Annotated in this window: 53 protein-coding genes and 3 pseudogenes (1 of these 56 running past the window's edge); 13 read left to right on the top strand and 43 right to left on the bottom strand. The window is 72.3% G+C overall.

From position 1 onward, the window contains the following. A protein-coding gene (locus H7344_RS17680) for a gamma-aminobutyraldehyde dehydrogenase (protein ID WP_186347312.1) crosses the window boundary here: on the bottom strand, window positions 1-668 show its 5' portion. The gene continues 766 nt to the left of window position 1, outside the view; only the first 668 of its 1,434 coding nucleotides appear in the window; its start codon is at window positions 666-668; its stop codon lies off the left edge, out of view. 79 nt (window positions 669-747) lie between these two features. Further along, on the bottom strand, window positions 748-2,373 hold the full coding sequence (locus tag H7344_RS17675) for an amidohydrolase (RefSeq protein ID WP_186347311.1): 1,626 nt from the start codon (window positions 2,371-2,373) through the stop codon (window positions 748-750). A 142-nt stretch (window positions 2,374-2,515) separates the two neighbouring features. Here H7344_RS17675 and H7344_RS17670 point away from each other — a divergent pair, with 142 nt between their 5' ends. Next, window positions 2,516-3,904, top strand: a complete 1,389-nt coding sequence (locus H7344_RS17670) for an aspartate aminotransferase family protein (RefSeq protein WP_186347310.1) — start codon at window positions 2,516-2,518, stop codon at window positions 3,902-3,904. Window positions 3,905-3,947: 43 nt separating this feature from the next. On the opposite strand, the gene H7344_RS17665 is transcribed toward H7344_RS17670, so the two are convergent. The 5 genes from H7344_RS17665 to H7344_RS17645 are packed head-to-tail and all read right to left on the bottom strand — an operon-like array spanning window position 3,948 to window position 9,415. Next, on the bottom strand, window positions 3,948-5,351 hold the full coding sequence (locus H7344_RS17665) for an NAD(P)/FAD-dependent oxidoreductase (RefSeq protein ID WP_186347309.1): 1,404 nt from the start codon (window positions 5,349-5,351) through the stop codon (window positions 3,948-3,950). Then, the gene (locus H7344_RS17660) at window positions 5,348-6,163 is read right to left on the bottom strand and encodes an ABC transporter permease (RefSeq protein WP_229706854.1); all 816 of its coding nucleotides are present in this window, start codon (window positions 6,161-6,163) and stop codon (window positions 5,348-5,350) included. Before H7344_RS17660 ends, H7344_RS17665 begins: the two co-directional genes overlap by 4 nt. Continuing rightward, the gene (locus H7344_RS17655) at window positions 6,160-7,077 is read right to left on the bottom strand and encodes an ABC transporter permease (RefSeq protein ID WP_229706855.1); all 918 of its coding nucleotides are present in this window, start codon (window positions 7,075-7,077) and stop codon (window positions 6,160-6,162) included. Before H7344_RS17655 ends, H7344_RS17660 begins: the two co-directional genes overlap by 4 nt. Next, entirely contained in the window at window positions 7,074-8,192 is a 1,119-nt protein-coding gene (locus H7344_RS17650; protein WP_186347308.1) for an ABC transporter ATP-binding protein, read from the bottom strand. The genes H7344_RS17655 and H7344_RS17650 overlap by 4 nt, the downstream gene beginning before the upstream one ends. After that, the gene (locus tag H7344_RS17645) at window positions 8,192-9,415 is read right to left on the bottom strand and encodes a polyamine ABC transporter substrate-binding protein (protein WP_229706856.1); all 1,224 of its coding nucleotides are present in this window, start codon (window positions 9,413-9,415) and stop codon (window positions 8,192-8,194) included. The genes H7344_RS17650 and H7344_RS17645 overlap by 1 nt, the downstream gene beginning before the upstream one ends. Before the next feature lie 158 nt (window positions 9,416-9,573). On the opposite strand from H7344_RS17645, the gene H7344_RS17640 reads away from it, so the two are divergent. From H7344_RS17640 to H7344_RS21305, 3 genes are read left to right on the top strand one after another with little or no spacing between them, the layout of a single operon-like run. Next, window positions 9,574-10,047, top strand: coding sequence for an Lrp/AsnC family transcriptional regulator (locus H7344_RS17640; RefSeq protein WP_186347307.1), 474 nt, complete (start codon window positions 9,574-9,576; stop codon window positions 10,045-10,047). A gap of 8 nt (window positions 10,048-10,055) precedes the next feature. Next, complete coding sequence (locus H7344_RS17635; protein WP_229706857.1) at window positions 10,056-11,402, top strand: NAD(P)/FAD-dependent oxidoreductase; 1,347 nt, start codon at window positions 10,056-10,058, stop codon at window positions 11,400-11,402. Window positions 11,403-11,429: 27 nt separating this feature from the next. After that, window positions 11,430-12,224, top strand: a complete 795-nt coding sequence (locus H7344_RS21305; RefSeq protein WP_186347306.1) for a CPBP family intramembrane glutamic endopeptidase — start codon at window positions 11,430-11,432, stop codon at window positions 12,222-12,224. On the opposite strand, the pseudogene H7344_RS17625 reads toward H7344_RS21305, so the two are convergent. Both H7344_RS17625 and H7344_RS17620 read right to left on the bottom strand, forming a co-directional pair. Further along, window positions 12,148-13,383, bottom strand: a pseudogene (locus H7344_RS17625) (AGE family epimerase/isomerase). The gene H7344_RS21305 and the pseudogene H7344_RS17625 sit on opposite strands and share 77 nt — an antisense overlap. Then, on the bottom strand, window positions 13,380-14,831 hold the full coding sequence (locus H7344_RS17620; protein ID WP_186347305.1) for a M1 family metallopeptidase: 1,452 nt from the start codon (window positions 14,829-14,831) through the stop codon (window positions 13,380-13,382). Before H7344_RS17620 ends, H7344_RS17625 begins: the two are co-directional and overlap by 4 nt. 152 nt (window positions 14,832-14,983) lie before the next feature. Between H7344_RS17620 and H7344_RS17615 the strand changes: the two genes are divergently transcribed. The 4 genes from H7344_RS17615 (at window position 14,984) to H7344_RS17600 (ending at window position 20,252) form a co-directional block, all read left to right on the top strand. After that, the gene (locus H7344_RS17615) at window positions 14,984-16,261 is read left to right on the top strand and encodes a YeeE/YedE family protein (protein WP_186347304.1); all 1,278 of its coding nucleotides are present in this window, start codon (window positions 14,984-14,986) and stop codon (window positions 16,259-16,261) included. A gap of 176 nt (window positions 16,262-16,437) precedes the next feature. After that, window positions 16,438-17,331: a serine protein kinase RIO gene (locus tag H7344_RS17610; RefSeq protein WP_229706858.1), complete on the top strand. Its 894-nt coding sequence runs from the start codon at window positions 16,438-16,440 to the stop codon at window positions 17,329-17,331. A 9-nt stretch (window positions 17,332-17,340) separates the two neighbouring features. Beyond that, window positions 17,341-18,435, top strand: coding sequence for an LOG family protein (locus H7344_RS17605; protein ID WP_186347302.1), 1,095 nt, complete (start codon window positions 17,341-17,343; stop codon window positions 18,433-18,435). A gap of 62 nt (window positions 18,436-18,497) precedes the next feature. Then, window positions 18,498-20,252, top strand: coding sequence for a TIGR03767 family metallophosphoesterase (locus tag H7344_RS17600; RefSeq protein WP_186347301.1), 1,755 nt, complete (start codon window positions 18,498-18,500; stop codon window positions 20,250-20,252). Between the two features lie 114 nt (window positions 20,253-20,366). Here the strand turns inward: H7344_RS17600 and rlmN are convergent, their stop codons facing one another. From rlmN to rpsB, 7 genes are all read right to left on the bottom strand, one after another. Further along, window positions 20,367-21,491: a 23S rRNA (adenine(2503)-C(2))-methyltransferase RlmN gene (gene rlmN, locus H7344_RS17595; RefSeq protein ID WP_186347300.1), complete on the bottom strand. Its 1,125-nt coding sequence runs from the start codon at window positions 21,489-21,491 to the stop codon at window positions 20,367-20,369. Between the two features lie 46 nt (window positions 21,492-21,537). Further along, window positions 21,538-21,897, bottom strand: coding sequence for a hypothetical protein (locus H7344_RS17590; protein ID WP_186347299.1), 360 nt, complete (start codon window positions 21,895-21,897; stop codon window positions 21,538-21,540). A gap of 24 nt (window positions 21,898-21,921) precedes the next feature. Further along, window positions 21,922-22,815 (bottom strand): phosphatidate cytidylyltransferase, encoded by an 894-nt coding sequence (locus H7344_RS17585; protein ID WP_186347298.1) that lies wholly within the window; start codon window positions 22,813-22,815, stop codon window positions 21,922-21,924. 15 nt (window positions 22,816-22,830) lie between these two features. Further along, on the bottom strand, window positions 22,831-23,385 hold the full coding sequence (gene frr / locus H7344_RS17580; RefSeq protein ID WP_229706957.1) for a ribosome recycling factor: 555 nt from the start codon (window positions 23,383-23,385) through the stop codon (window positions 22,831-22,833). Between the two features lie 99 nt (window positions 23,386-23,484). Then, complete coding sequence (gene pyrH, locus H7344_RS17575; RefSeq protein WP_186347296.1) at window positions 23,485-24,198, bottom strand: UMP kinase; 714 nt, start codon at window positions 24,196-24,198, stop codon at window positions 23,485-23,487. 103 nt (window positions 24,199-24,301) lie between these two features. Continuing rightward, window positions 24,302-25,114 (bottom strand): translation elongation factor Ts, encoded by an 813-nt coding sequence (tsf, locus tag H7344_RS17570; protein ID WP_186347295.1) that lies wholly within the window; start codon window positions 25,112-25,114, stop codon window positions 24,302-24,304. A 118-nt stretch (window positions 25,115-25,232) separates the two neighbouring features. Further along, window positions 25,233-26,183 carry a 30S ribosomal protein S2 gene (gene rpsB, locus H7344_RS17565; protein ID WP_186347294.1) on the bottom strand — a complete coding sequence of 317 codons (951 nt, stop codon included), beginning with the start codon at window positions 26,181-26,183 and terminating at the stop codon, window positions 25,233-25,235. A 404-nt stretch (window positions 26,184-26,587) separates the two neighbouring features. Between rpsB and H7344_RS17560 the strand changes: the two genes are divergently transcribed. After that, window positions 26,588-27,166, top strand: a complete 579-nt coding sequence (locus H7344_RS17560; RefSeq protein ID WP_186347293.1) for a M23 family metallopeptidase — start codon at window positions 26,588-26,590, stop codon at window positions 27,164-27,166. A gap of 99 nt (window positions 27,167-27,265) precedes the next feature. Here H7344_RS17560 and H7344_RS17555 read toward each other — a convergent pair whose 3' ends face one another. The 17 genes and pseudogenes from H7344_RS17555 to rpsP all read right to left on the bottom strand — a co-directional run bounded on the left by H7344_RS17555 (window position 27,266) and on the right by rpsP (window position 41,222). After that, window positions 27,266-28,165, bottom strand: a complete 900-nt coding sequence (locus H7344_RS17555) for a tyrosine recombinase XerC (RefSeq protein WP_186347327.1) — start codon at window positions 28,163-28,165, stop codon at window positions 27,266-27,268. An 81-nt stretch (window positions 28,166-28,246) separates the two neighbouring features. Beyond that, the gene (dprA, locus tag H7344_RS17550) at window positions 28,247-29,392 is read right to left on the bottom strand and encodes a DNA-processing protein DprA (RefSeq protein WP_186347292.1); all 1,146 of its coding nucleotides are present in this window, start codon (window positions 29,390-29,392) and stop codon (window positions 28,247-28,249) included. Further along, entirely contained in the window at window positions 29,389-30,984 is a 1,596-nt protein-coding gene (locus H7344_RS17545; protein WP_186347291.1) for a YifB family Mg chelatase-like AAA ATPase, read from the bottom strand. Before H7344_RS17545 ends, dprA begins: the two co-directional genes overlap by 4 nt. Beyond that, the gene (locus tag H7344_RS17540) at window positions 30,984-31,352 is read right to left on the bottom strand and encodes a YraN family protein (RefSeq protein WP_166190051.1); all 369 of its coding nucleotides are present in this window, start codon (window positions 31,350-31,352) and stop codon (window positions 30,984-30,986) included. The genes H7344_RS17545 and H7344_RS17540 overlap by 1 nt, the downstream gene beginning before the upstream one ends. A gap of 114 nt (window positions 31,353-31,466) precedes the next feature. After that, on the bottom strand, window positions 31,467-33,272 hold the full coding sequence (locus H7344_RS17535) for a hypothetical protein (RefSeq protein ID WP_186347290.1): 1,806 nt from the start codon (window positions 33,270-33,272) through the stop codon (window positions 31,467-31,469). A gap of 53 nt (window positions 33,273-33,325) precedes the next feature. After that, window positions 33,326-33,784, bottom strand: coding sequence for a TadE/TadG family type IV pilus assembly protein (locus H7344_RS17530; RefSeq protein WP_186347289.1), 459 nt, complete (start codon window positions 33,782-33,784; stop codon window positions 33,326-33,328). Window positions 33,785-33,941: 157 nt separating this feature from the next. Then, window positions 33,942-35,525: a pilus assembly protein TadG-related protein gene (locus H7344_RS17525; protein ID WP_229706859.1), complete on the bottom strand. Its 1,584-nt coding sequence runs from the start codon at window positions 35,523-35,525 to the stop codon at window positions 33,942-33,944. Further along, window positions 35,525-35,956 carry a TadE family protein gene (locus tag H7344_RS17520; RefSeq protein WP_186347287.1) on the bottom strand — a complete coding sequence of 144 codons (432 nt, stop codon included), beginning with the start codon at window positions 35,954-35,956 and terminating at the stop codon, window positions 35,525-35,527. The genes H7344_RS17525 and H7344_RS17520 overlap by 1 nt, the downstream gene beginning before the upstream one ends. 159 nt (window positions 35,957-36,115) lie before the next feature. Next, window positions 36,116-36,424, bottom strand: coding sequence for a DUF2469 domain-containing protein (locus tag H7344_RS17515; protein ID WP_186347286.1), 309 nt, complete (start codon window positions 36,422-36,424; stop codon window positions 36,116-36,118). Beyond that, window positions 36,421-37,155, bottom strand: coding sequence for a ribonuclease HII (locus H7344_RS17510; protein WP_186347285.1), 735 nt, complete (start codon window positions 37,153-37,155; stop codon window positions 36,421-36,423). The genes H7344_RS17515 and H7344_RS17510 overlap by 4 nt, the downstream gene beginning before the upstream one ends. A 14-nt stretch (window positions 37,156-37,169) precedes the next feature. Continuing rightward, window positions 37,170-37,994 carry a signal peptidase I gene (gene lepB, locus H7344_RS17505; protein WP_186347284.1) on the bottom strand — a complete coding sequence of 275 codons (825 nt, stop codon included), beginning with the start codon at window positions 37,992-37,994 and terminating at the stop codon, window positions 37,170-37,172. Between the two features lie 48 nt (window positions 37,995-38,042). After that, entirely contained in the window at window positions 38,043-38,396 is a 354-nt protein-coding gene (rplS, locus tag H7344_RS17500) for a 50S ribosomal protein L19 (RefSeq protein WP_186347283.1), read from the bottom strand. Window positions 38,397-38,610: 214 nt separating this feature from the next. Continuing rightward, window positions 38,611-39,024 carry a GNAT family N-acetyltransferase gene (locus tag H7344_RS20900; RefSeq protein WP_313960340.1) on the bottom strand — a complete coding sequence of 138 codons (414 nt, stop codon included), beginning with the start codon at window positions 39,022-39,024 and terminating at the stop codon, window positions 38,611-38,613. A gap of 72 nt (window positions 39,025-39,096) precedes the next feature. Beyond that, window positions 39,097-39,777: pseudogene (gene trmD / locus H7344_RS20895) on the bottom strand (tRNA (guanosine(37)-N1)-methyltransferase TrmD); the annotation flags it as partial. A 7-nt stretch (window positions 39,778-39,784) separates the two neighbouring features. After that, the gene (gene rimM, locus H7344_RS17490) at window positions 39,785-40,333 is read right to left on the bottom strand and encodes a ribosome maturation factor RimM (protein WP_229706860.1); all 549 of its coding nucleotides are present in this window, start codon (window positions 40,331-40,333) and stop codon (window positions 39,785-39,787) included. A 95-nt stretch (window positions 40,334-40,428) separates the two neighbouring features. Further along, the gene (locus H7344_RS17485) at window positions 40,429-40,668 is read right to left on the bottom strand and encodes an RNA-binding protein (protein ID WP_166190033.1); all 240 of its coding nucleotides are present in this window, start codon (window positions 40,666-40,668) and stop codon (window positions 40,429-40,431) included. 5 nt (window positions 40,669-40,673) lie between these two features. Then, window positions 40,674-41,222: a 30S ribosomal protein S16 gene (rpsP, locus tag H7344_RS17480; RefSeq protein ID WP_186347281.1), complete on the bottom strand. Its 549-nt coding sequence runs from the start codon at window positions 41,220-41,222 to the stop codon at window positions 40,674-40,676. A 179-nt stretch (window positions 41,223-41,401) separates the two neighbouring features. Here rpsP and H7344_RS17475 point away from each other — a divergent pair, with 179 nt between their 5' ends. After that, complete coding sequence (locus tag H7344_RS17475) at window positions 41,402-42,046, top strand: hypothetical protein (RefSeq protein ID WP_186347280.1); 645 nt, start codon at window positions 41,402-41,404, stop codon at window positions 42,044-42,046. A 106-nt stretch (window positions 42,047-42,152) separates the two neighbouring features. Beyond that, complete coding sequence (locus H7344_RS17470; protein ID WP_186347279.1) at window positions 42,153-43,640, top strand: ABC transporter substrate-binding protein; 1,488 nt, start codon at window positions 42,153-42,155, stop codon at window positions 43,638-43,640. On the opposite strand, the gene H7344_RS17465 is transcribed toward H7344_RS17470, so the two are convergent. The 3 genes from H7344_RS17465 to ffh are packed head-to-tail and all read right to left on the bottom strand — an operon-like array spanning window position 43,637 to window position 46,684. After that, window positions 43,637-44,719 (bottom strand): amidohydrolase family protein, encoded by a 1,083-nt coding sequence (locus H7344_RS17465; RefSeq protein ID WP_186347278.1) that lies wholly within the window; start codon window positions 44,717-44,719, stop codon window positions 43,637-43,639. The genes H7344_RS17470 and H7344_RS17465 overlap by 4 nt on opposite strands. A gap of 22 nt (window positions 44,720-44,741) precedes the next feature. Next, entirely contained in the window at window positions 44,742-45,113 is a 372-nt protein-coding gene (locus H7344_RS17460; protein WP_186347277.1) for an NYN domain-containing protein, read from the bottom strand. Continuing rightward, on the bottom strand, window positions 45,110-46,684 hold the full coding sequence (gene ffh / locus H7344_RS17455) for a signal recognition particle protein (RefSeq protein ID WP_186347276.1): 1,575 nt from the start codon (window positions 46,682-46,684) through the stop codon (window positions 45,110-45,112). Before ffh ends, H7344_RS17460 begins: the two co-directional genes overlap by 4 nt. A gap of 142 nt (window positions 46,685-46,826) precedes the next feature. On the opposite strand from ffh, the gene H7344_RS17450 reads away from it, so the two are divergent. Both H7344_RS17450 and H7344_RS17445 read left to right on the top strand, forming a co-directional pair. Continuing rightward, window positions 46,827-49,031 (top strand): carbon starvation CstA family protein, encoded by a 2,205-nt coding sequence (locus tag H7344_RS17450; protein ID WP_186347275.1) that lies wholly within the window; start codon window positions 46,827-46,829, stop codon window positions 49,029-49,031. Beyond that, on the top strand, window positions 49,028-49,228 hold the full coding sequence (locus H7344_RS17445) for a YbdD/YjiX family protein (RefSeq protein WP_186347274.1): 201 nt from the start codon (window positions 49,028-49,030) through the stop codon (window positions 49,226-49,228). The genes H7344_RS17450 and H7344_RS17445 overlap by 4 nt, the downstream gene beginning before the upstream one ends. Window positions 49,229-49,375: 147 nt before the next feature. On the opposite strand, the gene H7344_RS17440 is transcribed toward H7344_RS17445, so the two are convergent. From H7344_RS17440 to H7344_RS17410, 7 genes and pseudogenes are all read right to left on the bottom strand, one after another. Further along, window positions 49,376-51,589 (bottom strand): [protein-PII] uridylyltransferase, encoded by a 2,214-nt coding sequence (locus H7344_RS17440; protein ID WP_186347273.1) that lies wholly within the window; start codon window positions 51,587-51,589, stop codon window positions 49,376-49,378. Between the two features lie 205 nt (window positions 51,590-51,794). Beyond that, window positions 51,795-52,133 carry a P-II family nitrogen regulator gene (locus H7344_RS17435; RefSeq protein WP_166190015.1) on the bottom strand — a complete coding sequence of 113 codons (339 nt, stop codon included), beginning with the start codon at window positions 52,131-52,133 and terminating at the stop codon, window positions 51,795-51,797. Then, window positions 52,130-53,443, bottom strand: a complete 1,314-nt coding sequence (locus H7344_RS17430; RefSeq protein ID WP_229706861.1) for an ammonium transporter — start codon at window positions 53,441-53,443, stop codon at window positions 52,130-52,132. The genes H7344_RS17435 and H7344_RS17430 overlap by 4 nt, the downstream gene beginning before the upstream one ends. Before the next feature lie 240 nt (window positions 53,444-53,683). After that, on the bottom strand, window positions 53,684-54,862 hold the full coding sequence (gene ftsY / locus H7344_RS17425; protein WP_186347272.1) for a signal recognition particle-docking protein FtsY: 1,179 nt from the start codon (window positions 54,860-54,862) through the stop codon (window positions 53,684-53,686). 60 nt (window positions 54,863-54,922) lie between these two features. Continuing rightward, window positions 54,923-55,117, bottom strand: coding sequence for a hypothetical protein (locus H7344_RS17420; RefSeq protein WP_186347271.1), 195 nt, complete (start codon window positions 55,115-55,117; stop codon window positions 54,923-54,925). 41 nt (window positions 55,118-55,158) lie between these two features. Continuing rightward, complete coding sequence (locus tag H7344_RS17415; RefSeq protein WP_186347270.1) at window positions 55,159-55,602, bottom strand: acyl-CoA thioesterase; 444 nt, start codon at window positions 55,600-55,602, stop codon at window positions 55,159-55,161. Further along, window positions 55,599-56,693, bottom strand: a pseudogene (locus H7344_RS17410) (AAA family ATPase); the annotation flags it as partial. The pseudogene H7344_RS17410 and the gene H7344_RS17415, both read right to left, overlap by 4 nt.

The raw sequence follows: 56,693 nt of genomic DNA, 5'->3' as shown, positions 1-56,693 counted from the left end.
ACCATCTGCGGCGTCGGGTGGGCGACCAGCGCCCGGCCGGTGTCGCGGTCGCCGCAGACGACGTTGAGGACGCCCGGCGGGAGGAACTCCTGGGCCAGCTCGGCCATCATCGTCGAGGTCGCGGGCGTGGTGTCCGAGGGCTTCAGCACGACGGTGTTGCCTGCGGCGAGCGCTGGGGCGATCTTCCAGACCATCATCGGCAGCGGGTAGTTCCACGGCGTCACCTGGCCGACGACGCCGATCGGCTCGCGGCGGATGAACGACGTGTGGTCCGCCATGTACTCCCCCGCCGACTTGCCCTCGAGCACGCGGCAGGCGCCGGCGAAGAACCGGAAGTGGTCGACCGTCGGCGGCATCTCCTCGCTGGCGGTCAGCCCGATCGGCTTGCCCGTGTCGCGGCACTCCGCGGCCACGAAGTCCTCGGCGCGCGCCTCGAGCGCGTCGGCGATGCGCAGCAGGGCCAGCGACCGCTCCTGGGGCGTCGTGGACCCCCAGCCCTCGAAGGCGCGTTGCGCGGCGGCGTACGCCCGATCGACGTCCTCGGCGCCCGACCGGGGCGCGCGGGCGTAGACCTCGCCGGTGCTGGGGTCGAGGACCTCGTAGGTCTCGCCGGAGGCGGGGTCGACGAGCTGCCCGTCGATGACATTGCGGAACGTCTGGTCGGTCATGGCCAGCACAGTAGCGAGATCACAACGGAATCGGGAGGGATGTGCGCGCAGCGCGACGGATCCCGTCGTGCCAGGCCGTTCACGCCTCGTGGACGACCTCCCCGTCGACCCAGGTGGAGACGACGCCGGTCGCGCCGATCTCCTCCGGGGCCCCGGCGAACGGGTCGCGGTCGAGCACGACGAGGTCCGCCGCGGCGCCGGGCTCGAGGGTCCCTGCGTCGTCGCGGTGGCACACCCAGGCCGACCCGGACGTGTACGCCGCGAAGGCGGCCTCGAGCCCGATCGCCTGCGCCGGCAGGAACGGCTCGCTGCCCGCACGCCCGGGCTCGCCGAGCATCCAACGGTTGACGGCGACGTGGACGGCCGCGAGGGGGTCCGGCGTGCTGACCGGCCAGTCACTGCCGGCGACGAGCCGGGCCCCGCCGCGGAGCAGGTCGCCGAAGGGGTACTGCCAGGCCGCCCGCTCCGCCCCGAGGACCGGCAGCGTCAGGTCGACCATCTGGTCGTCGAGGCACGCCCACAGCATCTGGAGGTTGGCCGCGACGCCGAGCTCCGCGAACCGGGGCACGTCGGCGGGGTCCACCAGCTGCACGTGCGCGACGTGGTGGCGCCGGGCCGGGTCGGTGCCGACGAACGCGTCGAGCGCCTCGCGGACCCCGCGGTCGCCGATCGCGTGCACGTGGACCTGGAAGCCCTCGGCGTCGAGGCGTGCGACGTACCGACGCAGCGCCGTGGGGTCGACGAACGAGTGCCCGCGGTTGTCGGTGCGGTGCCCGCACCGGTCGAGGTACGGCTCCTGCAGCGCCGCTGTGCCGTTCTCCGCGACGCCGTCCTGCATGATCTTGACGCTGGTCGCGCGGAACCGGCCCTGGCTGTAGTCGGCGCGCCGCTCGAGCAGCGAGGGCACCTGCTCCTCCCCGCGCTCGCGATCCCACCACAGCGCCCCGACGACGTGTGCGGTCAGCCGGCCTGCCCGCGCGGCACGCAGGTACGCCGGGCCCGGGTCGTCCATGCCGGCGTACGCGCCGACGATGGCGTCCTGCCAGCCGGTGACGCCGCAGGCGTGCAGGTGGGCCTGGCCGGCGAGCAGGCCGGCGTCGTACTCCGCCTCCGTCGTCGCGGGCAGGAGGGCAGCCACCGCGTGCATCGCCTCCTCGTGCAGCGTGCCGGTCGGGCGGCCGTCGGCGTCGCGCTCGAACCGTCCGTGCGGCGGGTCCGGCGTGCGAGCGTCGACGCCGGCCAGCTCGAGCGCCCGGGTGTTGACCCAGGCGCCATGGTGGTCGCGGTTGGGCAGGAACACCGGACGGTCGGGGACCACGGTGTCGAGATCGGCGGCGGTGGGCGCGCCGCCGGGAAAGGCGGACATGGACCACCCACCGCCCAGCACCCAGGGCCGGTCGGGGTGGGCGGCGGCGTGGTCGTGCACCGCGGCGAGGTACTCCTCGCGCGTGGTCAGCTCCGAGAGGTCGCAGCGGGTGCGCTCCATGCCGCCCTGGACCGCGTGGACGTGGGCGTCGACGAACCCCGGCGAGACCAGCCCGCCGGCCAGGTCGACGACCCTGGAGCCGCTCGTGGAGACGACCGAGGACACCTCGTCCTCGTCGAGCAGGGCGGCGACGCGTCCGGCTCGGACGACCACCGCCCGACCGGCTCCGAGGTAGCGCCGACCGTCGAAGACCGCCCCGCCGCGGAAGACCGTTTCCATGCGCAGCTGTCTACCACCCACCTGCATCGCGACGTCCGACACCTCGGCGTCCGGCAGCTTCGGCCACGAATTCCGTAGCCCAAGTCGTCGATCGATGCGGATTCGTTTGCGTTCGGAGGCTCTGAGCGCGCACCATGGGTGCATGCACCCGGACTACGACCACCTGCAGCAGGCCGCCAAGGACCACCTGTGGCTGCACTTCGCCCGCCACGGCGCGTACGCCGAGGGCGACGTGCCGATCATGGTGCGCGGCGAGGGCGCCTACCTGTGGGACGCGACCGGGAAGCGCTACCTCGACGGGCTGGCGGGCCTCTTCGTCTCCCAGCTCGGCCACGGGCGGACCGAGCTCGCGGAGGCCGCGGCCAAGCAGGCCCAGGAGCTGGCGTTCATGCCGCTGTGGTCCTACGCGCACCCGCCGGCCATCGAGCTGGCCGAGAAGGTGGCGTCGTACGCCCCGGGCGACCTCAACCGCGTCTTCTTCACCAGCGGTGGCGGCGAGGCCGTGGAGACCGCGTGGAAGCTGGCCAAGAACTACTTCAAGCTCACCGGCAAGCCGATGAAGCACAAGGTGGTCAGCCGCTCGATCGCCTACCACGGCACCACCCAGGGCGCGCTGTCGATCACCGGGCTGCCGCTGCTCAAGCAGCAGTTCGAGCCGCTGGTGCCCTCGACCTTCCGGGTGCCCAACACCAACGCCTATCGCGCCGACGAGATCACCTCCGGCTTCCTGGACGGCTCCGACCCCGAGGCGTTCGGCCGCTGGGCCGCCGACCAGGTCGCGATCGCCATCGAGAACGAGGGCCCCGACACCGTCGCGGCGGTCTTCCTCGAGCCCGTGCAGAACGCCGGCGGCTGCTTCCCGCCCCCGCCCGGCTACTTCCAGCGGGTGCGCGAGATCTGCGACGAGTACGACGTGCTGCTCGTCTCCGACGAGGTCATCTGCGCCTTCGGCCGGCTCGGCCACATGTTCGGTGCCGAGCGGTACGGCTACCAGCCCGACATGATCACCTGCGCCAAGGGGATCACGTCCGGCTACGCCCCGCTCGGCGCGATGATCGCCTCGGACCGGCTGATGGAGCCGTTCCTCGAGGACAAGGCGATGTTCGCCCACGGCTACACGTTCGGCGGCCACCCGGTCTCGACCGCGGTGGGGCTGCGCAACCTCGAGCTGTTCGAGGAGGAGCGCGTCCTCGAGAACGTCCGCGACAACGAGGCGGAGTGCCGGGCCATCCTCGAGCGCCTGCTGGACCTGCCGATCGTCGGGGACGTCCGCGGCGACGGGTACTTCTACGGGATCGAGCTGGTCAAGGACAAGGCGACCAAGCAGTCGTTCACCGCGGAGGAGTCCGAGCGGATCCTCTACGGCTTCGTCTCCAAGCAGCTGTTCGCCGAAGGGCTCTACTGCCGTGCCGACGACCGCGGCGACCCGGTCGTCCAGCTCGCTCCCCCGCTCATCTGCGGCCCCGAGCACTTCGAGGAGATGGAGCAGGTGCTGCGCGTCGTCCTGGACAAGGCCTACTCGCTGCTCTGAGCCCCTCGAGAGCGTCCTGACCGCCCGACCGGGGGGCGGGCGGTCAGGAGTCGAACCCGAGGCCCAGCCGGTCGAGCGTGCGCAGCCACGGCCCGCGGCGGCCACCGGACCGGTCGGAGCGGTCCAGGGCCCGGCGCGTGAGCTGGATGCCGCCGTACCGCACCGGCTCGGGAGGGAACGGCAGCGGGCGCTCGCGGACCATCCGCAGCCTGGTCCGCTCGGTGTCAGCGCCCTCCAGCAGGTCGAGCACGACCTGCGCGCCGAACCGGCTGGCGGCGACGCCGAGGCCGGTGTGTCCCAGGACGTACGCCGTGCGCCCGCCGTGGGCGGTCCCGTAGAAGGCGTTGAAGCGGGTGCAGGTGTCGATGACCCCGCCCCAGCGGTGCGTGAACCGGACGCCCTCGAGCTGCGGGAAGGTCTGGAGGAAGTGCTCGGAGAGCAGCCGGTGCGTGGGCATGCCGGCCGTGTGGTCGGCGTCGATCCGGTTGCCGTAGCGGTAGACCGCGTCGTACCCGCCCCACACGATCCGGTCGTCCCGGGTGAGCCGGTAGTAGTGGAACTGGTGCGCGGCATCACTGATGCCCTGCCGCCCCGACCACCCGAGCGCGCCGAGCTGCTCCTGGGTCAACGGCTCGGTGGCCAGCACGTAGTCGTGGACCGGCACGCTCATCAGCCGCAGCCGCCGCAACAGGGGCGGGAAGGCGTTGGTGGCGAGGACCACCTGCCCGGCGCGCACCCGCGCCCGGTCGGTGCGCACCTCGAGCGCAGCGCCGGCGCGCTGCACCGACCGGACCGGGGAGCGCTCGTGGACGGTGACGCCGTCGTCGAGGCACGCGCGCCGCAGCCCCCAGGCGAGGCGGGCCGGCTCGACCAGGGCGGTGCCGTGCGGGTCGGACAGCGCGCCGAGGTACGTCGGGGAGTCGACCTGGCCCCGCACCTGGTCGGCGCCGAGCCACTCGACGGGGTGCCCGTGTGCCGTCATCTCGGCTGCCAGGTCCTGGAGCTCGGGGACGTGGTGCGGCGCCGTCGCGACCGACAGCTCACCGCTGGGGCGCCAGTCGCAGTCGATCCCCAGCTCCTCGACCGTCCGTCCGATGGCCGCGAGGTTGTCGGCCCCGAGCCGGTCGAGCACCGCCAGCTCCTCGGGCCACCGCTCGAGCCCGTTGCCGAAGCCGTGGGTCAGGCTCGCCGCGGCGAAGCCGCCGTTGCGACCGCTCGCCTGCGCCCCGCACCGGTCGGCCTCCAGCAGCAGGACCGACCGGTCGGGTCGCCGTCGCCGGGCCAGCAGGGCCGTCCACAGCCCGGTGTAGCCGCCGCCGACGACCACCAGGTCGGCGTGCGCGTCCGCGTGCAGCGGGTCGAGCGGTTCCGGGCGCGCTGGGTCGTCCTCCCACAGGCAGGCCGGCTCGGCGTCCTCGAGGGCCCGGCGCGCCGCGCCGGCGGTCACCGGGCTGCTCGGCGGCGGCGGCTCAGCTCGCCGACGAGCACCACGGTCATCGCGACCAGGAACATCACGGTGCCGATCACGTTGATCTGCGGCGGGATGCCGCGCTGGGCCGCCCCCCACACGAACATCGGGAAGGTCACCTCCTGGCCCGCGTTGAGGTTGGTGATGATGAAGTCGTCGAAGGACAACGAGAAGGACAGCAGGGCCGCGGCGAGGATGCCTGGGAAGACCAGCGGGAAGCTGACCCGCCAGAACGTCTGCCACTCGTTCGCGTAGAGGTCCGCCGCCGCCTGCTCCAGACGTGGGTCGAGCCCGGCGAGCCTCGCCTTGACCGTGACGACGACGAAGGACAGGCAGAAGAGCACGTGGGCGACGAAGATCGTCCAGAAGCCGAGCACGCCGGCGAGCCCGGCGTTGACGAAGAGCGCGAGCAGCGAGGACCCCAGGACGATCTCCGGCGTCGCCATCGGCAGGAAGATGAACAGGTTCGCCGACGACCGCCCCCGGAACCGGTGGCGGACCATCGCGAACGCCATCAGGGTGCCCAGCAGCGTGGCCAGCACGGTGGCGAGCAGGCCGATCTGCAGGCTGGTGCCGAGCGACTCGCACAGCTGGTACGGCGCGCAGATGTCGGTCCAGTTGGCGAGCGTGAACCCGTCGAAGGTGTAGCTGTTCCGGCTGGACTGGTCGTTGAAGGACATCAGCACGACGACGAAGATCGGCAGGAACATGTAGAGCAGGACGAGCAGCCCGAGCAGGAGCACCAGGTGGTCGCCCAGCCACGCGCGCCCTCGCCACGCCACGCCGCTCACAACAGCTCCTCGGTGCCGGCACGGCGTACGTAGACGAAGACGAGGACGACGATCGCGGCCATCAGCGTCACCGACAGCGACGCCGCCGTCGGGTAGTCACCGGCACCGAACAGGTCCTGGATCTCGTTGCCGATCATCCGGGTCCGCGGGTTGCCCAGCAGCTCGCTGTTGATGTAGTCGCCGGCTGACGGGATGAACGTGAGCAGCGTGCCCGCGACCAGGCCGGGCATGGCCAGCGGGAGCGTGACGGTGCGGAACGTGGTCACGGGCGAGGCGTACAGGTCCGCCCCTGCCTCGATGAGCCGGGGGTCGAGCTTCTCGAGCGACGCGTAGAGCGGCAGGACCATGAAGGGCAGGAAGTTGTACGTCAGACCGGTGACCACGGCGAACGGCGTCGCCAGCAGGTAGCCGTCCGGCGCGAGCACGTGGATCGAGCGCAGGAAGCCGACCAGCGCCTCGTTGTCGCCGAGGATGTACTGCCAGGACAGGGTGCGGACCAGGAAGCTGGTGAAGAACGGCGCGATGACCGCCACCAGCATCAGGTTCTTCCAGCGTCCGGCCTTGAAGGCGATGGCGTAGGCGAGGGGGAATCCCAGCACGATGCAGGCGACCGTCGCCAACAGGGCGTAGACGAGCGAGCGGACGAACTGCGGCGCGTAGTCCCCGAGGGCCTCGACGTAGTTCTGCCAGTGCCCGGTCATGGCGTAGCCGGTCTGCAGCGAGCCGGCCGGGTCATAGAGGCTGGTCGCCATCAGCGTGACCGTCGGGACCACGAAGAACAGCAGGAGCCAGAGCCCGCCGGGAAGCAGGAGCAGGTAGCCGGACCACCCGCTGCGACGCGACGCCGGGTCGGGTCGGCCGGTGAGCTGGGCCTCCGTCGGTCCCAGCGACGGGACGTGGCCGGCGGCGCTCACACAGGCTCCCGCTCGACCCCGGCGGCGGCGTCCTGCGTGGCGTCGAGGAGGAAGGTGTGCTCGGGTCGCCAGTGCAGGTCGACCTGGTCGCCGGGGCGGAACCGCTTGCGGGCGCCGGTGTTCTGCTCGAAGACGGTGAGCTCCTGGTCCCAGGCCATCCGCACGAGGTACTGGGTGCTCACGCCGACGAAGCTGACGTCGCTCACGACTCCGCCGCGCAGGCTGTTCACCTCGTCCGCGGCCTCCTCCCCCGGGCCGGCGAGGTAGACCTTCTCCGGGCGTACCCCGGCCCAGACGTCCCCCTCGGTCACTCGCGAGCGCGACCGTCCGGCAAACACCCGGGCGCCGTGGACCTCCACGTGCACGAGGTCGCCGGACGTGCCGGTCACCGAGCCGGCGACGAGGTTGGACTGGCCGAGGAAGTTCGCGACGAAGGTCGTGGCCGGGGACTCGTAGAGCTCCTCCGGCGGGCCCAGCTGCTCGATGCGGCCCTCGTTCATCACCGCGACCGTGTCGGCCATCGTCATGGCCTCCTCCTGGTCGTGGGTGACGTGCACGAAGGTGAGCCCGACCTCGGTCTGGATCCGCTTGAGCTCGATCTGCATCTGCCGGCGGAGCTTGAGGTCCAGCGCGCCGAGCGGCTCGTCGAGCAGAAGCACCTCCGGCTGGTTGATCAGCGCCCGGGCCAGCGCCACGCGCTGCTGCTGGCCGCCGGAGAGCTGGCCGGGACGCCGCTTCGCGAGCTGCTGGAGCTCGACGAGGGCGAGCATCTCGGCCACCTCGTCGTCGATCTTGCGGCGACCCCGCCGCTTGAGCCCGAAGGCCACGTTGTCCGCGACCGTCAGGTGCGGGAAGAGCGCGTAGCTCTGGAAGACGGTGTTGACCGGGCGCTTGTACGGCTTGAGCCGGGTGATGTCCGTGTCGCCCAGCAGGACCGTCCCGGTCGTCGGCTCGTCGAGCCCGGCGACCATCCGCAGCGTCGTCGTCTTGCCGCAGCCCGACGGCCCGAGCAGGGCGAAGAAGGAACCCTCCGGCACCCGCAGGTCGAGGTCGTCGACCGCGGTGAAGGCGCCGAACCGCTTGGTGACCGACGTCAGGGTCAGGTCGCCGCCCATCAGGCGCCGATCACCTGGGCGAAGTCCTTCTCGTACTGCTGGCGCGTCTTCACGTCGAGCTGCTTGAAGCCGTAGGCGTTGGCGAGGAACTCCTCGTCGGGGAAGATCAGCTCGTTGTCCACCAGCGACGGGTCGATCTTCTCCATGGCCTCGCGCGCACCGTCCACGGGGCAGATGTAGTTCACCCAGGCGGCGAGGGTGGCCGCGACCTCCGGCTGGTAGTAGTGGTCCATCAGCTTCTCGGCATTGGTCTTGTGCTCGGCGAGGTTCGGCACGAGCAGGTTGTCCGACCACAGCGACAGGCCCTCCTCGGGCACGACCCACTTGATGTCGGGGTTGTCGTACTGCATGGCGATGACGTCGCCCGACCAGGCCTCGCACGCGACGACGTTGCCGGCGTTGAGGTCGCGGATGTAGTCGTTCCCGGTGAACCGGCGGATCTGGCCCGACCCGACGTACCCCTCGAGGCGGTCGAGCGACGCCTGCCACTCGTCCTCGGTGAAGTCCTCGGGGTCCGCTCCCTCGAGGAGCAGCATGAAGAGCATCGTGTCCCCCATCTCGGAGAGCAGGCTGATCTTCCCCTTGAGGTCCTGGCGCGTCATCAGCTCCTCGAAGCTGCCGACCTCGCCGGTGTACTTCGCGTTGTAGGCGATGCCGGTCACGCCGCTCTGCCAGGGCACGCTGTAGTCCCGCTCGGGGTCCCAGCTCGGCGACCGCAGGCTCTCCACGAGGTTCGCCTCGACGTTGGGGAGGTTCGCCTTGTCGAGCTTCTGCAGCCAGCCCAGGCTGACCATCCGCGCCGCCATCCAGTCGGTGAGCGTGATGATGTCGCGGCCGACCGGCTCGCAGCTGCCGAGCTGGTCCTTGACCTTCGCGAAGAACTCGTTGTTGTCGTTGACGTCGGTGTTGTAGGTGACCGTGATCCCTGTCGCCTGCTCGAACTGCGCGAGGCTCGGCATCGCCTTGCCCTTCTGGTCGATGTACTCCGGCCAGTTGGAGAAGACCAGCTCCTTCTCCTCCGCCGACCGGTCGGGGCCCTGGCAGTCGTCCGCGTTCTGCACCTGGGACTCGGTGCCGCAGGCTCCGAGCAGGCCGGGCACGCCGAGTGCCAGGGCGGAGAGGGAGGCACCGCGCAGGAGGCCGCGCCGCCCGATCGGGCGACCCATCGCTGCGGAGCGGGACGCTCGCATCATCGCGTCGAGAGAGGTCCGGTCAGGGGACATGCGCGCTCCTCGGGATCAATGGATGGCCCGTGGATCCTGTCAAAGGACGCCGGGGGCTACAAGGGATACCGTCGAATCGAAACCTGCTCGCAACGAAATCGCTTGCCCGAGGCGGCGCGCCCTTTGACCGTCCCCCACCCGACTGCGAGCATGCGGCCATGGCTCGCAAGCAGGACCGGCCCGCTGTCCCCCTCGACGACGTCTCCAAGGCGATCATCGAGCAGCTCCAGCAGGACGGCCGCCGCTCCTACGCGGCCATCGGCAAGGTCGTCGGGCTCTCGGAGGCCGCGGTGCGCCAGCGGGTGCAGCGCCTCGTCGAGGGCGGCGTCATGCAGGTCGTGGCGGTCACCGACCCGCTCGAGCTCGGCTTCGCCCGCCAGGCGATGGTCGGCGTCAAGGTGGAGGGTCCGCTCGAGCCGGTCGCCGACGCGCTGAGCGCGCTGGACGAGGTCGACTACGTCGTAATCACCGCCGGCTCCTTCGACCTGCTCGTCGAGGTGGTCTGCGAGAGCGACGACCACCTCCTCGACCTGCTCTCGCACCGCGTCCGGTCGATCGAGGGCGTCGTCGCGACCGAGACGTTCATGTACCTGAGCCTGCGCAAGCAGACCTACTCCTGGGGTGTCCGCTGACCCGCTCGTTGTGGCACGACACGGCCCCGCCCGCGCCGTCGCGCCCGCCGCTGCCGGGCACCCACGACGCCGACGTGGTGGTCGTCGGCGCCGGCTACACCGGGTTGTGGACGGCGTACTCCCTCGCCGTCGCCGACCCCTCCCTGCGCATCGTCGTGGTCGAGGCCGAGCAGGTCGGGCACGGCGCGTCCGGGCGCAACGGCGGCTGGTGCTCCGCGCTGTTCCCCGCCTCGCTGCCCTCGCTGGCTGCGGCGGCCGGCCGCGACGCAGCGCTCGCCCAGCACCGGGCCATGCGCGCGACGGTCGACGAGGTCGCCCGGACCGCGGCGGCCGAGGGCATCGACTGCCACCTGGCCAAGGGCGGCACCGTCGTCGTCGCTCGCAACCGGGCCCAGTGGGGGCGGGCCCGCGCCGAGGTCGCCGCGGCCCGTACCTGGGACCGCGGCGAGGACGACCTGCGGCTGCTCGACGCGCGGGAGGCGACCGGCGTGCTGCGCGCGAGCGGCACCGTCGGCGCGACGTACACCCCGGACTGCGCCGCGATCCACCCCGCGCGGCTGGTCCGCGGGCTCGCCGACGCGTGCGAGCGGCACGGGGTGACCATTCACGAGTCCACGCGGGTGACCGCGATCGAGCCCGGCCGCGCCCGCACCGCTGCCGGTGACGTGCGCGCCGACGTCGTCGTCCGCGCCACCGAGGGCTACACGCCGCTCCTGCCCGGACAGCGGCGCGCGGTCGTCCCGGTCTACTCGCTGATGATCGCCACCGAGCCGCTGCCGCAGGCTGTGTGGGACGAGATCGGCCTGGCCCGGCGCGAGACGTTCAGCGACCACCGGCACCTGGTCATCTACGGCCAGCGCACCGCCGACGACCGGCTCGCCTTCGGGGGCCGCGGCGCGCCGTACCACCTCGGCTCGCGGGTCAGCCCCGCCTTCGACCGCGACGAGCGGGTCTTCGCCGGGCTGTACGCGACCCTCGTCGACCTCTTCCCCGTGCTCGCCGGCACGCGCGTCACCCACGCCTGGGGCGGCCCGCTCGGCATCGCCCGCGACTGGTGCGCCTCGGTCGGGCTGGACCGACGGACCGGGCTCGCGTGGGCGGGCGGGTACGTCGGCGACGGGGTCGCCACCACCAACCTCGCCGGCCGCACCCTGCGCGACCTCGTGCTCGGCCACGACACCGACCTGGTCCGCCTGCCGTGGGTCGGCCACCACTCCCCCGCGTGGGAGCCGGAACCGCTGCGCTGGCTCGGCATCAACGCCGGCCTCCGCGCCACCCGCCTCGCCGACGCCGAGGAGTCACTCACCCGCCGCCCCAGCCTCCTCGCCCGCGCCACCGCGCCGCTCCTGGGCTGAGGTGGACGAGGCTCGGGACGACCACCGGTGAGCAGCGTGCTGGTGCGGATCGCGGTGCTCCTGGGGGCGACCCTGGCTGCCCTCCACCTCCTCTCGCGTGCCGTCGGCGACGCAGAGCCCACCGCCGTCAGCACGCTCGTCGCCCGCGCTGCCGGTGGCCTCGCCGTGTCGGCCGTGGTGCTCGTGGTCGTGCTCGTCCTCACCCACGTCGAGCGGCGTCGGCTCCGGGACGTCGGCCTCGGCGCCGCGGCCGACGGCTGGCGCCTGTTCCTGCTCGGCGCAGCCGCCTGGCTGCTGCCCGCCGCCGGGGCGTTCGGTGTCCTCGCGCTGCTGGGCGCGCCGCTCACGGTGACCGCGCCGGCGGACCGGTTCTGGACGGTCTTGACCTTGCTGCTCCTCGCCGTGCTCCTCTCGGAGGCGGTCCCCGAGGAGCTCGCCTTCCGCGGCCACCTCACCGCGGTGCTCTCCGAACGGCTCCGGGGATGGGCCGTCGTCGCGGTGCAGACGGCGCTGTTCACCGCAGCGGTCCTGGTGCTGCGCGGCGGGCTGGGCCTGCTCGACCTCTCGCTGTTCGTCGCGATGGGGGCTGTCCTCGGCTACCTGCGGATGACCACCGGCAGCGTGTGGACGACGTTCGGGTTCCACGTCGCGTTCCAGACCGGCTCGCAGCTCGTCCTCACCCACGACGTCGTCGAGCTGGACGGGTCTGCAGACCTGGCGGTGCTCGCTCTCGGTGCGGTGCCGTTCACCGTCGCGGTGCTGGTGCTTCCCGCCCTCGGCCCAGCTCGCCGGCGCGCAGCGCGACCCCGGCCGACGGACTGAGCGGCAGCGACGGGAGGAGCAGGGCGTTCGTCGCGTGGTAGGCGTCGGGCTTGCCCGGCCAGGTCAGGCCCGAGGGCGCGAGGCGGGCGTCGAGCTCGTGGAGCCAGGATCCGTCGGCCTCGACGAAGTGCTCGACGGTGAAGGTCCACCACCGCTCCACCAGCGCGGCGTACCGCTCCTCCCCCGTCGCCCGGGCGAGCGCGTCGGCGGCGAGCACCGCCTCGCAGTGGACCTAGTGGAACCGCTGGTCGACGACGGGGGCGCCGGTCCAGTCGGTGGTGTACGGGAAGCCCGTGCGGCCCTCGTCGGCGTCGGCGGCCGCCCGGTCGAAGAGGCCGACAGCGGCTCCGAGCAGCCACGCCGGCGGCTCCTCGCCGGCACGCTCGAGCGCGGCTCGGAGCGAGACGAGCAGGCGGGCCCACTCCAGCCCGTGGCCGGGTGTCGCGCCGTAGGGGCGGAACGGGTCGGCCGGCCGGTCGCGGTGGTGCTCGGGCAGCGGCCGCCACGACGCGTCGAAGTGCTCGACCAGCCGCCAGTCGTGCGCGCGGGCGACCCGGCCGACGAGGTGCTCGGCGATGCGCAGCGCCCGGCCCCGCCAGACCGGGTCGCCGGTGGCGTCGGCGGCGACGAGGTAGGCCTCGACGGTGTGCATGCAGCCGTTGGCGCCGCGGTAGTCCTCGGCGATCGACCAGTCACCGGACCAGGACTCGACGCAGAGACCCCGCGCGTCGTCCCAGAAGCGCTGCTCGTGCACGGCCAGTGCCCGCTCGAGCAGGTCGTCCGCGCCCGGCACGCCGGCGACCGCCGCGGTGGCGGAGGCGAGCACGACGAAGGCATGGTCGTAGCAGGACTTCGTGTCCTGCGTCGGGACGCCGGTGGGGTCGAGCGCGCTCCACCAGCCGCCGTGCACGGGGTCCTCGAACGGCCCCGCGAGCGCGTCGACGCCGTGCCGCGCCAGCTCCAAGGCCGGCACCGGACCCGCGTCGTCGAGCATCGACGCCAGCGCGAAGACGTAGGTCATCCGCGCGTTGATCCACAGCTCCAGCGCGCGCCCACCATCAACGGTCCCGTCCCGGTCGAGGTGGCCGAAACCGTGGTCCAGCCGTGCGCCGGCGGCGAACGCCAGCAACGGTTCCAGGAGCGCGCGGTCGACGGTCACGCGAACCCGTTGGCGGCCGTGCGCGCCGGCGGTCGCGGCGCGCGCAGCCAGGCGTCGAAGAACGCGTCGAGGTCCTCCCCGCTCACCCGCTCCGCGAGCGCCTCGAGCTGCACGCCGGAGCCGTGGCCGCCGGCGCGGTCACCCACCCAGGTCCGCAGCAGCCGCCAGAAGTCGTCCTCGCCGATCCGCTGGCGCAGCGCCTGGAACGTCATCCCACCGCGCACGTAGACCGGCGCCGCGAACATCCGCCTCGGCCCGGGGTCGTCGACCCGCAGGTCCCAGAACTCCTCGGAGCCGGCCAGCGCCGCGTGGGTGCCCTCCATCCAGCGCTGCGCCGGCACGCCGCCGTGCGTCTCGGCGTACCGCGCCTCCAGGAACGTCGCCGCGCCCTCGTTGACCCAGATGTCGCGCCAGCCGCGCACGGAGACCGAGTCGCCGAACCACTGGTGGGCGACCTCGTGCACGACGGTGGCGAGCGCGCCGTGGCCGTGCATGACGGGGTACGTCGGCCGCGTCTGGTTCTCCAGCGCGAAACCCGGGTCGAGGCTGGTCGTCACCCCGCCGGTCGACCCGAACGGGTACTCGCCCAGCTGCCGCTCGGCCCACCGGACGATCGCCGGCGTCTGACGCATGAGGTCCATCGACCGCGACCGGTCCGGCTCGGGGATGCGGCGGGAGACGGCGACGTACCACGGCAGGTCCCGCCCGTCCGGGGTGTTGGCGCGGTCGGTGCCGCGGTCGACCTCGAAGGGGCCGGCGGCGAAGAACGCGAGGTACGGCGCCATCGGCTCCGCGGCCCGCCAGCGCGTGGTCGCGGTCCGGCCGTGGACGGTGCGCGAGACGAGCCGGCCGTTGCCGACGACCCGCTTGGCCGTCGGCACCGTCACCGCCACGTCCACGACGGCCTTGTCGCGTGGGTGGTCGTTGGCCGGGAACCACCACGGCGCCATGTGCGGCTGGTTCATCGCGACGACCTCGCCGCCGTCGGCGAGCCAGTTCCGCTCGCCGGCGTAGCCGAACCGCCCGGGCCGACCGGCGTACCGCACGAGCACGGTCACCACCTCGCCGGCGGCGAGCGGGCGGGCGGGCCGGATGCGCAGCTCGTGGCGGTCGGGGCGGGTCCAGCCGGCGCGGCGACCGTCGACGCGGACGTCCTGCACCGGCAGGAGCAGGTCGAGGTTGAAGCGCGACAGCGCCTGGGTGGGCCGCAGCGTCAGCCGGGTGGTGCCGGAGAGCCGGCCGCGCGCGAAGTCGTAGCTGACGTCGACGTCGTAGCGCCGGACGTCGATGCCGCCGTTGCCGTCCCGGGGGAAGTACGGGTCGCCGATGCCGGCCGCGCCGGGCCGCGGACCCGTCGCGGCACGCTCGCCGGGAAGGGCGGCCGCGGACCCGCCGAGCAGCAGCGCGGCGGTGAGCAGTCCGGTCAGCAGCCGGCGGGGTCGGAGCACCGGCGAACGGTAACCCCTGCCGCCGACGCCGCACGACGCTTCGCCGCTCCTGGTCGGGTCGGCCGGAACGGGCGGAGCAACCGTGCGGCGGGAACAGGGACGGGGGGCCGCCGGTTGTGCCAGGTCCTGCCGTCGCGACCGGAAGGTGACCCATGTCCATCCTGCATCGACCCGGACCGCGCAGCGCCGCGGCCGACGGCCCGCGGGCGGTCCCGCCCGGGCCTCCCCCGGCGGAGGCGCCGCCGGCGCAGGCCGGCCTCGTGATCGGGGGCCTGCTCGCCGCGCTCGCGCTCGGCGGCCTGATCTGGACCCGCTCGGGCGGCACCCCGGCCGCCCTCTTCGCGATCGGCCTGGCGCTCGGGTTCGTGCTCTTCCACAGCCGCTTCGGGTTCACCTCCGCGTGGCGCCAGCTCGTCGCCGTCCGGCAGGGCAAGGCGCTGCGCGCGCACATGCTGATGCTGGCGGTCGCCTGCACGCTGTTCGCGCCGATCCTCGCGACCGGCACCGCGATCGGCGACGCCGTGCCCGAGCCGTCGTTGGCGCCGATCGGCTTCGGGCTGTTCGTCGGCTCGTTCCTCTTCGGCGTCGGCATGCAGCTGGGCGGCTCGTGCGCGTCCGGGACCCTGTTCGCGATCGGGTCCGGGCAGAGCGCGATCGTGCTGACGCTGGCCGGGTTCGTCGCCGGGTCGACCCTCGGCGCGCTGCACTTCCCGTGGTGGACCGGCGACCTGCCGAGCTTCGAGCCGGTGTCGCTGACCGACGTGGGCGGCGGCTACCTCGGCGCGTGGGCGATCTCGCTCGCGGTGATGGCCGCCGTGGTCGGCCTGACCTACCTGCTCGCGCGCGGCCGGACCGTCCCGCCGGTGCAGCGGCCGCCGGTCGCGACCGGAGCGGCACGCGCCGTACGCGGCTCCTGGCCGCTGTGGGTCGGTGCGCTGCTCCTCGCGGGCCTCAACGCGCTGACGCTGCTGGTCTCCGGCGGCGCGTGGGGCATCACCTTCGCCTTCGCGATGTGGGGCTCGAAGATCCTCGACGCGGTCGGCGTCGACGTCCTGTCGTGGGGCTTCTGGTCCGACCCGGGCAACCTCGCGAAGTACCAGGCCGGCGTGCTGGTCGAGAAGACCTCGGTCATGGACCTCGGCATCATCCTCGGCGCGCTCGTCGCCTCGGCGGCGGCCGGCTCGTGGGTGCTGCACCGCCGCATCCCGGGGCGGCTGGCCGCCGGTGCCGTCGTCGGCGGGATCCTGATGGGGTACGGCGCGCGGATCGCCTTCGGCTGCAACATCGGCGCGTACTTCGGCGGCATCGCCTCCTTCAGCCTCCACGGCTGGCTCTGGGGCGTCACCGCCGTGCTCGGCACCGTCGGCGGCCTCGCGCTGCGCCCGCTCTTCGGGCTCGGCAACCCCAGGCCCTCGGACTCGGTCTGCTGACCCTTCCCCGCCCGGCGCGGTAATCCCGTTGCGACGCCCGGCCACGGACCTCCACGATGGTCCGCGGCCGGGCGTTCGCCCGTGCTGCCCCAGCGACCGAGAGGAGCGCGACATGTCGACGACTGTCCGGTGCCTGGCCTCAGCACCCCTCGCCCTCCCGCATCCCTGGAGCAGCCTTGTCCCTGCAGCACCCGCACCACCCCGAGCGCCCGCAGCACCCCGCTGAGCCCGAGGTCCGCCTGGACCCCGCCTTCGTCACCGACTGGCGCGTCTACGACGACCTCGACGACGGCCAGCGCTGGAGCACCTGGCACGACGTCGAGCCCCTCTCCCGCGGACCCGAGCCACGGCCCGACTGGGTCGTGACGTCCCGCGGTGCGGTCGACACCGACCTCGGCGTCCTCAAGACCGGCAAGGAGGCCGACGTCTTCCTGCTCGAGCGGGCCGACCCGCACGAGCCCGAGCGGGCGGTCGTGATGGCGGCCAAGCGCTACCGGTCCACCGAGCACCGCACGTTCCACCGCGCCGCGGCCTACACCGAGGGCCGCAGCATGAAGCGCTCCCGCGACGAGCGCGCGGTCAAGCGGCGGTCCACCTTCGGCCGCCAGGTCGCAGCCGCCGAGTGGGCGGTCTCGGAGTGGGACGCGCTCAAGCGGCTGTGGACGATCGGGCTGCCGGTCCCCTACCCGGTCCAGGTGGACGGGACCGAGCTGCTCATGGAGTGGGTCCGTGTCGACGGCGAGGACGGGCCGGAGACCGCGCCGCGGCTCGCGCAGACCCGGCCCGGCCCGACGCAGCTCGCGTCGTGGTTCGAGCAGCTGCGCGACGTGCTCGTGACGATGGCTCGGCACGGCCTCGTGCACGGCGACCTGTCGGCGTACAACGTGCTGGTCGCCGGTGACCGCCTCGTCGTCATCGACCTGCCGCAGGTGGTCGACCTCGTCGGCAACCTCAACGGGCCCGACTTCCTGCTGCGCGACTGCTCGAACGTGTGCCGTTGGTTCCGCGCCCGCGGGCTGGAGGTGGACGAGCAGGCGCTCTTCGCGGACCTGCTCGCACACGCCTTCTAGGTTGGCCGGGTGAAGAGCACCCACGGCCGCATCGTCCACGTCGAGTCGCTGGCCGACCTCGACCGCCGCCTGGCCGCCGGGGCCACGTCGCTGTCGGGCTGGCGCGTCCGGTCGCTCGACCTGACGGAGCGCTCGGAGGTGCTCGCCCGGTGTCGCGTGGCGGGGGCCGCGTTCCTCGGCTGCACGTTCGCGTCGGGGGACGCCGAGCGCCTCCTCGCCGCTGGCGCCCTCGTGCTGCCGACGATGTCCGGGGCGCCGCTCGACACCGCCCGCGCCGACCTCTACACCGCGGCGGAGCTCTTCGGCGACGGCCCCTATCCCGACTCCCTCGACGCGCGCGCCTACGCCTGGTCGCAGCAGCCGCCCACGCCGGAGACCGCGCTCGCGCAGGCGCTGCACGACCACGCCGTCGACCAGGCGCTCGCCTCCTGGGTCACCGGCCGGCGGCTGGTCGGGGTGATGGGCGGCCACGCGCTCGCGCGCGGGTCCGAGGGGTACGCCGCCGCGGCCGCGCTCGGGCACGCCCTGGCCCGCTCGGGTTCCTGCACGGTCGCCACCGGCGGCGGGCCGGGCGCCATGGAGGCGGCCAACCTCGGCGCAAGGCTGGCGCGCCGCTCCGGCGACGAGCTGACCGCCGCGCTCACCGGGCTGGCGCGCGTGCCGTCGTACCGTCCCTCGATCGGCGCGTGGGCGCGGGCCGCCCTCGACGTGTGCGCGGCGCACGCGGACCCCGTCGAGACCCTCGGCATCCCGACCTGGCACTACGGGCACGAGCCGCCCAACGTCTTCGCCACCGCGATCGCGAAGTACTTCCACAACGCCACGCGGGAGGCGGTGCTGCTCGAGGTCTGCGACGCCGGGATCGTCTTCCTGCCCGGCGCGGCGGGCACGGTCCAGGAGGTCTTCCAGGACGCGTGCGAGAACTACTACGCCGACGAGTCGTCGGTCGCGCCGATGGTGCTGGTCGGCGGCTCGTACTGGACCGAGACGTACCCGGTCTGGCCGCTGCTGCGGTCCTTGGCGCGCGACCGGCACATGGAGCCGCACGTGCACCTGGTGGACACCGTCGAGGAGGCGGCCGCGCTCGTGGTCCGGGGCCCGTGACGGATTCGGCGAATACCCACCCAGGTGTCGGCGGTCACACCTAGTGTTCTCGCACCATGCCGATGCCAGACCTCTCTCGCCGCCAGCTGCTCCGGTCCGCCGGTGCTGCCGCTCTCGCCGCCACGGCCGCCGCCTCAGGCGCGGTCTCCTCCGCCGCCACCGCGGCGTCCTCCGCCGCGTCCTCCGCGGGCTCCGCCGTCGCTGCGGCGGCTCGCCGGACCACGCTCGCCGGTGTCATCGGCAAGGCCGCCCCCGGCCCGGGTGGCTACACCACCCTGGTCGCCGGCCCCGGCGAGAAGCACGTCGTGCGCACCGACCTCGGCGTCAAGCCGAAGAAGGGCCGGGTCGAGCGGCGCCGGGGCGTCCTCGCCTTCGCCCAGCTCAGCGACATCCACGTCACCGACGCGCAGTCCCCGCTCCGCGTCGAGTGGGTCGACCGCTGGGACGACGAGGACGCCGAGAACGGCCCGACCGGGCTGCTCAGCTCCTCCTACCGCCCGCACGAGATGCTCGCCGCGCACATCGCCGACTCGATGGTGCGCGAGATCAACGCGATCGGGAAGGGCCCGGTCACCGGCAAGCCGCTGGCGCTGGCCGTCCAGACCGGCGACAACTCCGACAACGCCCAGCTCAACGAGATCCGCTGGAACATCGACGTCCTCGACGGCGGCGAGGTCCGGATCGACTCGGGCGACCCGGAGAAGTGGGAGGGGGTCGCGGACCTCGAGCCCGGCTTCTACGACATCCACTACTACCACCCGGACCCGCTCCCCGAGGGCGTGGAGCCGGACCGGCCGCGGGCGAAGTACGGCTTCCCGGCCTTCCCCGGGCTGCTCGACGCCGCCCGCCGGCCGTTCACCGCCGAGGGCTTGAAGATGCCGTGGATCTCGGTCTTCGGCAACCACGACGGGCTGGTGCAGGGCAACTTCCCGACCGCGATCGAGGGCCTGTCGGCCGTCGCCACCGGTTCGACGAAGGTCATCTCGCCGCCGGTCGAGGTGAGCAAGGGCGAGGTGCTCCTCGCGCTCGCCACCGGGCGGGTCACCGAGGTCCTGCAGAAGGTCATGTCCTCCCCCGGCGCCCGCACCGTCACCCCGGACCCGGACCGCCGCCTGCTGACCCGCGGCGAGGTCGTCGCGGAGCACTTCACGACGAAGACCTGGCTCAAGGGCCACGGCTTCACCCAGCAGAACGTCGCGGACGGCACGGCGTACTACACCCTCGACCGCGGCCGGATCCGCTTCGTCGGTCTCGACACGGTCAACCTCGCCGGCGGGTCCAACGGCTCGATCGACCGGGCCCAGCACGCGTGGCTGAAGTCGACCCTGAAGCAGGCGAAGAAGGACAAGAAGCTCGTCGTCGTCTGCTCGCACCACACCTCGACCTCGATGGACAACGACGCCGGCGGCGACCGAGTGCTCGGCGACGAGCTCGTCGAGACCCTGCTGGCCCACCCGAACGTCGTGGCGTGGGTCAACGGCCACACCCACACCAACAACGTCTGGGCACGCAAGAAGGCCACGGGCAAGGGCGGCTTCTGGGAGATCAACACCGCCTCGCACATCGACTGGCCCCAGCAGTCGCGGCTGATCGAGATCGCCAACAACAAGGACCGCACGCTCTCGATCTTCGCCACGATGGTCGACCACGGCGGCCCGGTGGCGCCGGACGCCGCCAAGCTGGACGACACGCACGCGCTCGCGTCCATCGGCCGTGAGCTCGCCGCGAACGACTGGCACGAGCGCGCCGTCGGCCGCACCGGCACCCGTCAGGACCGCAACGTCGAGCTGCTCATCGCCAACCCGCTGCGCTGGTAGTGCCGCGGGCCGTCGGCCGCAGGCAGGAGGGGGTCACCGGTTCCGCCGGTGGCCCCCTTCGCGTCCCCGGGGCGAGGTCATCCGTCGGCAGGGGTCCCGTGGTGGAGCGGTGTGTCAGGCCTCGACGGCCGCGAGCTGCCCGCAGGCGCCGTCGATCTCCCGGCCGCGGGTGTCGCGGACGGTGGTGGGGATGCCCTTGGCCTCGAGCCGGCGGACGAACTCTCGCTCGTCGGCGGGGTCCGAGGCGGTCCACTTCGACCCCGGGGTGGGGTTGAGCGGGATGAGGTTGACGTGCACCCAGCCCCAGTCGCCGTAGGCGTTGAGGACGTCACCGAGCAGGTCGGCGCGGTGGCCCTGGTCGTTGATCCCGCGCATCATGGCGTACTCGATCGAGACCCGACGCTTGGTGGTCCGGGCGTAGTTCCAGGCCGCCTCGACGGTCTCCGCGACCGAGAACCGGGTGTTGATCGGGACCAGCTCGTTGCGCAGCTCGTCATCGGGGGCGTGCAGGCTCAGCGCGAGCGTGACCGGGATGCCCTCCTCGGCCAGCTGGTTGATCCGCGGCACCAGGCCGACGGTCGAGACCGTCACGCCACGCGCCGACATGCCGAGGCCGTCGGGGGCGGGGTCGGTGAGGCGACGTACGGCGCCGATGACCGCCTTGTAGTTGGCCAGCGGCTCGCCCATGCCCATGAACACCACGTTCGAGACGCGACCCGGGCCGCCGGGGACCTCGCCGCGGGCCATCGCCCGGGCGCCGGCCACGACCTGCTCGACGATCTCGGCGGTCGACATGTTGCGCTGGAGGCCGCCCTGGCCGGTCGCGCAGAACGGGCAGGCCATGCCGCAGCCGGCCTGGCTGGAGACACACACCGTGGCGCGGTCGGGGTAGCGCATCAGCACCGACTCGACGAGGGCACCGTCGAAGAGCTTCCACAGCGTCTTGCGGGTCGTGCCGCGGTCGGCCTCGAGCGTGCGCAGCGGGGTCATCAGCTGCGGCAGCAGCGCGGAGACGAGCTCGTCGCGCTGGTTCGCCGGCAGGTCGGTCATCTCGGCCGGGTCGTCGACCAGGCGGCCGAAGTAGTGCGTCGAGAGCTGCTTGGCCCGGAAGCCCGGCAGCCCCTGCTCCTCCAGCAGCGTCTTGCGCTCCGGGGAGGTGAGGTCGGCGAGGTGCCGCGGCGGCTTCTTGCGGCCGCGCGGCTCGTTGAACACGAGAGGAAGGGGCTTCGGGTCGGACATCGCGGTCCAGTCTCCCACCCGCCCGGTCACCCGGCTCAATCGTCGATCAGGAGCCGGTCTCGACCATGACCCACAGGACGAGGGCAGCGACGCCGGCGACCACGAGCGCGGTGAGCACCATGCCCAGGAGGAGGTACGCCCCGAACCGCCGCGTCCGCGGCACCGCCAGCAACCCCAGGGGCACGAGCAGCAGCACCAGCACCCACGGGAAGAGATCCTCCGCGCGCTCGTTGGAGAACATCGCACCCAGGACCGCCGCGTAGATCCCCGGCAGCAGGGTGATCGCCACCAGCCCGGTGAAGAAGCCGCTGAGCGGGGTGAACACCGGGTGGTCGCGGTGCCACCAGCTCGGCCGGTCCTCGGGGTCCTCCCCCGGGGCGGTCTCGTCCACGTGCTCGGTCTCCATCACCGCGACCCTAGTGGCTGCGGATCAGAAGACCGCGTAGTGCAGCAGCAGCCAGATCGGCGCGACTGTGGCGAGCAGGGAGTCGAGCCGGTCCATCAGGCCACCGTGGCCCGGGATGACCTGGCTCATGTCCTTGATGCCGAGGTCGCGCTTGATGACCGACTCGCACAGGTCACCGAGGGTCGCCATGACCACCGCGATGATCCCGAGCGCGACGCCGACCCACCAGTCGCCGTCGAGCAGGTAGGTCACCAGGGCCCAGCCGGCCGCGACGGTGAACACCAGCGAACCCGCGAAGCCCTCCCACGACTTCTTCGGCGAGATGACCGGAGCCATCGGGTGCTTGCCGAAGAGCACGCCGGCGACGTACCCGCCGATGTCCGAGGCGATGGTGACCAGGATGAACGTGATGATGCCCTGCACGCCGGGGTCGTCCAGACCGGAGCCGCCGGAGTCCGACCCGAGGCCGGTCCCGCCCTCGGCGAGCAGCAGCGCGACGAACGAGCCGAGGAACGGCACGTAGACGAGCGTGAACACCGAGGCGGTGGCGTTCTGCACGTAGCCGTCGATGCCGCGGCGCAGCAGCCACAGCATCGTGACCAGCGCCGAGACTGCGGTGGCGGTGACGAGGGCGGGGGCGCCGTAGAAGTACGCCACCACGACCATCACGACGCCGCCGATCATCAGCGGCTGCTCGGGCAGGTCGATGCCCTTGGCGAGGAAGCCCTTGCGCAGCTCCCACACCGCGACGACGACCGCCGTCGCCACGATCACCATGAACGCCGTCTTCCAGAAGAAGAGCGACGCGGCGACGGCGGCGAGCAGCACGACCGCCGAGGTGATCGCAGCAGGCAGGTCGCGGCCGGCCCGCCCGTGGTCCTTGGCCGGCGGTGCCGCCGGCGTCGGGGAGTCGGTCATGGAGTCCCCGAGCCCTCAGACCTCGAGGAGCTCGGACTCCTTGTTCTTGAGCATCTCGTCGATGGCGTCGGTGTGCTTCTTGGTGATGCCGTCGAGCCGCTTCTCCGCGCCGGTGACGTCGTCCTTGCCGACCTCGCCGTCCTTCTCGAGCTTCTCGAGGTTCTGCTTGGCGGTGCGGCGCAGGTTGCGCACGGCGACCCGGCCGTCCTCGGCCTTGCCGCGGGCGATCTTGATGTACTCCTTGCGGCGCTCCTCGGTCAGCTCCGGGAAGACGCAGCGGATGACCTTTCCGTCGTCGGCGGGGTTCACGCCGAGGTCGGAGTCGCGAATGGCCTTCTCGATGTTCTTCATCGCGCCCTGGTCGAAGGGCGAGATGAGGATCGTGCGCGCCTCGGGGGCGGTGAACGACGCGAGCTGCTGGATCGGCGTGGGCGTGCCGTAGTAGTCGACCATGATCTTGGCGAACATGCTGGGGTGGGCCCGGCCGGCGCGGATCGCGGCGAACTCCTCGCGCGTCGCCTCGACCGACTTGTCCATCTTGCTGTCGGCCTCGTTGAGGATGTCGTTGATCACCGGTGCTCCTACTGGTTCGCGTTCGTCTCGTCGCTGTCGCTGTCGCTGTCGCTGTCGCGCCCGTGCCGGGCGCTCGCTGCTGAGGGTCGTCGGCGCCTAGCCGGCGCTGACCAACGTCCCGATCCTCTCACCCTGCACGACACGCAGGATGTTCCCCTCGGGCTCCATGCCGAACACCACCATCGGCAGCTTGTTCTCGCCGCAGAGCGCGAACGCCGTCTGGTCCATGATCCGCAGGCCCTGGCTGATCGCCTCGTCGTAGGTGAGGTCGTCGTACTTCGTCGCCGTGGGGTCGATCCGCGGATCGGCGCTGTAGACGCCGTCCACGCCGTTCTTGGCCACCAGCACGACGTCGCACTTGCTCTCCAGCGCGCGCTGGACAGCGACGGTGTCGGTGGAGAAGAACGGCATGCCCATGCCGGCACCGAAGATGACGACCCGGCCCTTCTCCATGTGCCGGATGGCGCGGCGCGGGATGTACGGCTCGGCGACCTGGCCCATCGTGATGGCGGTCTGCACGCGTGTCTCGACGCCCTCCTTCTCCAGGAAGTCCTGGAGGGCCAGGCAGTTCATGACGATGCCGAGCATGCCCATGTAGTCGGCGCGGGCGCGGTCCATCCCCCGCTGCTGCAGCTCGGCGCCGCGGAAGAAGTTGCCGCCACCGGTCACGATCGCGACCTGGACGCCGGCGCGCGCGACCGCGGCGATCTCGCGGGCCACCTTCTGCACGACGTCGGGATCGACCCCGACCTCGCCGCCACCGAAGACCTCGCCCGACAGCTTGAGCAGGACGCGTTGGTACGCGGTCATCCGGCTCTCCTCTCCTCGGTGGGCACGACGAAGGCCGGCCCGATGGACAGTGTCTGCTCCATCGAACCGGCCTCCTCGTGATGTCTGGCCAGACCCTAGTGCCTCAGGCGCCGACCTCGAAACGGGCGAAGCGCTTGAGGGTGGTGCCGGCCTCGTCGAGGACGGCCTTGACCGACTTCTTGTTCTCGGTCACCGACGCCTGCTCGAGGAGGACGACCTCCTTGAAGAAGCCGTTGAGGCGACCCTCGGTGATCTTGGCGATCGCCTGCTCGGGCTTGCCCTCCTCGCGCGACTTCTGCTCGGCGATGCTGCGCTCGTGGTCGACGACGTCCGAGGGGACCTCCTCGCGGGTGAGGTACTGCGGGCGCATCGCGGCGATCTGCATCGCGGCGCCGCGAGCGGCCTCCTCGTCGCCCTCGAACTCGACGAGCACCCCGACGGCGGGGGGCAGGTCGGCGGCACGCTTGTGCATGTAGACGACCGTCGAGCCGTCGAAGTACGCCACCTGGCCGAGCTCGATCTTCTCGCCGATGGAGACGGCGAGGTCGCCGACGACGTCGCCGACGGTCTTGTCGCCGAGCTGGACGGCCTTGAGGGCCTCCGCGTCGCCGGCCTTGGCCTCGGCGGCCGCGTCGGCGATCTTCTGGGCGGTGGCGACGAACTCGTCACCCTTGGCCACGAAGTCGGTCTCGCAGCGCAGCTCGACGAGCGCGCCGCCGGAGGTGGCGACGAGGCCGGCGGTGGCCTCACGCTCGGCGCCGCGGGCCTCGGCCTTCGCGGCACCCTTCACGCGGAGGATCTCGACGGCCTTGTCGAAGTCGCCGTCGGCCTCGGTCAGGGCCTTCTTGCAGTCCATCATGCCGGCGCCGGTGAGCTCGCGGAGCTTCTTGACGTCGGCGGCGGAGATGTTCGCCATGGTGTTGTCCCGTCTGGGTCGCAGGAATCGGAGGAGACTGGGGCGGGCTCACGCCCGCCGTACCACCGCCGCGGCGCCGCGCGTACGTCGTACGTGCGGCGCCGCGGTCAGCGGAGGGTCAGGCCTGGGGCTGCTCGGCGGCCGGCTCGGTGGCCTGCTCGGCGGCGGGCTCGTCGGTCGCGGCGGCAGCGGCCTCGTCGGAGGCAGCGCCCTCGGACGACGCGCCGGTCGCCTCGGAGGCCGGGGCCTCGGTCGCGGCGGCGTCGCCACCGGTCGCCTCGACGGCGGCCTGCTCGGCCTCGCCACCCAGGAGCTCGCGCTCCCACTCGGCCAGCGGCTCGGCGGCAGCGGTCGTGCCCTCGGCAGCGGCCTTGCCACCGGAGCGGGCGATGAGGCCCTCGGCGACGGCGTCGGCGACCACGCGGGTCAGCAGGCCGACGGCGCGGATCGCGTCGTCGTTGCCCGGGATCGGGAAGTCGACCTCGTCGGGGTCGCAGTTGGTGTCCAGGATGCCGATGATCGGGATCCGGAGCTTGCGAGCCTCCTCGACGGCGAGGTGCTCCTTCTTGGTGTCGACGATCCAGACGGCGGACGGGGTGCGACCCATCTCGCGGATGCCGCCGAGGGTCTTCTCCAGCTTGTCGCGCTCGCGACGCATCTGGAGGAGCTCCTTCTTGGTGCGGCCCGAGGCGGCGACGTTGTCGAAGTCGAGCTCGTCGAGCTCCTTCAGACGGTTGATCCGCTGGTGCACGGTCTGGAAGTTGGTGAGCATGCCGCCCAGCCAGCGCTGGTTGACGTAGGGCATGCCGACGCGGGTCGCCTGCTCGGCGATCGCCTCCTGCGCCTGCTTCTTGGTGCCGACGAACATGATCGTCCCGCCCTTGGCCACCGTCTCCTTGATGAAGGCGTAGGAGCGGTCGATGTAGGCCAGCGACTGCTGCAGGTCGATGATGTAGATGCCGTTGCGCTCGGTCATGATGAAGCGCTTCATCTTCGGGTTCCAGCGACGGGTCTGGTGCCCGAAGTGAACGCCGCTCTCGAGGAGCTGGCGCATGGTCACGACTGCCATGGTGTGTTTTCTCCTGTGTGTGGAGCCGCCGCCGTGTGCCCGCCCTTGCGAACGAGGGCGGACCGGTGACGCGCTCCGGTCGTTTTCAGTTGCCGCGAGCCGACGGGTGCCGGTCGCCCTGACGCCGGCGCGCGACCCGACCCGGCTCTCGCTGGGACCGAGGGTCGTCGCCCGCGGGTGGTCGGCTTTCCTGGAGAGGAGGGCCGCCGCGGTCTGCCGACGTGCGAAGTCAGTACGCGTGGTGACGTGCGGACTGCCCTGCCAGCCTACGGCGTCCGCCCGGTCCCCCGCCAATCGCCGCTGCCGGGCCGGCGACCGTCCCCAAGGCGGCTCTCGCGCGTGCCTGTGCACAGGACCCGACCGCCGGGGTCACGGACGGCACCGGGCCGTCGCACCGTAGGTCCATGCACCTCGCGACGCTCGCCCTCCTGGCCACGCTGCTGCCACCCGGTTCGGCCGCCGCGCCCGTCGCGGACACCGACCCCGTCGGCGAGTGGCCGCTGCGTCCCGAGCCGGCGGTGGTCGAGCACTTCGACCCGCCCGAGACTCCCTACGCCGCCGGGCACCGCGGCGTCGACCTGCTCGGGTCGCCGGGCCAGCCGGTGCGGGCCGCCCTGGCCGGCGAGGTGACGTGGTCCGGGACGCTGGCCGGTCGCGGGGTCGTCGTCGTCTCGCACGGCGCGACCCGGACGACGTACCAGCCGGTCGCGGGCAGCGTGCCGGTCGGCACCACCGTGGCCGCCGGCGACGTCGTCGGGTCGCTCGAGCTGTCCGGGTCGCACTGCTTCCCGCGCGCGTGCCTGCACTGGGGCTGGCTCGAGGGCGAGACCTACCTCGACCCGCTCGACCTGGTCGGAGCCGGACCGGTTCGGCTCCTGCCGCTGTGGCGGGACGAGCCGGCCGTCGTCGGTCGCGCCGCGCCGCTCCCCCGCCCGTACGCCGGCTGGCGGCCCCTCGTCACCGGCGTCCCCGCTCCCCGCTGACCCCCAGCGCCGCCTCGTCTGGACGGTTGGTGGGTCTCCTGCCGTCGAGCGGGATAGTCCGGCACCCGCCGCCGGCCTGTGGAGACCAGCCTGTGGAGATCAGGCCCGGGGGTGCGCCTGCTGGTAAGCCCGACGCAGCCGGTCGGTGGTGACGTGCGTGTAGAGCTGGGTGGTCGCGAGCGAGGCGTGGCCGAGGATCTCCTGCACCGATCGGAGGTCCGCGCCGCCCTCGAGGAGTTGGGTCGCGGCGGTGTGCCGCAGCCCGTGCGGACCGATGTCGGGCGCGCCGGGGACGTCGGCGATCCGGCGGTGCACGAGCGTGCGCACCGCGCGCTGGTCGATCCGCCCGCCTCGGACGCCGAGGAAGAGCGCCGGGCCAGAGCCGTCGACGGCCAGGTGCGGCCGGCCGTGCTTGACCCAGAAGTCCAGGGCGCGCGCGGCGGGCCGGCCGAACGGGACGGTGCGCTCCTTGCGCCCCTTGCCCAGGACGCGGACGACGTTGCGCTCCCGGTCCACGTCGTCGACGTCGAGGCCGACGAGCTCGCCGACCCGGATGCCGGTGGCGTAGAGCAGCTCGAGCATCGCGACGTCCCGCAGGCCGGCCGGGCTGCCGTCGTCGGCGAGCTCGGCAGCCGCTCGCACCAGGTCGGCGGCCTCGTCGGCGCGGAGCACCGGGGGGAGCGACTTGTGCGCCTTCGGACTGCCGAGGCTCGCGCCCGCGTCGGTCGCAGCGCGTCCGGTGCGCAGCAGCCAGGCGGTGAACACCCGCGCCGCGGTGGCCCGCCGTGCCACGGTCGTGCGGGAGCGGCCGAGGGTCTGCTGCTTGGCCAGCCAGCTGCGCAGGGCGCGCAGGTCGAGGTCCGCGACGTCGGTGTGGCCGAGCCGCGCCGCGTGCTCGAGCAGGCCGGCGACGTCGGTCGTGTAGGCGCGGACCGTGTGCGGGGTGAGGTCACGCTCGGAGACGAGGTGGCGCTCGTAGTCGGCGAGCACGCGGGCCATGGGCTCGGGCAGGTCGGCGCGCTCCGCACGCTGCTCCGTCCCGGCTCCCACGGTCGAGGAGTCTAGGAAGACTGCGTGCCCTCAGTGGTGAGCCAGCGCGGCGAGCCGCCATCCGTCCCCGTCGGCCTCGACCAGCCCGACCGCCCGCAGCCGCACCAGCGCGTTCCCGGTGTCGGAGATGCTGAGGCCGGCGCTGCGCGAGATCGAGTCGACGTGTGCGGGTCGCGCCACCGGCACCGCATCCAGCACCTGCTGGTGCCGCAACGACAGCCGATCGCGCTGCCGCTCCGGCCCCCGGGGTTCTTCGACCAGGTGAGCACCGGACTCCCCCACCAGCTCGAGCACGTCCTCGGGCGAGGTCACCAGCATCGCGGCACCTGTGCGCACGAGCTCGTGCACGCCCTGCGACTGCGCACTGGTGACCGGGCCGGGGACACCCATCACCGCCCGGTTGAGCCGGCCGGCCCAGTTGGCGGTGCTCAGCGCGCCGCTGCGCACCGCCGCCTCGACGACGACCGTGCCGCGGGTCAGGGCAGCGATCAGCCGGTTCCGCGCGAGGAACCGCAGCCGCGTCGGAGCGGATCCGGGCGGCAGCTCGGAGACCACCAGGCCGTGGCCGGCGAGGTGGTCGAGCAGGCTGCGGTGCGCGGTCGGGTAGGCACGGTCGACGCCGCAGGCCAGCACCGCGACCGTGAGCCCGTCGACGGCGAGCGCGCCCCGGTGGGCGGCCTGGTCGATGCCGAACGCCGCGCCGGAGACCACCGGCAGTCCGGCCCGGGCGACTCCGGCACCGATCGCGGCGGCCAGGTCGCCGCCGTACGTCGTGGCGGAGCGCGAGCCGACCACTGCCAGGGAGCCGGCCAACCGGTCCAGCCGCACCGGTCCCTTCGCCCACAGCCCGAGGGGCGGGCCGCCCCGTCGCTGGACCTCTCCCGCCTCCATCAGCCCGTCGAGCTGTTCGGGCCACTCCGCGTCCCCCGGCACGACGAACCGGATGCCCAGGCGTGCTGCGAGCTCGAGGTCCCGCTCCGGCTGCATCGCTGCGAGCCGGGTGGCCACGTCGGTGAGGACGCCGCTGCCGGGGTCGCGCTCGTGCAGGAGCGCGTCGTGGAACGCCGGTGCGCCCATCTGTGCGGTGTGGACCGCGAACCGGGGGTCCCCCGGCTCCCCCAGCCGGGAGAGTGCCACCCGCGCGAGACGGTCCGCGTCGCTCGCCGCACTGGTCATCCGGCCCGCCTCTCCAGGTCCGCCAGCATCAGCGGCTCGGCGGTCCGCAGCCGCAGGGCGGTGCACAGCTCGACCTCGCCCGGCCCGGCCGCCCCCGCGAGGTCGGCCACGGTCCAGGCGAGCCGGTGGACCCGGACCGCGCCTCGCCGGGTCAGCAGCCCCTTGCCGATCTTGTCGTCGAGCACCCGTTGGGCGGCCGCCGACAGCGGCCACAGCTCGCGCAGGGCGGGTCCCGGCACGTGCCCGTTCAGGCGCCAGCCGCAGCCGGCGTACCTCTCTGTCTGCTTGCGACGGGCGGCCGTCACCCGCGCCCGGATCTCCGCCGACGACTCCGGCGGGCCGGTGCTGACGGCCGCGCCGATGCCGCCGGCCTGCAGCGGGACCACCTCACGGGTGATGTCGATGCGGTCGCTCAGGGGGCCGGTGATCCGGCTGCGGTAGTCGCGCCGCGTGCGCTCGCTGCAGGTGCAGCGGTTGTCGCGGGCCACGGGTGAGTACTCGCCGCAGGGGCACGGGTTGCAGGCGACGACCAGGATGCCGCGCGCCGGGAAGGTGGCGGACTCCTCGCCGCGAGCGATCGTCACGTCGCCGCTCTCCAGCGGTTGGCGCAGCGCCTCGATGACGTCGGTGCGGAACAGCGGGAACTCGTCCATGAACAGCACCCCGTGGTGCGCCCGGCTGATCTCGCCGGGGCGCACCCGTCCGGTCCCTCCGCCGATGAGGCTCGCCTTGCTGGCGTCGTGGTGCGGCGCGGCGAACGGCGGTCGGGTCAGCATGCCGGCCGCCGGGTCGAGCACCCCCGCGAGTGAGTGCAGTGCGGTGAGCTCGAGCGACTCCTCTGCGTCGAGGTCCGGCAGCAGGCCGGGCAGGCGCTCGGCGAGGGTCGTCTTCCCGGCGCCTTTCGGCCCGGTGAGCATGAGGTGGTGCGCTCCGGCTGCGGCCACCTCGAGCGCGTACCGCGCGTCGGCGAGGCCGAGGACGTCGACCATGTCGGTGTCCTCGAGCCGGTCGTCGCCGCGCCAGGTGAGCAGCCGGCTGCCCGACTGCTCGGCCACGGGCGGCGCGTCGGGGACCTCCTCCCCCGCCAGCTGGGCCGTGACCTGGGCGAGCGAGCGCATGCCGTACACCGAGACGCCGGGCACCATGCACGCCTCGGCGGCCTGCGGCTCGGGCACGTAGACCTCGGTGATGCCACGTCGCGCCGCCGCCAGCACCATCGGCAGCACACCGGAAACCGACCGCAGGCCACCCGCCAGCGTCAGCTCGCCGACGAACAGGCAGCCCGCCAGCGCCGCCTTGGGCACCTTCCCGGTCGCGCCCAGGACGGCCATCGCCATCGCCAGGTCGAAGTGGCTGCCGGTCTTGTGCAGGTCCGCCGGGCTGAGCAGGATCGTGACCCGCTTGTTCGACGGCCACCCGAGGTCGCTGTTGGCGATCGCCATGCGGCAGCGGTCGCGCGCCTCGTTGAGGGAGACGTCCGGGCGGCCCACGACGACCGTCGCGACGATGCCGGGCGAGACGTCGGCCTGGACCTCGATCAGGTGGCCCACCGCTCCCTGGAGCGAGACGGTGTGCGCGGTCGCGAACGCCATCAGCCGATCCCCCGCACGTGCTCGACCTCTGCAGCACCGCGCCGCGGCAGCTGCACGCACACCATGTCCACCCGCGACTCCAGGTGGGCGATGCCGTGCTCCTCCAGCCAGCGGTTCGCCAGCCGGCGCAGCCGCGCCACCTTGATGTCGGTCACCGCCTCGTGCGGCGTCCCGCCGATCCGGCCGCTGCGGGTCTTCACCTCGCAGATCACGACCGTGCGCCCGTCCCTGAGCACCAGGTCGATCTCACCCTGCTCGCACCGCCAGTTCCGGTCCAGGAGGGCCATGCCCTCCGCCACCAGGTGCCGGGCGGCGAGCGTCTCGCCGTACTGCCCCACCGCGTGGTTCCGCGCTGCTGTCGTCGTCATGTCCTCGACCTCCTCGCAAGGAGGGTGTCCTGGACGGCAGCGGCGCGGGGTTCCTGCACTCCTCGCTGTGGATCACCGCTCGCCGATGACGACTGTGGACGACTGGCGGGCCGATCAGCCGACCAGGCGCACGATCGGACGCGCCAGCGCCGAGCTGTAGTCCGTCGACGGCGCACGCTCACCGATGGGCAGCGCTGCCTTGTTGAAGGCGAAGAACCGGATCGCCTTCAACGAGTTCCCGTTGATCTGGAGTCCGTTGTCCTCGGTCGGACCCGCGGTCTGCGTCTGGTCGGTCAGGAAAGCAGGGACGTAGTCGATGATCGGCTGATAGCCCTTCTGGGCACGATCCGTCGCTAGGACCATCGGCAGCCACACGAACCTCGGGGAGTCCTTGACCGAGGCGTCGAGCATCGAGTCGTCGACACCTGTCGCTTGCGCGATCTGGTCCAGCGTTGCGCCCGAACGCAGGAAGCAGTCCAGCCTATCGTCGTTGATCGTCCGGCCGCCGACGATCCGCGTGTCCCCCGTGCAGTTGGAGCCGCCGCGCCGCACGTCGAGGCGTCCTGGCCGGTTGTCGACGCCGTCGATGAAGCCTTTGTACAGGCCCGGACCGTCGTTACCGGTGTCGCCCTTGATGCAGTTGTTGCCGTCCATCGACACCTCGTCGAGCTGGGACCCCGGGATCGGGTCAGAGCCGTTCGCTCGGGCGCACTCCTTCTGCGGCTCGTACGCCGTGGTGTCGAAGGGCATCAGCACGTGGTCGAGACCGAAGGCCGCGTTCCAGGACAACCGGCTGTTGTTGCCTGCGCCGCCGTCCTGGCGCGGACTGTCCAGCTGACCGAAGTTGCCTCGGTCCTGCCCTGCGCAACCCACCGGCACGGCCGTCGTGGTCGCGGTGGTCTGGGCACTCGGTGCGGTGTCTGTCGACGCAGGGGCGCTCGGGGGCGGCGTGCCCGTGACGTCGACGATGAGGTCGGTCGAGCTGTACACCAGCGCCTTGCCGCTTCCGTTCGCCTGGACCATCGCGTAGGCGTGCCACGCTCCCGGCGTGCTCGTGACCTCCGTGCCGACGTCGAACGTCGGCACGGTCATCGACTGCTTCGGCACGTCGGTGGAGGTGGCGTAGTCGATGAAGCGAGAGCCGTCGGGAGCGACGAGCCGGATGCTCGCCTTCTGCAGGTTGTTCGCCAAGTTCCCGATGGCGTAGCCCTCGATGGGAGCCGTCGTCCCAGCCGGCACCGAGATGATGGCTGGGCCGGTCAGGACGTGGTCACCGCGCGGCGTGATGGCCTCCGCAGCGGCTGACGCCGTCGCGGTGGGACTCGGCTGCTGCGTCGAGCCGGCTGTCGGCGACGCGGTGGGCGAAGAGGTCGCCGAGGTCGTGGCGGCGGTCGCGCTCCCTCCTTGCGTGGTGTCGCCGTCGATCGGCCCGTAGCCGCAACCGGAGGGCACCCAGAGCGGGATCACCTTCTCCTTCGGCGGCAGCTCGGAGAAGACCTCGACCGTGGCGCTCCGAGACACGGCCACTCCGGAGGCGACGGCTCCGGCGAGACCGAAGTCGACCTCGGCCGCGGGAGCGACCAGCTCCATCCGCACGCAGTTGTCCGTGCACGGCACGCCACTCGCGTTCTGGAAGACGATCTCGCCGTTCTCCCTCGCTCCGTCGAGGAGGTCGTCAGCGTCGACGACGGGCTGTCCGGAGGCAGTGTTCCCGTTGAGCAGCGCAGCAGCCCGGGCGGCCACGTCCTCCGGCTCGTTGTCCGTGCGCGCGTCTGAGATCGACATCGGCAACAGGCTCCCTGCGCCGACCGCACTGACGTCGGCCTGCTTCTGGACGATGCGACCCCGCGCCCAGGCATTGCCGAGGTCCACCGCCAGCGCCGCTACCACGATGAGCACCAGAGCGAGCACCGAGACCATGACCGCGACCGCGCCACCCTCGTCCCTGCGCCGTCGACCCGGCCGTCCGTCCCTCACGAGCACGCCTCCGGGACGGACGGGACATGGTCGACACGCGCTTGGACCGTCTGCTCGACCAAGCCGCCGTTGACGAAGGGCACGAACGGCAGGTTCAGGTCGATGCTGGGGAACGTCACACTGATCTCGACCCGGTCACCCACCTCCACCGCAGCAGCGGTGTTCCCCTCCGCATCCAGGTAGGAGCGCTCGATGGTCGGAGCGCCGCTGGAGAACCCGTCCAACTTCGGGCCGACCTCGCTTGCCAGGTGCGCACAGGTGATCGAACCACCGACGGCAGACACCCGTGCGGCATGCCGTGCGGCGTCGGCGCCACCCTGCAGCGCCCAGAAGTACAACCCGTACTGGATGATCCCGAAGACGAGCAGCAGCAAGAGCGGCAGGACGAGCGCGAACTCGACTGCGGCCGCTCCCCCCTCCTTGCCGCGGCGCTCCCTGTGCCGACGGCCGGTCAACCCGTGCTCCCTCCTGCGACCCCCGATGGTCTGAGGAGAGGAGCGTATGGATCTTTACCTGCGATTTCGGCTTCGATAGCCCGACGGGACTACCAGGTCTGACCGGTCGGCCCCTCGTGGCGGCAGGGACCGACGACGCGGGTGGAGCCACGCCTGCTCATCCGCGCAGGACGGGGAACCCACAGGCCGGCGTCGGGCGTGCGTACACGTCGGCACCCGAGAGAGAAAGACCGAGCGACTGCGACAGCGGACGGAGAAGTGCAGCGTCCAGCCCCTGCAGCAGAGGGTTGACGACGACCTCGACGAGTGGGTCGAGAACCCAGGACAGTCCCTTGCCGATCGGCAGGTAGAGCAGCTTGAGAGCTGACGTGTCGGGCTCGAGCCATGGCAAACCGCTGGAGCCAGCGCCGACATGCGCAGGTCGGCTGTAATCGTCGTCGACGATTTCCACGACGGCCTCACCCAAGTCGGGTGGGGTTCCCGTGAATCGCACTGGGCCAGCCAAGACCTTGATACCGGCAGTGCGAACCACGACTTCGAGCTCGAGATCGACTTCGAGCAAACCGCCTTCGACGTCGACGGTGATGCCCTTCGGGTCGCAACGAACATCCGACAGGCTGCCCGTAGCGATAGCGAGCTTGACCTGGCCGGAGAGCGAGAGCTCCGTCGACATCAGGAAACCCAGGTCGATGTCGAGCGCACTAGCGTCGAGATCCAGCGAGACCTGCGATGTCTCTGCCTGTGTGGCACCCTTCTTCCCGCACCCCATCAGCGGCCTCTGTGTCACATGCGCGGAGACGTCCACGTCCAGGATCGGACCAAGGTCGATACCGAGCTCGGAGAGCGATAGAGCAGTCTCGCCGTTCGCAGCGAACGCAGCGGCGGTCAGGAGGTCGAAGACGTTCAGCGTTGCATCCAGTCCTGCAGCGCCACCAGTTCCGACCCTCAAAAGATCGGCGACAGGTACCCACAGGTTGAGCGCTCCGACCTCGGCCTGCAGTGACTCCAGGACTCCTACCGCCGCGCTGGTCGGTGATTCCTTCTTGAGGACATTCAGCACTGCTAGGTAGAAGTTCCCCAGTTGGACCGCTTGGTCACCTTCGAGGAGTTCTTCGAAGGTACCGACGCCGAGGGTCGAGCTCAGGAGCCCGGCAAGGGTCACGTGAGCGTCCGCGAGTTTGTCGTAGTCGAGGACATCGAGCTCGAGCTGGGTGGCGATGGAACCGAGCAGGGGTCCCAACAGTGGGGACTCCCCCGCCTTCAGGCGGGCCGCGTACGAACCAATGCTGAAACACGCACCCGCGACGGATTCGGCAACTGCGGACCGGCTGGTCCCTCCGGAACCAGAGACAAAGGCGAAGTTCACCTCCGTCGCGGCGGACACTTCGACCGCCGTGGGGATCGAATCCGGGTTCGCCTGCTGAACGAACTGTCCGTCGACGAGGTGGCCCAGTTTGATGTCTCCCACGACCGGAGCCGAGCCCACCGTGTCTCCGTTGCGCGCTAGCGTTCTGTTTGCGAGGGCTTGCAGGCTGGGGGTCTGCGCGTTGATCTCGCTCAACCTCCGGCCGTCCAGCTGGCGGGCTAGGTCCAGCGCCACCAGATCTGCCAACGCTTGCATGTCCCGGCGCGCAACCCGTTGCATGCCCAGGTCCACAGCGAAAGCCGCAAAGATGAGAAGCACAACGCTCAGGACGGCGACCATCGGCGCGATCGCACCACGTTCGTCTGCTCGCGCCATCAACTGACCTCTGCCACCGCGCTGTACCTAAGCGTCTCGGGCAGAACGACACCCATGCCGGGCACCGTTGGCAGGAGCGAGTGGTCACGGTACTCGTAGGCGACTGTCGCAGTGATGCACTGCTTGCTTGAGTCGCCCGCACACGCGTCGACCTCGATGGAGCAGGTACCCGCAGGCGCCCCGTCACGGGTGAGGGCGGAATCCGGCGCGACGCCGCTGCAGGTGACGCCGTAACTACTAAGCGCCTCGTTCATCCGCGCTACTGCGGCATCCTCCACGTCACCCGCGTCGGGATAGACGAGCACGGCACCGGCCCGGGCGCCTTCGGCAGCAGCCTGACTGATGGCCTGGCGGAAACTGAGCATGTAGCCGTAGCTGATGATGCCGAAGACGATGATCAGCAGCGGAGTGACCACGAGCGCGAACTCCACAGCGGCCGCACCACGGTCGCCACGCCGCGCGAGCGTCCTGCGACCAGCCACGACCCACCCCTGAACACGCTCGTCGGCGACGGCCCCCACGACCGTCCTCCCCCGCGGACGACCATAGGACCGATGCTTAGCGTTGTGGGGCGAAATAGCCCGTTCGGGCTATGTCTTCGGCGGATCGATGTCCGAAGGTTGGAGCTCCTCGACGTTCACGTCCTTGAACGTGAGCACCTTGACGTTCTTGGCGAAGCGGGCGGGACGGTACATGTCCCAGACCCACGCGTCGGACATGGAGACCTCGAAGAAGACGTCGCCGGCCTCGGTGCGGGCCTTCACGTCGACCTGGTTGCACAGGTAGAAGCGGCGGTCGGTCTCGACGACGTACTTGAAGATGCCGACGACGTCGCGGTACTCCCGGTAGAGCGTCAGCTCCATCTCGGCCTCGTACTTCTCGAGGTCCTCCGCGCTCATGACATCCCCTCCAGGGCGGCGGCGTCCTCGACGGCCTCGGCGACGTCCGCGACCTCATTGTGCACGTCGGCCGCGGGCTCGAGACCGGCCGCCCGGCGGACGTTGACGAAGCGCATCCGGTGCACCGGCGAGGGCCCGTGCTGGAGCAGGGCGGCGGCGTGGGTGTCGGTGATGTAGCCCTTGTGCGTCTTGAAGTCGTACGCCGGCCAGTCGGCGTCCATCTCGCGCATGATGCGGTCGCGGGTGACCTTCGCGAGCACCGAGGCCGCGGCGATGCAGGCGGCGACCCGGTCCCCCTTCCAGACCGCGAGCCCGGGCACGCCCAGGCCGTCCACGGGGAACCCGTCGGTCAGCACGTAGGCGGGTGGGACGTCGAGCAGGGCGACGGCCCGGCGCAGCGCCTCGACGTTCGCGACGTGCATGCCGAGCCGGTCGCACTCGTCGTGCGGGACGACGACGACCGACCAGGCGACGGCGCGGCGTACCACCTGGTCGTAGCAGCGCTCGCGGGCCTTCTCGGTCAGCAGCTTGCTGTCGGCGAGACCGGGGACGATCCCGGACTTGCCGGACGGCAGGATGCAGGCGCCGGCGACCAGCGGGCCGGCGCAGGCGCCGCGGCCGGCCTCGTCGACGCCGGCGATCGGCTCGATGCCGTGGCGGCGGAGGGCGCGCTCGTAGCCGTAGATCCCGGCGTCACGCCGGACGGTCGAGCCACGTGGGAGGACGGACACGGGTTCCCGGGAGGTCAGGACGGGTCGGGCACGTCCGCGAACGCGTCGGGACGCCCCACCCAGTCGAATCGGTCGGTCGGCCAGAGCAGCACGAACACCTTGCCGACGACGGAGTCGACGGGCACGTAGGGGTTCTTGGTGCAGTCGGTCTCCTGCTCGGGCAGGCAGAGGTGGGCGCTGGAGTCCGCGGAGTGCCCGCGGTTGTCGCCCATGACGAACAGCTGCCCCTCGGGCACCGGCCCGGCCGACCAGCTGCAGTTGCCGGTCATCGGCCCGCGGCAGTCGATGCCCTTCTCCTGCTTGACGTAGGCCTCCTCGTTCAACGCCTTGCCGTTGACCGAGATCCGACCCTGCTTGTCGCAGCAGGTGATGGTGTCGCCGGCGACGCCGACGACGCGCTTCACGAGGTGGCCACCGGTCGGGTAGAGCCCGATCTTGGCCATCAGCGAGGTGAGGCCGTTCGACGGCTCCCCCTGCTCGGCGCTGCTGAGCCAGCTGCCCGGGTCCTCGAAGACCACGACGTCACCGCGCTGCGGCTCGCCGCCGAACCAGTAGGAGACCTTCTGCACGAGGATCCGGTCGTCCTTGACGAGCCCGGGCTCCATCGACTCCGAGGGGATGTAGAACGCCTGGACGAACAGCGCCTTGATGACCACCGCCAGGACGAGCGCGATGCCGAGCAGCAGGATCGTCTCCTGCCACACCGGCAGGTGCTTGCGCTTCTTCTTCCCGTCGTCCTCGACGCCCCCGGAGGCGACCGGAGACGACGAAGACCGCGACCCGTCCGGTGTGCCGACGGTGTCGTCGGCGGGATCGAGGTCGCGGTCTTCGGTGGTCACGCGCAGAGTCTAGGGAGGAGGTGTCCTGCCCCAGAATCTGGTCAGCGCTCAGGAGTCGCGGCGCTCCTTGATCTTGGCGGCCTTGCCGCGGAGGTTGCGCAGGTAGTACAGCTTCGCCCGGCGGACGTCACCGCGGGTGACGACCTCGATCTGCTCGAAGATCGGGCTGTTGAGCGGGAAGGTGCGCTCGACGCCGACGCCGAAGGAGACCTTGCGGACGGTGAAGGTGCGGCCGATGCCGGCGCCCTGGACGCGGATGACGACGCCCTGGAAGATCTGGACGCGGGACCGGTTGCCCTCGACGACCTTGACGTGGACCTTGACGGTGTCGCCGGCGCGGAACGCCGGGACGTCGTCGCGCTTGAGGCTGTTGCCGATCTCGGCCACCAGGTTGTTGGTCATGACTGCTCCTCGCGAGTGCCACAGGTCAGCCGCGGTGATCGAAAGGTACGGTGCGGGTGGCACAGTGCTGGTGGCCGGCGGCGCAGGACTCCCCCTGTGGCAGGAGCCCGACGCAGACCCTCCGTGCGTTCCTCGGAGCGGTCCTTCGGCCGACTGGGCCGGTGGGTCAGTCTGCCACAGCGGGCTCAGCGGCCAGAAATCTTCCCGGGACCGTTCAGCGCCGTCCGGCCCGCTTGACCATCCGTACGACGCCGGGCTCGAGCTCTCCGGCGTGCCGGTAGCCGGCCTTCTTGTAGATCCGCTGGTTGCGCGCGCTGCCCGCCCCGGTGAACAGCTCGTACGCCGCCACGCCGGCCGGCGCCGCAGCCTCGGCCGCCTCCAGCAACCGCCGGCCGAGCCCGCGGCCGCCGAGGTCGGGCGCGACCATCAGCCGCCCGACGTGCCACGTGGTGCCGTCGTCGGCCAGCGACCCGCGCACCGCGCCGACGAGCCGCCCGCCGGCCCGCGCGACGAGCACGTGGTCGCGGGCCAGCCAGTCGACGAGCTCGTCGTAGGTCTCGTGCAGCGCGGGGACCCGCAGCCCGGGGTTGTCGTGCTGCTCGGAGACCCAGCTGGCGCGCTGGAGCACGAACAGCTCGGGCGCGTCGGCCGGCTGCGCGAGCCGCACCTCGACCCCGTCCAGCACCTGCGAGGGGTGGGCGAGGTCGGGGCGGCGCTCGGCCGTGCGGCGTACCGCCTGCTCGTGGCGCCAGGCCGCGATCGCGCCGTGGTCGCCGGAGAGCAGCACCGGCGGGACGTCGTGGCCGCGCCAGGACGCGGGCTTGGTGTAGACGGGGTGCTCGAGCAGGCCACCCTCGTGCGACTCCTCGACGAGGGAGGCGGCGTTGCCCATGAAGCCCGGCAGCAGCCGCACGACCGCCTCGGTGATGGCGAGCGCCGCGACCTCTCCCCCGTTGAGGACGTAGTCGCCGATCGACACCTCCCGGACCTCGATCAGCGTGCGCGCGTGGTCGAGCACGCGCTGGTCGATGCCCTCGTAGCGCCCGCACGCGAAGACCAGCCGCTCGCGCGTGGCTAGCTCGCGCGCGAGCTCCTGGGTGAACGGCTCCCCCGACGGCGTCGTCACCACGACCGTCGCTCCCTCGAGGCCTCCCCCGGCGAACAGGTCGTCGAAGGCCTCGCCGAACGGCTCGGGCTTCAGCACCATCCCGGCGCCGCCGCCGTACGGCGTGTCGTCGACCGTGCGGTGCCGGTCGTGCGTCCACTGCCGCAGGTCGTGCACGTGCACGTCGAGCAGTCCCGAGGCCACCGCCTTGCCGGGCAGCGACAGCTGCAGCGGCGCGAGGTAGTCGGGGAAGATCGTCAGGTAGTCCAGCCGCACGGCCGGCTCACGCGTCCTCGGGCAGCGGCGTGACCAGTCCGGGCCGGTCGGCGACGACGACGCGGCCCGCCTCGAGGTCGACCTCGGGCACGAGCGCCTTGACGAACGGCACCAGCGTGTCGCGACCGTCCGGCGTGCGGATCGCCAGCAGGTCCTGCGCGCCGCCGTGGACGAGCCCGGTGACGGTGCCGAGCTCCGCCCCCTCGAGGTCGTACGCCGCCAGGCCGACCAGCTGGTGGTCGTAGTACTCGTCGGGGTCGGCCGGGGTCTCGTCGACCGGGACGGTCGCGTGGAGCACGATGCCGCGTGCCGCCTCCGCGGCGTTGCGGTCACCGATCTCCTCGAACGCGACCAGCAGCGTGGTCTGGTGCCAGCGCGAGCTCGCGACCGTCAGCGCCCGCAGCGGCGACGCGGAGCCCTGCGGCGGCTCGGCGCGCAGCCGCGAGCCCACGGCGTACCGCCGCTCCGGCTCGTCGGTCCGCACGTCGACCGTGACCTCGCCGCGGAGGCCGTGCGGCTTGCCGATGCGCCCCACGACCAGCTCGATCGTCTCCACTGCTGCTCTCCTCGGTGCACTCGTGAAATGCGAACGGGTGCCGCTCCCCGCAGGGAGCGGCACCCGTCCAATGCCTGCTGACGCAGTCGCGCCGGTCAGCGCCGGTCGACGTCGACGAAGTCGATCCGCGCACCCTCGCGCCCGGCCAGGGCCGAGACGACGGTGCGGAACGCCGACGCGGTGCGTCCGCCGCGACCGATCACCTTGCCGAGGTCGTCGGGGTGCACCCGGACCTCCAGGACGGAGCCGCGGCGCAGCTGCTTGTCCCGGACGACCACGTCGTCGGGGTTGTCCACGACGCCGCGGACCAGGTGCTCGAGCGCGTCGGCCAGCATCGGGCTCAGGCCTGCTTGTCCGCGTCAGGACGCTCGGGGTCGGCGTCCGACTTGGTCTCGGCGGTCTCGATCGCCTCGGCCTCCTCGGTCGCACCCTCGGGGGTCTCGACCGCGGGGGTCACGTTGGCCTCGGGGGCCGCGGCGGACTCGGACTCGGCGGCCTCGGTCTTCTTGGCGGCCTTCTTGGTGACGGCGTCACCGCGGGGCTCGCTCTGGGCCTCCTTGAGGGCCTCGTTGAAGATCTCGAGCTTGTCGCGCTTGGGCTCGGCGTGGCGCAGGGTGCCCTCGGCGCCCGGCTCACCCTTGAACTTCTGCCAGTCGCCGGTCACCTTGAGGATCGCCGCGACGGGCTCGGTCGGCTGCGCGCCGACGCCCAGCCAGTACTGCGCCCGCTCGGAGACGACCTCGATGTACGAGGGGTCCTCCTTGGGGTGGTACTTGCCGATCTCCTCGAGGACGCGACCGTCGCGCTTCTTGCGCGAGTCGACGACGACGATGCGGTACTGCGGCACCCGGACCTTGCCCAGGCGCTTCAAACGGATCTTGACGGCCACAGCTGTGGTGTCTCCTCAGGATGTCGTGTGTGGTGAGGCGCACCGCCACCAGGTGGGGACCGGGTCGGGCTCCTCGGATGGGTCTCGCGGGCCCGGGTGAGAGGGTCCGGGCGCGCAGGACTCAGCGGGGAAGTCTGCCAGACCGGCGCGCGGGCGGCGAAATCGGGCATGGTCGCCCCATGACCACCCCTCCGGCGCCGCCGCCTCCTCCACCGTACGCCGCCGGGCCGGCGGGTCCGGCCGGCCCGGATCCTCGCCGTCCGCGGCCGAGCGGCTGGTGGTTCGCCCTGGGCGGCGCACTGCTGCTCGGGGCGGTCGCGGCGGGCGTCGGCCTGCTGGTGTGGACGCTCTCGTCCTTCATGAAGACCGATGCGACCGTCCCCGCCGACGGCACCGCCCACCCGGTGGCGGTCGGGACCGGCGGCGACCGCGTGCTGTGGTTCCCCGCCGGCGTGCCGGTCTCGTGCGAGGTCGTCGACACGGGGATCGGCACGGGCTCTGGCACGGGCTCTGGCACGGGCGACGGCGCCGCGCCGGGCAGCGAGGTACCGCTGGGGCCGGTGACCGGGACCTTCGAGAAGTCCGACGGCGACGGCGACTGGTTCGCGGCCCGGCGCTTCGACCCCGGCTCGGGCGAGCTGGACGTGACCTGCACCAGCCCGGGGGCCACACCGGACGTCCAGGTCGGGCCGGCGCCCGACCTCGGCGGGTTCCTCGGCTCGATCGCCCTCACGATCGGCGTGCCGCTGGCGCTCGGCCTGACCGGACTGGTCGTGCTCATCGTGACCGCCGTCCGTTGGGCGGCCGGCCGGCCACGCGACTGAGCGGCCACACCACTGGTCGGCCCCCGACATTTATCGGCACCCGCGCAGGTAAGTAGTGACACAGGTCACGTCCGGGTCTACCGTGCCGAAGGTGGCGAGACATGGGGTGACCACGGCAGGAGCACGGACGGCAGCGGCCGTGCTCGGGGCGGCGCTCGCGCTGACGCTGGCGGGCTGCGGCTCGCAGGTCGCACCGGACACGGTCGCCCGGGTGGCGAGCGCCGGGGCCCTCGTCCCGGGTGCGGCGCCGGACCTCGGCGGGAGCGACCCGGCGGTCGCCGACGGCGGCGACGACGCGGGCGGGACCGGCACCGGTGCGACGGCCGGCTCGGCTGGCGGCGTCGCCGGCGGCTCGACGACCGGGAGCACGGGCTCCGCCGGGCCCGGCAGCGCCGGTGGCTCGTCCGGAGGCTCGTCCGGGGGCGACGCTCCCCCGGCCGCCGACCCGGGCCAGCAGGGCAGCTGCGACGGCTTCGCCAACACCACCGGCGTGACCGACCAGACGATCACCCTCGCCAACGTCTCCGACATCTCCGGCCCGGTCCCGGGGGTGTTCCAGGCCGCCCAGGACGGCGCGCGCGCGTTCGCGGCGTACTTCAACGCCACCTCCGACATCTGCGGCCGCAAGCTCGACGTGCTCGCTCTCGACAGTCGCGCGGACTCCGCGGCCAACCAGGTCGCCTACACCAAGGCGTGCGACGAGGCGTTCGCGGCGATCGGCTCCATGTCGGTCTTCGACGACGGCGGGGCAGCGACCGCGGAGGAGTGCGGCCTGCCCGACCTGCACGCGCTCTCGGTCTCCCAGCAGGTCTTCGAGTGCTCCACCTGCTTCGGCACCGCGGCGGTGACCCCGACCCTGCAGCCGGCGGCGGTCCCTCAGTACCTGCGGAAGGCCTACGGCGCCGCCGCCGACAAGGTCGGCGTGCTCTACATCAACGTCGGCACCGTCCCGCTCGCCTCCAAACGGCTGGCCGAGGCGTGGAGGAAGGGCGGGCTCGGCGTCGACTACGTCCAGGCCATCGACGTGGCGGAGTTCAACTACGCCCCCTACGTCCAGGAGCTGAAGAACCGCGGCATCGAGCTGGTCACCTACGTCGGCCCCTACCAGCACACGATCCGCATGCAGCAGGCGATGCAGCAGCAGGGCTACGAGCCGAAGGCGTTCATCCAGGACCAGACCATCTACGACGACACCTACGTGCAGGAGGCGGGTGCGGCCGGCGAGGGCACGCTCGTCTACACGACGACCGCGCTGCTCGACGACCTGCGCAACGAGGAGGTCGCGCTCTACCGCTCCTGGCTCGAGCAGGTCCGGCCGGGCGCGGTCGCGACGATCTACGGCGCGTACGCGTGGTCGGCCACCCGGCTCTTCGTCGAGCAGGCCAACCGGCTCGGCGGGAGGCTTGCGCGCGCCTCGCTGGTCGCGGCGCTCCGCAAGGTGTCGGACTGGACGGGCAACGGACTGCACTCGCCGCAGCAGGTCGGGTCCAAGCGGAGCGGGGACTGTGTGCGGTTCATCCAGCTCGGCGGCGGCCGCTGGAAGCAGGTCTCCCCCGGCGACTACGTCTGCGGCGATCTGGTCAAGGTCTCCTAGGCCGGCGCCGCGCCGACGACCCGGCCGCGCAGCACGACGCAGACCGGCTCCCACAGCGCGGTCGGGTCCGCCACCGGGTCACGGTCGTAGACGACGAGGTCGGCGCTCGCGCCCTCCGCCAGCCCGTCGAACCCGAGCCAGTCGCGGCCCCGCCAGGAGGCGGCGGCCACGACGTCGGCGGCGGGCAGGCCGAGCTCGACCATCGCCTGGACCTCGCCGGCCAGCCAGCCGTGGCGCTGCGCGCCGCCGCCGTCGCTGCCGACGTACATCGGCACGCCGGCCTCGTGTGCCGACATCAGCACCTCGCGCCGACGGGCGAAGAGGTCCTCCATGGTCGCGGCGTACGCCGGGAACTTCTCGCGGCCCTGCTCGGCGAAGGTCGGGAACTTGGCCGTCTGCATCACCGTCGGCACCAGCGCCACCCCGCGGGCGGCCATCTGGTCGAGCTGGTCGAGCGAGAGGCCGGTGCCGTGCTCGATGCAGTCGATGCCGGCGTCGAGCAGCCCCTGGAGCACGTCGCGGCCGAAGCAGTGCGCGGTCACCTTCGCGCCCTCCGCCTGCGCGGCGGCGATCGCCTCGGCGAAGGCCTCCGCGGGGAACGACGGCGCGAGGTCGCCCGCGTCGCGGGATATCCAGTCGCCGACGACCTTCACCCAGCCGTCGCTGCCGCGGGCCTCCCGGGCGAGGTACGGCGCCAGGTCGGCCGGCTCGACCTCGTGCGCGTAGTTCCGGATGTACCGCTTCGTGCGGGCGACGTGCCGACCGGCCCGCACCAGCCGCGGCAGGTCCTCGCGCTGCTCGACCCAGCGCGTGTCGGCCGGCGACCCGCAGTCGCGCAGCAGCAGTGCGCCCGCGTCGCGGTCGGCCAGCGCCTGGGCCTCGATCTCGGACTCGTCGACGGCGCCGTGGTCCTCCAGCCCGAGGTGGTTGTGGGCGTCGACGAGCCCAGGCAGGATCCAGCCGCGCGCGACCGTGTCGGCCCCGGCCTGCGGCTCGTAGGTGACCGTCCCGTCCACGACGTACAGGTCGCGGCTCTGGCCGTCGGGCAGGACCGGTCCGGAGAACTTCAGCGCAGCCATGGCCCGACGCTAGCGGTCCCGGTCAGCCGGTCAGGTCCAGCAGCCACGACGGACCGACCGCCAGCGCGCCGACTCCCTGCACCCGCGCCTGCAGCATCCGGTCGGCCGTCACCACCGTGACCCGGCTGCCGCGCTGCACCGCGGCGCGAGCCTCCGCGACGATGGTCTCGTCGCCGACGCCCTTCGCGTGCACGGTCCGCACGTGCGCATCGCGCCCGGCCCGCACCCCACCCTTGGCCGCTCCCTCCAGCACGAGCACCACCTCGTCCTGCGGGACGTCGGCGACCAGCAGCCGCTCGTGCAGCCGCCGCGCCGCCCCCGCCCGGTCCTTCCACCACCCGTCCGGCCGACTCCCCACGACGTTGGCGCCGTCGACGACGAGCGTGGTGCTCACTTGAGGAACTTGCTGAAGTCCTTCGGCAGGTCCAGCGCGGCGGCAGCCTTCTCGTAGTCCACGTCCTCGCCGCCGGGCATCCCGAACGGGTTGGCCGGAGCCGCGGCCGCCTTCTCCTTTTCCGCGGCGGCCTGCTGGGCGGCCTTGGCGGGGTTGCCGGAGCGCTTGGCCCCCTTGCCCTTCTTCTGCTGCGGCTTGGCCTTGCCCTTCTTCGGGCCGCCGGCGCCAGGCATCCCAGGCATGCCCGGCATGCCGGGGAAACCGCCGCCGCGGGCCATCTGCATCATCATCTTCCGCGCCTCGAAGAAGCGGTCGACGAGCTGGTTGACGTCGGAGACCTGGCGGCCGGAGCCCTTGGCGATGCGGGCGCGGCGCGAGCCGTCGATGATCTTGGGGTTCGCCCGCTCGGCGGGGGTCATCGACTGGATGATCGCCTGGATCCGGTCGATCTCGCGCTCGTCGAAGTTCTCGAGCTGCTCGCGGAACTGGCCCATCCCGGGCAGCATCCCCATGATCTTCGACATCGAGCCGAGCTTGCGGACCTGCTGCATCTGCTCGAGGAAGTCGTCGAGGGTGAACTCGCCGCCCTGGCCGCTGAGCTTGGCGGCGGCCTTCATGGCCTGCTCGGAGTCGAAGGCCTTCTCGGCCTGCTCGATCAGGGTCATGACGTCGCCCATGTCGAGGATGCGCGAGGCCATGCGGTCGGGGTGGAAGAGGTCGAAGTCGGTCATCTTCTCGCCGTTGGAGGCGAACATGACCGGCTTGCCGGTGATGGAGGCGATGGACAGCGCCGCGCCACCGCGGGCGTCGCCGTCGAGCTTGGTGAGGACGACACCGTCGTACCCGACGCCGTCGAGGAAGGCCTGCGCGGTCGAGACCGCGTCCTGGCCGATCATCGCGTCAACGACGAAGAGCACCTCGTCGGGCGTGACGGCGTCGCGGATGTCGGACGCCTGCTGCATCAGCTCGGCGTCGACGCCGAGGCGGCCGGCGGTGTCGACGATGACGACGTCGTGCAGGCGGCGCTTGGCCTCCTCGATGGACGCGCGAGCGACGGAGACGGGGTCGCCGACGCCGTTGCCGGGCTCGGGGGCGAAGACGGGTACGCCGACCCGCTCGCCGTTGACCTCGAGCTGCCGGACGGCGTTGGGCCGCTGCAGGTCGCAGGCGACGAGCATCGGCGTCTTGCCCTGCTCCTTGAGCCAGAGCGCGAGCTTGGCGGCCAGCGTCGTCTTGCCGGCACCCTGGAGGCCGGCGAGCATGATGACCGTCGGGCCGGTCTTGGCGTACCGCAGCCGCCGGGTCTCCCCGCCGAGGATGGCGACGAGCTCCTCGTTGACGATCTTGACGATCTGCTGGGCGGGGTTCAGCGCCTGGCTGACCTCCTCGCCGCGGGCGCGCTCCTTGACGGCGGCCACGAACTCCTTGACGACCGGCAGCGCGACGTCCGCCTCGAGCAGGGCGATCCTGATCTCGCGGGCGGTGGCGTCGATGTCGGCCTCGGAGAGCCGGCCCTTGCCGCGGAGGTTCTTGAAGGTGTCGGCGAGCCGGTCGGAGAGGGTGGCGAACACGTGAATCCTGACGATCGGTGACGGGTACGACGGGTGGTCGGACTGCCAAATCGTAACCGGGCCACGTGGCTACCCACCGCCCGCTCGGCATGCGAAGGTGAGCCCGCAGGTGAGCGCAGCCACTCGGAACAGGAGCACCACCATGAGCACGACCACCGACGCCTCCCCGCAGCCGGCACAGCCGGCGGGCCCGCCGCCACGCCCCGGCGTACGTTCCCTGCTGATCTGGGGCGCGGTCGCGCTCGTCGGGGCGGTCTGCTGGGCGGTGCTCGCCCTCTCCCGCGGCGAGGACGTCTCGGCGCTGTGGATGTTGTTCGCGGCGCTGAGCTCCTATGCCATCGCCTACCGCTTCTACTCGCGGTTCATCGCGCGCCGGGTGCTCGAGGTCGACGACACCCGAGCCACGCCGGCGGAGCGGCTGGACAACGGCGTCGACTTCGAGGTGACCGACCGCCGGGTGCTCTTCGGCCACCACTTCGCCGCGATCGCCGGCGCCGGACCGCTCGTCGGGCCGGTCCTCGCCGCGCAGATGGGCTACCTGCCCGGCACGATCTGGATCATCGTCGGCGTCATCCTGGCCGGCGCCGTGCAGGACATGGTCGTCCTGTTCTTCTCGGTCCGCCGGGACGGCAAGAGCCTGGGCCAGATGGTCCGCGAGGAGATCGGCGTCGTGGGCGGCATCGCGGCGCTGATCGCGGTCTTCGCGATCATGATCATCATCCTGGCGGTGCTGGCGCTGGTGGTCGTCAACGCGCTCGCGGAGTCGCCGTGGGGCGTCTTCTCGATCGGGCTGACCATCCCGATCGCCCTGTTCATGGGCTTCTACCTGCGCTACCTGCGCCCCGGCCGGGTGCTCGAGGTGACCGCGATCGGCGTGGTCCTGCTGCTGCTCGCGATCGTCGCCGGCGGCTGGATCGACGGCTCGGCGCTCGCCGACGACCTCACGCTGTCGAAGGAGACGCTGACCCTCTGCCTGGTGGCGTACGGCTTCATCGCCTCGGTGCTGCCGGTGTGGATGCTGCTGACCCCGCGCGACTACCTCTCGACGTTCATGAAGGTCGGCGTGATCGCGCTGCTGGCCGTCGGCCTGGTCATCGCCGCGCCGACGATCCAAGCCGACGCCGTGACGTCGTTCGCCACCGACGGCGACGGTCCGGTCTTCGCCGGCAAGGTCTTCCCGTTCGTGTTCATCACGATCGCGTGCGGCGCGCTCTCCGGCTTCCACGCCCTGATCGCCTCGGGCACAACGCCGAAGCTGCTGGCCAAGGAGAGCCAGGTCCGGATGATCGGCTACGGCGGCATGCTGATGGAGTCCTTCGTGGCCATCAGCGCACTCATCGCGGCGGTCGTCATCGACCAGGGGCTCTACTACTCGATGAACGCGCCGGCCGGCGCCACCGGCGGCACGGTCGAGAGCGCCGCGGAGTTCGTGGCGAACCTCGGCTTCACGATCACCCCCGACCAGCTCGCGGCAGCGGCCGCCGCGGTCGAGGAGGAGTCGCTGATCTCCCGCACGGGCGGCGCGCCCACGCTGGCGTTCGGGCTCTCGCAGGTCTTCTCCGAGGCGTTCGGCGGCGGGCTCCAGGCGTTCTGGTACCACTTCGCGATCATGTTCGAGGCGCTGTTCATCCTCACCGCCGTCGACGCCGGCACCCGCGTCGGCCGGTTCATGCTCCAGGACACCGTCGGCAACGTCTGGAAGCGCTTCGGCGACACCTCGTGGACGGTCGGGACCTGGATCGCCAGCGCCGTCGTCGTCGGCGCCTGGGGCTCGATGCTGTACGTCGGCGTCACCGACCCGCTCGGCGGGATCAACCAGCTCTTCCCGCTGTTCGGCATCGCCAACCAGCTGCTGGCCGCCATCGCGCTGACCCTGTGCGTCACGCTCCTCATCAAGCACGACAAGCTGCGCTGGGCCTGGGTGCCGGGCATCCCGCTCGCCTGGGACCTCATCGTCACGATGACCGCGAGCTGGCAGAAGGTCTTCTCCGACAACCCGGCGATCGGCTACTTCGCCCAGGCCGACCGCTACCGCGAGGCGCGCGACGCGGGCGACGTGCTCGCCCCGGCCGCCGACGCCGGCCAGATGGACCAGGTCGTCTTCAACTCGACGCTCAACGGCGTGCTCCAGGCGGCGTTCGCGCTGCTCGTCATCGTGATCGTCGCGAACGCCGTCGTCATCTGGGTCCGCGCGGCCCGGGCCGGCGGGCTGCCGACCACCGAGGTGCCGCACACCCCCTCGCAGGTCGTCGCGCCCGCCGACTTCTTCGCCACCGCCGAGGAGAAGGAGGCGATGCGCGCCTGGGAGGAGTCCCGCGGCGCCGAGCCGGTCGGGGGCCGGCGATGAGCGCCGGGCCGGCGGTGCGGGTGCGCCGCGCCGTCGACGGCGTCCGGTGGTACCTCAAGGAGGTCACCGGCGAGTCCCGCTGGGAGGCCTACCTCGCCCGCTGCGGGCGCGACGGCGTCGAGCCGATGACGCGCCGGGAGTACGAGCGGCACCGCACCGACCTGCGCGAGCACAACCCCCAGTCGCGCTGCTGCTGAGCCGGTTCGAGTCTTCCGGGCCGGGACGACAATCGCGCAATTGCGCCGCTTCAGCGCCCCGGAGCCCGTGGGACGGTCCATTTCCGCGCAATTGAACGATCGTCGACGCCCGCGGACCGGGCCGCCGACCCGCGCCCTCCGCCCGACCTACTCCCCCGAGAGCGCGGCGCGGACGGCGTGGGCTGCCTCGGCAGCGCGGCTGTCGGGCAGCGGGCCGGCGTCGGCCTCCTGGACGTAGAACACGTCGACCGCCTGGGGGCCCAGGGTGTCGACGTGCGCCGAGCGGACGGCGACGCCGAGCCGGGCCAGCGCGGCGCAGACCAGGTGCACGACGCCGGGCCGGTCGGTGGCGCGCACCTCGAGCACGGTCGACTGCGCCGAGGCCTCGGGGCGTACGGCGACGGTCGGAGCCAGCACGTCGGGGTCGGCCGGTCGCAGGCGGGCGGTCGGGTCGACCGCGCCGGAGCGGACGGCGTCGTACCGCGTGCGGAGGACGGTCGGGTCGAGCCCCTGCGCGGCGACCTCGAAGACGGCGACGGCGTGCTGGTCCTGGGCCCAGGCACGGGCCGCGCGGACGGGCAGCCGCTGGAGCGCGAGCACTCCGGCCAGGTCGGCGAGCAGGCCCACCCGGTCGGGTGCCAGCACGGTGACCCTCGCCCCGTCGGCGAGCTCCTCGACCGCGAACGACACCTCGCCGCGGCGTACCTCCTCGGGCACCGGCACCTCCTCGGGCACCACCGGCGCCGGCGCGGAGCCGGTGTCCAGGGCCGTGCGCGTCCGCCGGGCCAGGTCGAGCACGAGCCCGGCCCGCCAGGAGGACCACGCCTTGGGCGAGGCGGCCTTCGCGTCGGCCTCGGTGAGCGCGGTCAGCAGCGAGAGCGCCTCGGCGGAGCCGACCCGGGAGGTGACCAGCTCGACGGTCGCGGGGTCGTCGGGGTCGCGGGTGGTGGCCGTCTCGGCGAGCAGCAGGTGCCAGCGCACGAGCGTGCCCACCAGCTCCACCGCCACGGCGTCGAAGCCCATCCGACGAGCGATGTCGCGGGCGATCGGCTCGCCGGCGACGCTGTGCTCGGTCAGGCTGCCCTTGCCGATGTCGTGCAGCAGCGCGGCGACCATCAGGACGTCGGGGCGCGCCACGGTCCGGATGAGCGCGGACGCCTCGACACAGGTCTCGACGACGTGGCGGTCGACGGTGAAGCGGTGGATGGCCGAGGCGTGCGGCAGCAGCCGGATCCGCTCCCACTCGGGCAGGACCGCACCGAGCGCTCCGGTCTCCTCGAGCGTGTCCCAGGTGTCGACGAGGCCGCGCCCGGAGGCGAGCAACCGCACCAGCAGCCGGCGCGCCTCCGCCGGCCAGGGGTCGGGCAGCGGGGCGCACTCGCGCGCCAGCCGCGCCGCCGTGGGCGGGGCCAGCACGACGTCGCGCTCCGCGGCCTCGGCGGCGGCGCGCAGGAGGAGCACGGGGTCCTCGGCCGGCCGGGCGCCACGGTCGAGCACGACCTCGTCGCCGGCCAGGGCGACGCCGGGGGCGATCGGGGTCAGTGCGGGTCGGCGGGCGCCGACAGCGGCCGGCCGGGCGAGGTAGTCGTCCACGCGGCGCCAGGTCAGCCGGGACAGGTGGGTGATCCGGCGGCCGAGCTCGCGCACGTGCACCTGGGCGGCGCGGGCGTCGCCGGTCTCCAGGCGGGTCGCCAGCTCCGCCCACATCTCGGGGGTGACCCGGTCGCTCGGCCGGCCGGCCACCTCCTGCACCAGGTCGCGGACGTCGAGCAGCGCGAGCCGCACCCGCTCCAGCTCGACATGGGGCACGTCGACCAGCCAGGTCGCCACCAGCGCGCGGAGCACGGTCGCGTCGCGCAGCCCGCCCTCGGCCTCCTTCAGGTCCGGGACGGACACGTGCGCGAGCTCGCCGACCAGGTCGTGCCGCGCCCGCACCAGCCGCTCGACCACCGGGAGCCGCTCGCGGGCGCCGCGGCGCCACTGCGCCAGCATCGTGGTCCGCAGCCGCAGCGACAGGCCGGGGTCGCCGGCGAGGTGGCGGACGTCGAGCGAGCCGAGGGCGACCTTCACGTCGGCCTCGGCCGCCGTCACCATCTCCGACAGCGCCCGCACCGAGTGGTCGACCTTCACGCCGGAGTCCCACAACGGGTACCACAACCGGTCGGCGACCTGGCCCGGGTCGACGCCCTCGTCGTGGATGAGGACGACGTCGAGGTCGGAGTGGGGCGCCAGCTCGGAGCGGCCGTAGCCACCGACGGCCACCAGCGCCATCCCGGTCTCGTGCCCGCCGGCGCCGTCGTAGGCCTTGAGGCAGAGCGCGTCGGCCTGCTCCGTGCGGGCGGCGCGTTCGGCGGCGGTCACGGCGTCCTGGGAAGGGTCGTCACGCTGCGGGCCGGCTCGGGGCGGGCCGGCTCAGGGCCTGGTCGACGTCGCACCGGGTCCGCGGTGGCCAGCTTCATGCGCTCCTCCTGTCGCGACGCTCCCCCGGTCGAGGAGGCGCGCCGATCATGCCCGACGAACGGCGACGGCCCGGCTCCCCCGCTGGGGGAGCCGGGCCGTCGATGGTTCACAGGGCGGCTTCGTCCTTGTCGCCGGTGCGGACCCGCACCACCGTCTCGACGGGGCTCACCCAGACCTTGCCGTCCCCGATCCGGCCGGTCTGCGCGGTCTTGACGACGATGCCGACGACGTCGTCGGCGTCACCGTCGTCGACCACGATCTCGATCCGGATCTTCGGCACGAGCGCGATGTCGTACTCCGCGCCGCGGTAGACCTCGGTGTGGCCCTTCTGCCGTCCGTACCCGCTGACCTCGCTGACCGTCATGCCGGTCACCCCGAAGGTCTCGAGCGCCTCGCGGACGTCCTCCCACTTGTGCGGCTTGATGACCGCGGTCACGAGCTTCACGCGCTGGCTCCTTCCGTGCTCTTGGTCGCTGCCGCGAGGACGCCGGACTTGCCGGCCCCGCCGCCGAAGCTGCTGGTGTGCAGGTCGTACGCCGACTCGCCGTGCGCCACGAGGTCGATGCCCTCGACCTCGTCGTCCTCGCTGATGCGCAGGCCCATCGTGTACTTGATGGCCAGGCCGATGATCGTGGTGAGGACACCGACGTAGACGATCGCGACGAGGACACCGAGGACCTGGTCGACCAGCGAGTCGACCCCACCACCGTAGAGGAGGCCGTCGATGCCGCCGGCGCCGTCGGCGGTCGAGAAGACCCCGATGAGGACGGTGCCGACGATGCCGCCGACCAGGTGGACGCCGACCACGTCGAGCGAGTCGTCGTACCCGAGCTTGTACTTCAGGCCGACGGCCCAGGCGCAGATCGCGCCGGCGACCAGGCCGATCGCCACGGCGCCCTCGATGTCGACCGCGCCGGCCGCCGGGGTGATGGCGACCAGGCCGGCGACGATGCCCGAGGCGGCACCGAGCGAGGTGGCCTTCTTGTGCAGCAGCCGCTCGACGACCAGCCAGCCGAGGATGGCGGCCATGGTGGCCAGGGTGGTGTTGGCGAAGGTGCGGCCGGTCTCGGAGAAGAACTGGGCCGTGTCAGCCGCCTCGCTCTCCCCGCCGAAGACGATCGAGCCGACGTTGAAGCCGTACCAGCCCATCCACAGCAGGCCGGCGCCGAGCATGGTCAGCGTCAGGTTGTGCGGACGCATCTTCTCCTTCGGGAAGCCGAGGCGCTTGCCGAGGAGAAGCACGAGCACGAGCGCCGCGATGCCGGCGTTGATGTGGACGGCCGTGCCGCCGGCGTAGTCCTGGGCACCGATGCGGCCGCAGATGAGCGAGTCGTCGGTGCAGGAGAAGACCATGTGGGCCATCGGGAAGTAGACGATGACCGCCCACAGCGGGACGAAGACGACCCAGGCGGAGAACTTCATCCGGCCCTCGACCGCGCCGCTGATCAGGGCCGCGGTGATGACGGCGAAGGTCATCTGGAACATCACGAAGACGTAGTCGGCGGTCTCGACGCCGTCGAGCCAGAACAGCTCGAACGGGTTGGCGAAGAACGTGCCGTCGCCGCTGAAGCCCATCGACCAGCCGATCGCGACGTAGATGATGCCGACGATCGCCGCGGCGACGAACGACATCATCATCATGTTCAGCACGGACTTCGACCGCGACATGCCGCCGTAGAACAGCGCCAGGGCGGGCACGGTCATCATCAGGACGAACGCTGTCGCCACCAGCATGAACGCGTAGTAGCCGTCCACGAAACCTCCAGTTGCTCTCGGGGAGGCGGCCCACGCGCGCTCGACGTCGCTGTCCGGTGTGGGTCCGCCCGTTGCCGAGAACACTCGGGGCGCCAGATTTCACCGCTCGCCGTCGGCTGTTGCGAGCAGGAAACGAGTCCTGGAGTTTTGTTGCGTCCCGGTTACGGACCGGGCGCGTCGCGTTTGGGCGCCCGGCCCCTCAGCCCGACAGGAGGACCAGCCCGGCAGGGAGGGTCAGCGTCAGCCCAGCAGCGCGTCGACGAACGCGCCGGCGTCGAACGGCGCCAGGTCGTCGGCGCCCTCGCCGAGGCCGACGAGCTTGACCGGTACGCCGAGCTCGCGCTGGACCGCGACGACGATGCCGCCCTTGGCCGAGCCGTCGAGCTTGGTCAGCACGATGCCGGTGACGTCGACGACCTCGCTGAACACGCGCGCCTGGATCATGCCGTTCTGGCCGGTGGTCGCGTCGAGGACCAGCAGCACCTCGGTGACCGGCGCCTGCTTCTCGATGACCCGCTTGACCTTGCCGAGCTCGTCCATGAGGCCGGCCTTGTTCTGCAGGCGGCCGGCGGTGTCGACGATGACGGTGTCGACCCCGCGGGTCACGCCCTCCTTGACGGCCTCGAACGCGACGCTCGCCGGGTCGGTGCCCTCCGGGCCGCGGACGACCTCGACGCCGACCCGCTCGCCCCACGTCGCGAGCTGCTCGACGGCGGCGGCGCGGAAGGTGTCCGCTGCGCCGAGCACGACGCTGTGGTCCTCGGCGACGAGGATGCGCGAGATCTTGCCGACGGTGGTGGTCTTGCCGGCGCCGTTGACGCCGACCACCAGGACGACGCCCGGCTGGCCGTCGGCCCCGCTGACCTGGAGGCGGCGGTCCATCGACGGGTCGACGAGCGCCAGCAGCTCCTCGCGCAGGACCGTGCGGGCGTCCGTGCCGGTGCCCCCCTCGACACGCATCCGGGTGCGCAGGCGCTCGACGAGCTCCTGGGTCGGCCCGACCCCGATGTCGGCGGTGAGCAGGGTGTCCTCGATCGACTCCCACGTGTCCTCGTCGAGCCGGTCGCGGCTCAGCAGCGCGAGCAGGCCGCGACCGAGCGCGCCCTGCGAGCCGGCCAGCCGCTGGCGCAGCCGCACCAGGCGGCTCGCCGTGCCCTCGGGGCGCTCGAGGGCCGGGGCCTCCTCGAGCAGCTCCTCGGGGACCTCGGTCTCCGGCTCGATCGTCGCCGGCGGCGAGCTGAGCTCGACCGGCGGCTCGTCCTCGGCCGCCTCGGCGGGCGGCTTGACGATGACGTCGGTGTGGGTGTTCGGCAGCGGCTTCGGGCCGCGGCGCCGACCAACGATGAGCCCGGTGACGGCCGCGACGAGGCCGAGGCCGACGAGCGCGACGACGAGGATCAAGATGGCGAGGGCGTCCATGCCGTCATCCAACCATCCGGGTCCGCGGCGCCCGAATAGCGCCGGGGACGGGCGAGTGGGTCAGCGGCCGCGGCCCGCCGGCACCTCGTCCTGCTCGCGGTCTAGCAACGGCGCGCGCTCCGCGACGCGGGTCATCGCCGCGCCGAGCCAGGGGGCCTGCGGCACCTGCTGACCACGGTGCGGGTAGGCGACGAAGGTCATCACGAGTCCCGCCACGACGAGGATGAGCACCATCACCAGGGAGATCGTCAGCACGTCACAGTGATACTCCTGTGACACAAGTGACGAGGCACCGGTCAGCGCAGGAGGGGCGTGACAGCGGCGCGGATCACGTCGGGCAGCGGCGTGACCGGCCGCGCGGGGTCGGTGTCGTCGACGTACACGTGCACGAACCGACCCTCGGCCGCTGCCTCCTCGGACTCCCCCTGGAACAGCCCGATCCGGTAGACGACCGAGGACGTGCCGACCTTGTCGCAGACCAGGCCGGCCTCGATCGGCGCCGGGAAGCCGAGCTCGCGGAAGTAGCGGCAGCCGGTCTCGGCCACGATCCCGATCTGCGGCAGCCTGCGGATGTCGAGCCCGGTCGCCTCGTAGAGGTGGGCGTTCACCGCGGTGTCGAACATCTCGTAGTACGTCGCGTTGTTGAGGTGGCCGTAGGCGTCGTCGTCGCGCCACCGGGTCGTGATGGTCCGCCAGGCGACGTAGTCGGCCCGCGTCGGCCGGGTGCGGTCGGCGCTCATGCCGGCTCCGGCTCTCGCAGCCGCTGGCTGATGACGGCCGAGACGCCGTCCCCCCGCATCGTCACGCCGTACAACGCGTCCCCGACCTCCATCGTCCGCTTCTGGTGGGTGATGACGAGCAGCTGCGAGCTCTCGCGCAGCTCCTCGTAGATCTCGAGCAGGCGCCCGAGGTTCGTGTCGTCCAGGGCGGCCTCGACCTCGTCGAGGATGTAGAACGGCGAGGGCCGGGCCTTGAACAGCGACACGAGGAAGCACACGGCCACCAGCGAGCGCTCGCCACCGGAGAGCAGCGAGAGCCGCTTGACCTTCTTGCCGGCCGGCCGGGCCTCGACCTCGATGCCGGTGGTCAGCATGTGATCGGGGTCGGTGAGCACGAGCCGCCCCTCGCCACCGGGGAAGAGCCGCGCGAAGGTCGCGTCGAAGGCGCGCTCGACGTCGGCGTACGCCTCGGTGAAGACCTGCTCGACGCGGGTGTCGACCTCCCGGACGATGTCGAGGAGGTCCTTGCGGGTCTTGCGCAGGTCCTCGAGCTGCTCGGTGAGGAACCGGTGCCGCTCCTCCATCGCGGAGAACTCCTCGAGCGCCAGCGGGTTCACCCGCCCGAGCATCGACAGCGCCCGCTCGGCCGCGCGCAGCCGCTTCTCCTGCTCGGCGCGGACGTACGGCACCGGCTCGGGCGCCGGGTCGTCCTCGGCGGCGTCCGGGGCCGGCGCGACCGGGACCGGCACGTCGGGGCCGTACTCCCCCACCAGCGCGTCCGGGGCCAGGCCGAGCTCCTCGACCGCGCGCTGCTCGAGCTGCTCGATGCGCATCGTCTGCTGCGCGCGGGCCAACTCGTCGCGGTGCGCGGAGCTGACCAGCTCGTCGTGCTCGCGGGCGAGGTCGCGCAGCCGGGTGCGCACCTCGCGCAGCTGCTCCTCGCGGCCGGCGCGGGCCTGCTCCACCGCGGTGCGCGCCTCGGCGGCCCGGGCCACCGAGGTCTCCAGCCGGGTGAGCACGTGCGCGACGGCGGTGCCGACCGCCTCGGCCGCGCGGCCCTCGCGCAGCAGCCGCTCGCGGCGCTCGGCGGCCTTGGCCCGTGCCTCGCGCTC

Origin of the sequence: Nocardioides deserti (assembly GCF_014266025.1) — a bacterium.
Lineage (GTDB): Bacteria > Actinomycetota > Actinomycetes > Propionibacteriales > Nocardioidaceae > Nocardioides > Nocardioides deserti.
The sequence above is the reverse complement of the archived record's forward strand: the minus strand, read 5'-3'. Positions and strand labels throughout refer to the sequence as shown.

Bases quoted from the DNA above. Each gene is read 5' to 3' on its own strand.
- rlmN (WP_186347300.1), bottom strand. From the start codon at position 21,491: ATGTCCGACCCGAAGCCCCTTCCTCTCGTGTTCAACGAGCCGCGCGGC.
- rpsB (WP_186347294.1), bottom strand. From the start codon at position 26,183: ATGGCAGTCGTGACCATGCGCCAGCTCCTCGAGAGCGGCGTTCACTTC.
- H7344_RS17585 (WP_186347298.1), bottom strand. From the start codon at position 22,815: ATGACCGACTCCCCGACGCCGGCGGCACCGCCGGCCAAGGACCACGGG.
- H7344_RS17615 (WP_186347304.1), top strand. From the start codon at position 14,984: ATGTCCATCCTGCATCGACCCGGACCGCGCAGCGCCGCGGCCGACGGC.
- H7344_RS17560 (WP_186347293.1), top strand. From the start codon at position 26,588: ATGCACCTCGCGACGCTCGCCCTCCTGGCCACGCTGCTGCCACCCGGT.
- H7344_RS17525 (WP_229706859.1), bottom strand. From the start codon at position 35,525: ATGGCGCGAGCAGACGAACGTGGTGCGATCGCGCCGATGGTCGCCGTC.
- H7344_RS17515 (WP_186347286.1), bottom strand. From the start codon at position 36,424: ATGAGCGCGGAGGACCTCGAGAAGTACGAGGCCGAGATGGAGCTGACG.
- H7344_RS17540 (WP_166190051.1), bottom strand. From the start codon at position 31,352: ATGACGACGACAGCAGCGCGGAACCACGCGGTGGGGCAGTACGGCGAG.
- ftsY (WP_186347272.1), bottom strand. From the start codon at position 54,862: ATGGACGCCCTCGCCATCTTGATCCTCGTCGTCGCGCTCGTCGGCCTC.
- H7344_RS17485 (WP_166190033.1), bottom strand. From the start codon at position 40,668: ATGCTGGCCGACGCGCTCGAGCACCTGGTCCGCGGCGTCGTGGACAAC.
- tsf (WP_186347295.1), bottom strand. From the start codon at position 25,114: ATGGCGAACATCTCCGCCGCCGACGTCAAGAAGCTCCGCGAGCTCACC.
- rplS (WP_186347283.1), bottom strand. From the start codon at position 38,396: ATGACCAACAACCTGGTGGCCGAGATCGGCAACAGCCTCAAGCGCGAC.
- dprA (WP_186347292.1), bottom strand. From the start codon at position 29,392: ATGACCAGTGCGGCGAGCGACGCGGACCGTCTCGCGCGGGTGGCACTC.
- H7344_RS17445 (WP_186347274.1), top strand. From the start codon at position 49,028: ATGAGCGCCGGGCCGGCGGTGCGGGTGCGCCGCGCCGTCGACGGCGTC.
- H7344_RS17415 (WP_186347270.1), bottom strand. From the start codon at position 55,602: ATGAGCGCCGACCGCACCCGGCCGACGCGGGCCGACTACGTCGCCTGG.
- H7344_RS17545 (WP_186347291.1), bottom strand. From the start codon at position 30,984: ATGGCGTTCGCGACCGCGCACACCGTCTCGCTCCAGGGAGCGGTGGGC.
- H7344_RS17465 (WP_186347278.1), bottom strand. From the start codon at position 44,719: ATGGCTGCGCTGAAGTTCTCCGGACCGGTCCTGCCCGACGGCCAGAGC.
- H7344_RS17600 (WP_186347301.1), top strand. From the start codon at position 18,498: ATGCCAGACCTCTCTCGCCGCCAGCTGCTCCGGTCCGCCGGTGCTGCC.
- H7344_RS17475 (WP_186347280.1), top strand. From the start codon at position 41,402: ATGACCACCCCTCCGGCGCCGCCGCCTCCTCCACCGTACGCCGCCGGG.
- H7344_RS17670 (WP_186347310.1), top strand. From the start codon at position 2,516: ATGCACCCGGACTACGACCACCTGCAGCAGGCCGCCAAGGACCACCTG.
- pyrH (WP_186347296.1), bottom strand. From the start codon at position 24,198: ATGACCGCGTACCAACGCGTCCTGCTCAAGCTGTCGGGCGAGGTCTTC.
- H7344_RS17650 (WP_186347308.1), bottom strand. From the start codon at position 8,192: ATGGGCGGCGACCTGACCCTGACGTCGGTCACCAAGCGGTTCGGCGCC.
- H7344_RS17675 (WP_186347311.1), bottom strand. From the start codon at position 2,373: ATGGAAACGGTCTTCCGCGGCGGGGCGGTCTTCGACGGTCGGCGCTAC.
- H7344_RS17555 (WP_186347327.1), bottom strand. From the start codon at position 28,165: ATGGCCCGCGTGCTCGCCGACTACGAGCGCCACCTCGTCTCCGAGCGT.
- H7344_RS17590 (WP_186347299.1), bottom strand. From the start codon at position 21,897: ATGGAGACCGAGCACGTGGACGAGACCGCCCCGGGGGAGGACCCCGAG.
- H7344_RS17450 (WP_186347275.1), top strand. From the start codon at position 46,827: ATGAGCACGACCACCGACGCCTCCCCGCAGCCGGCACAGCCGGCGGGC.
- H7344_RS17645 (WP_229706856.1), bottom strand. From the start codon at position 9,415: ATGTCCCCTGACCGGACCTCTCTCGACGCGATGATGCGAGCGTCCCGC.
- H7344_RS17640 (WP_186347307.1), top strand. From the start codon at position 9,574: ATGGCTCGCAAGCAGGACCGGCCCGCTGTCCCCCTCGACGACGTCTCC.
- H7344_RS17535 (WP_186347290.1), bottom strand. From the start codon at position 33,272: ATGGTCTCGGTGCTCGCTCTGGTGCTCATCGTGGTAGCGGCGCTGGCG.